General features: G+C 60.2%; 45 protein-coding genes and 3 pseudogenes (1 of these 48 cut by a window edge). 30 read left to right on the forward strand and 18 right to left on the reverse strand.

Features of this window, described 5'->3' with window-relative positions:
- The first annotated feature begins 45 nt into the window (after window positions 1-45).
- A pseudogene (locus HLH36_RS06640) lies at window positions 46-725 on the forward strand (aldehyde dehydrogenase family protein).
- A 290-nt stretch (window positions 726-1,015) separates the two neighbouring features.
- Here HLH36_RS06640 and HLH36_RS06645 read toward each other — a convergent pair.
- Complete coding sequence (locus HLH36_RS06645; RefSeq protein ID WP_182985637.1) at window positions 1,016-2,419, reverse strand: aminotransferase-like domain-containing protein; 1,404 nt, start codon at window positions 2,417-2,419, stop codon at window positions 1,016-1,018.
- 352 nt (window positions 2,420-2,771) lie between these two features.
- Here HLH36_RS06645 and HLH36_RS06650 point away from each other — a divergent pair, with 352 nt between their 5' ends.
- The 4 genes from HLH36_RS06650 (at window position 2,772) to HLH36_RS06665 (ending at window position 7,320) form a co-directional block, all read left to right on the forward strand.
- Window positions 2,772-4,169 carry a cytochrome ubiquinol oxidase subunit I gene (locus HLH36_RS06650; RefSeq protein ID WP_182985638.1) on the forward strand — a complete coding sequence of 466 codons (1,398 nt, stop codon included), beginning with the start codon at window positions 2,772-2,774 and terminating at the stop codon, window positions 4,167-4,169.
- Between the two features lie 25 nt (window positions 4,170-4,194).
- Complete coding sequence (cydB, locus tag HLH36_RS06655; protein ID WP_182985639.1) at window positions 4,195-5,208, forward strand: cytochrome d ubiquinol oxidase subunit II; 1,014 nt, start codon at window positions 4,195-4,197, stop codon at window positions 5,206-5,208.
- Between the two features lie 38 nt (window positions 5,209-5,246).
- Entirely contained in the window at window positions 5,247-5,339 is a 93-nt protein-coding gene (locus HLH36_RS20245) for a hypothetical protein (RefSeq protein ID WP_408871855.1), read from the forward strand.
- 817 nt (window positions 5,340-6,156) lie between these two features.
- Window positions 6,157-7,320, forward strand: coding sequence for a phosphoserine transaminase (locus HLH36_RS06665; protein WP_182985641.1), 1,164 nt, complete (start codon window positions 6,157-6,159; stop codon window positions 7,318-7,320).
- 32 nt (window positions 7,321-7,352) lie between these two features.
- Here HLH36_RS06665 and HLH36_RS06670 read toward each other — a convergent pair whose 3' ends face one another.
- The 5 genes from HLH36_RS06670 to cyoA are packed head-to-tail and all read right to left on the reverse strand — an operon-like array spanning window position 7,353 to window position 12,719.
- Entirely contained in the window at window positions 7,353-8,840 is a 1,488-nt protein-coding gene (locus HLH36_RS06670; RefSeq protein WP_182985642.1) for an aminotransferase class I/II-fold pyridoxal phosphate-dependent enzyme, read from the reverse strand.
- Between the two features lie 24 nt (window positions 8,841-8,864).
- A complete protein-coding gene (locus HLH36_RS06675; RefSeq protein WP_182985643.1) occupies window positions 8,865-9,221 on the reverse strand; it encodes a cytochrome o ubiquinol oxidase subunit IV in 357 nt (118 codons plus the stop codon).
- Entirely contained in the window at window positions 9,221-9,829 is a 609-nt protein-coding gene (cyoC, locus tag HLH36_RS06680) for a cytochrome o ubiquinol oxidase subunit III (RefSeq protein WP_182985644.1), read from the reverse strand. Before cyoC ends, HLH36_RS06675 begins: the two co-directional genes overlap by 1 nt.
- Entirely contained in the window at window positions 9,829-11,808 is a 1,980-nt protein-coding gene (gene cyoB, locus HLH36_RS06685) for a cytochrome o ubiquinol oxidase subunit I (RefSeq protein ID WP_182985763.1), read from the reverse strand. Before cyoB ends, cyoC begins: the two co-directional genes overlap by 1 nt.
- Complete coding sequence (cyoA, locus tag HLH36_RS06690; protein ID WP_182985645.1) at window positions 11,808-12,719, reverse strand: ubiquinol oxidase subunit II; 912 nt, start codon at window positions 12,717-12,719, stop codon at window positions 11,808-11,810. Before cyoA ends, cyoB begins: the two co-directional genes overlap by 1 nt.
- A 654-nt stretch (window positions 12,720-13,373) precedes the next feature.
- Between cyoA and hemA the strand changes: the two genes are divergently transcribed.
- The 7 genes and pseudogenes from hemA to HLH36_RS06725 form a co-directional block, all read left to right on the forward strand.
- A complete protein-coding gene (gene hemA, locus HLH36_RS06695; protein WP_182985646.1) occupies window positions 13,374-14,594 on the forward strand; it encodes a 5-aminolevulinate synthase in 1,221 nt (406 codons plus the stop codon).
- A 24-nt stretch (window positions 14,595-14,618) separates the two neighbouring features.
- A complete protein-coding gene (locus HLH36_RS06700; RefSeq protein WP_182985647.1) occupies window positions 14,619-16,631 on the forward strand; it encodes a DUF2849 domain-containing protein in 2,013 nt (670 codons plus the stop codon).
- Window positions 16,615-17,151 (forward strand): DUF934 domain-containing protein, encoded by a 537-nt coding sequence (locus tag HLH36_RS06705; RefSeq protein ID WP_246376516.1) that lies wholly within the window; start codon window positions 16,615-16,617, stop codon window positions 17,149-17,151. Before HLH36_RS06700 ends, HLH36_RS06705 begins: the two co-directional genes overlap by 17 nt.
- Window position 17,152: 1 nt before the next feature.
- Window positions 17,153-17,533 (forward strand): ArsR/SmtB family transcription factor, encoded by a 381-nt coding sequence (locus HLH36_RS06710; RefSeq protein ID WP_182985648.1) that lies wholly within the window; start codon window positions 17,153-17,155, stop codon window positions 17,531-17,533.
- 253 nt (window positions 17,534-17,786) lie between these two features.
- Window positions 17,787-19,136 (forward strand): aminotransferase-like domain-containing protein, encoded by a 1,350-nt coding sequence (locus HLH36_RS06715; RefSeq protein WP_220792728.1) that lies wholly within the window; start codon window positions 17,787-17,789, stop codon window positions 19,134-19,136.
- Window positions 19,137-19,208: 72 nt separating this feature from the next.
- Window positions 19,209-19,370 carry a hypothetical protein gene (locus HLH36_RS06720; protein WP_182985650.1) on the forward strand — a complete coding sequence of 54 codons (162 nt, stop codon included), beginning with the start codon at window positions 19,209-19,211 and terminating at the stop codon, window positions 19,368-19,370.
- A 199-nt stretch (window positions 19,371-19,569) separates the two neighbouring features.
- Window positions 19,570-19,916 (forward strand): annotated as a pseudogene (locus tag HLH36_RS06725) (transposase); the annotation flags it as partial.
- Here the strand turns inward: HLH36_RS06725 and HLH36_RS06730 are convergent.
- Window positions 19,906-20,598 (reverse strand): annotated as a pseudogene (locus HLH36_RS06730) (DDE-type integrase/transposase/recombinase); the annotation flags it as partial. The pseudogenes HLH36_RS06725 and HLH36_RS06730 sit on opposite strands and share 11 nt — an antisense overlap.
- A 142-nt stretch (window positions 20,599-20,740) precedes the next feature.
- On the opposite strand from HLH36_RS06730, the gene istA reads away from it, so the two are divergent.
- Together istA and istB are read left to right on the forward strand one after the other, a co-directional pair.
- Window positions 20,741-21,988, forward strand: coding sequence for an IS21 family transposase (istA, locus tag HLH36_RS06735; protein WP_182985651.1), 1,248 nt, complete (start codon window positions 20,741-20,743; stop codon window positions 21,986-21,988).
- Complete coding sequence (gene istB, locus HLH36_RS06740; RefSeq protein ID WP_182985652.1) at window positions 21,985-22,830, forward strand: IS21-like element helper ATPase IstB; 846 nt, start codon at window positions 21,985-21,987, stop codon at window positions 22,828-22,830. The genes istA and istB overlap by 4 nt, the downstream gene beginning before the upstream one ends.
- A 63-nt stretch (window positions 22,831-22,893) precedes the next feature.
- On the opposite strand, the gene HLH36_RS06745 is transcribed toward istB, so the two are convergent.
- The 6 genes from HLH36_RS06745 to HLH36_RS06770 all read right to left on the reverse strand — a co-directional run bounded on the left by HLH36_RS06745 (window position 22,894) and on the right by HLH36_RS06770 (window position 31,767).
- A complete protein-coding gene (locus HLH36_RS06745; protein WP_182985653.1) occupies window positions 22,894-23,706 on the reverse strand; it encodes an ABC transporter permease in 813 nt (270 codons plus the stop codon).
- The gene (locus tag HLH36_RS06750) at window positions 23,706-24,656 is read right to left on the reverse strand and encodes an ABC transporter permease (protein ID WP_182985654.1); all 951 of its coding nucleotides are present in this window, start codon (window positions 24,654-24,656) and stop codon (window positions 23,706-23,708) included. Before HLH36_RS06750 ends, HLH36_RS06745 begins: the two co-directional genes overlap by 1 nt.
- Entirely contained in the window at window positions 24,653-26,263 is a 1,611-nt protein-coding gene (locus tag HLH36_RS06755) for an ABC transporter substrate-binding protein (protein ID WP_182985655.1), read from the reverse strand. The genes HLH36_RS06750 and HLH36_RS06755 overlap by 4 nt, the downstream gene beginning before the upstream one ends.
- A gap of 2 nt (window positions 26,264-26,265) precedes the next feature.
- Entirely contained in the window at window positions 26,266-27,066 is an 801-nt protein-coding gene (locus HLH36_RS06760; protein ID WP_182985656.1) for a class II aldolase/adducin family protein, read from the reverse strand.
- A gap of 260 nt (window positions 27,067-27,326) precedes the next feature.
- Window positions 27,327-29,957, reverse strand: coding sequence for a TonB-dependent receptor plug domain-containing protein (locus HLH36_RS06765; protein WP_338030406.1), 2,631 nt, complete (start codon window positions 29,955-29,957; stop codon window positions 27,327-27,329).
- Window positions 29,958-30,357: 400 nt separating this feature from the next.
- Window positions 30,358-31,767, reverse strand: coding sequence for an LLM class flavin-dependent oxidoreductase (locus HLH36_RS06770; RefSeq protein WP_182985657.1), 1,410 nt, complete (start codon window positions 31,765-31,767; stop codon window positions 30,358-30,360).
- Window positions 31,768-32,016: 249 nt separating this feature from the next.
- On the opposite strand from HLH36_RS06770, the gene HLH36_RS06775 reads away from it, so the two are divergent.
- The 12 genes from HLH36_RS06775 (at window position 32,017) to HLH36_RS06830 (ending at window position 47,181) form a co-directional block, all read left to right on the forward strand.
- Entirely contained in the window at window positions 32,017-33,609 is a 1,593-nt protein-coding gene (locus HLH36_RS06775; RefSeq protein ID WP_182985658.1) for an FAD-dependent oxidoreductase, read from the forward strand.
- A complete protein-coding gene (locus HLH36_RS06780) occupies window positions 33,606-34,058 on the forward strand; it encodes a 4Fe-4S dicluster domain-containing protein (protein WP_182985659.1) in 453 nt (150 codons plus the stop codon). Before HLH36_RS06775 ends, HLH36_RS06780 begins: the two co-directional genes overlap by 4 nt.
- A complete protein-coding gene (locus HLH36_RS06785; RefSeq protein ID WP_182985660.1) occupies window positions 34,055-35,032 on the forward strand; it encodes an aliphatic sulfonate ABC transporter substrate-binding protein in 978 nt (325 codons plus the stop codon). Before HLH36_RS06780 ends, HLH36_RS06785 begins: the two co-directional genes overlap by 4 nt.
- 309 nt (window positions 35,033-35,341) lie before the next feature.
- On the forward strand, window positions 35,342-37,600 hold the full coding sequence (locus tag HLH36_RS06790) for a TonB-dependent siderophore receptor (protein WP_182985661.1): 2,259 nt from the start codon (window positions 35,342-35,344) through the stop codon (window positions 37,598-37,600).
- Window positions 37,601-37,623: 23 nt separating this feature from the next.
- On the forward strand, window positions 37,624-38,706 hold the full coding sequence (locus HLH36_RS06795) for an LLM class flavin-dependent oxidoreductase (protein ID WP_182985662.1): 1,083 nt from the start codon (window positions 37,624-37,626) through the stop codon (window positions 38,704-38,706).
- Window positions 38,707-38,804: 98 nt separating this feature from the next.
- Window positions 38,805-39,650, forward strand: a complete 846-nt coding sequence (locus tag HLH36_RS06800; protein ID WP_182985663.1) for a TauD/TfdA dioxygenase family protein — start codon at window positions 38,805-38,807, stop codon at window positions 39,648-39,650.
- Window positions 39,651-39,886: 236 nt separating this feature from the next.
- Window positions 39,887-41,038, forward strand: a complete 1,152-nt coding sequence (locus HLH36_RS06805; RefSeq protein ID WP_182985664.1) for an LLM class flavin-dependent oxidoreductase — start codon at window positions 39,887-39,889, stop codon at window positions 41,036-41,038.
- On the forward strand, window positions 41,035-42,000 hold the full coding sequence (locus HLH36_RS06810) for an ABC transporter substrate-binding protein (protein ID WP_182985665.1): 966 nt from the start codon (window positions 41,035-41,037) through the stop codon (window positions 41,998-42,000). Before HLH36_RS06805 ends, HLH36_RS06810 begins: the two co-directional genes overlap by 4 nt.
- 7 nt (window positions 42,001-42,007) lie before the next feature.
- Complete coding sequence (locus HLH36_RS06815) at window positions 42,008-42,931, forward strand: TauD/TfdA family dioxygenase (protein WP_182985666.1); 924 nt, start codon at window positions 42,008-42,010, stop codon at window positions 42,929-42,931.
- Window positions 42,932-43,508: 577 nt separating this feature from the next.
- A complete protein-coding gene (locus HLH36_RS06820) occupies window positions 43,509-44,843 on the forward strand; it encodes an LLM class flavin-dependent oxidoreductase (RefSeq protein WP_182985667.1) in 1,335 nt (444 codons plus the stop codon).
- Window positions 44,840-45,844: an ABC transporter substrate-binding protein gene (locus tag HLH36_RS06825; protein WP_246376519.1), complete on the forward strand. Its 1,005-nt coding sequence runs from the start codon at window positions 44,840-44,842 to the stop codon at window positions 45,842-45,844. Before HLH36_RS06820 ends, HLH36_RS06825 begins: the two co-directional genes overlap by 4 nt.
- Window positions 45,845-45,858: 14 nt before the next feature.
- A complete protein-coding gene (locus HLH36_RS06830; RefSeq protein ID WP_182985668.1) occupies window positions 45,859-47,181 on the forward strand; it encodes an LLM class flavin-dependent oxidoreductase in 1,323 nt (440 codons plus the stop codon).
- A gap of 394 nt (window positions 47,182-47,575) precedes the next feature.
- Here the strand turns inward: HLH36_RS06830 and HLH36_RS06835 are convergent, their stop codons facing one another.
- Both HLH36_RS06835 and HLH36_RS06840 read right to left on the reverse strand, forming a co-directional pair.
- Window positions 47,576-48,610 (reverse strand): Ldh family oxidoreductase, encoded by a 1,035-nt coding sequence (locus HLH36_RS06835; protein WP_182985669.1) that lies wholly within the window; start codon window positions 48,608-48,610, stop codon window positions 47,576-47,578.
- 188 nt (window positions 48,611-48,798) lie between these two features.
- Window positions 48,799-51,105: a TonB-dependent receptor family protein gene (locus HLH36_RS06840; RefSeq protein WP_338030407.1), complete on the reverse strand. Its 2,307-nt coding sequence runs from the start codon at window positions 51,103-51,105 to the stop codon at window positions 48,799-48,801.
- Window positions 51,106-52,000: 895 nt separating this feature from the next.
- On the opposite strand from HLH36_RS06840, the gene HLH36_RS06845 reads away from it, so the two are divergent.
- Together HLH36_RS06845 and HLH36_RS06850 are read left to right on the forward strand one after the other, a co-directional pair.
- Window positions 52,001-52,168, forward strand: a complete 168-nt coding sequence (locus HLH36_RS06845) for a hypothetical protein (protein ID WP_182985670.1) — start codon at window positions 52,001-52,003, stop codon at window positions 52,166-52,168.
- 15 nt (window positions 52,169-52,183) lie between these two features.
- Window positions 52,184-53,179, forward strand: coding sequence for an ABC transporter substrate-binding protein (locus HLH36_RS06850; protein ID WP_246376521.1), 996 nt, complete (start codon window positions 52,184-52,186; stop codon window positions 53,177-53,179).
- Between the two features lie 96 nt (window positions 53,180-53,275).
- On the opposite strand, the gene HLH36_RS06855 is transcribed toward HLH36_RS06850, so the two are convergent.
- Both HLH36_RS06855 and HLH36_RS06860 read right to left on the reverse strand, forming a co-directional pair.
- The gene (locus HLH36_RS06855) at window positions 53,276-54,019 is read right to left on the reverse strand and encodes an ABC transporter ATP-binding protein (RefSeq protein ID WP_182985671.1); all 744 of its coding nucleotides are present in this window, start codon (window positions 54,017-54,019) and stop codon (window positions 53,276-53,278) included.
- Window positions 54,016-54,855 carry an ABC transporter permease gene (locus HLH36_RS06860; RefSeq protein ID WP_182985672.1) on the reverse strand — a complete coding sequence of 280 codons (840 nt, stop codon included), beginning with the start codon at window positions 54,853-54,855 and terminating at the stop codon, window positions 54,016-54,018. Before HLH36_RS06860 ends, HLH36_RS06855 begins: the two co-directional genes overlap by 4 nt.
- Before the next feature lie 168 nt (window positions 54,856-55,023).
- On the opposite strand from HLH36_RS06860, the gene HLH36_RS06865 reads away from it, so the two are divergent.
- Both HLH36_RS06865 and HLH36_RS06870 read left to right on the forward strand, forming a co-directional pair.
- Window positions 55,024-55,989 (forward strand): ABC transporter substrate-binding protein, encoded by a 966-nt coding sequence (locus HLH36_RS06865; RefSeq protein WP_182985673.1) that lies wholly within the window; start codon window positions 55,024-55,026, stop codon window positions 55,987-55,989.
- Between the two features lie 36 nt (window positions 55,990-56,025).
- Complete coding sequence (locus tag HLH36_RS06870) at window positions 56,026-57,186, forward strand: acyl-CoA dehydrogenase family protein (protein WP_182985674.1); 1,161 nt, start codon at window positions 56,026-56,028, stop codon at window positions 57,184-57,186.
- A gap of 36 nt (window positions 57,187-57,222) precedes the next feature.
- On the opposite strand, the gene HLH36_RS06875 is transcribed toward HLH36_RS06870, so the two are convergent.
- A protein-coding gene (locus HLH36_RS06875) for a rhodanese-like domain-containing protein (protein WP_182985675.1) crosses the window boundary here: on the reverse strand, window positions 57,223-57,671 show its end. 1,141 nt of this gene lie beyond the right edge of the window; the window shows 449 of its 1,590 coding nt (coding positions 1,142-1,590); its start codon lies off the right edge, out of view; it ends in the stop codon at window positions 57,223-57,225.

The raw sequence follows: 57,671 nt of genomic DNA on the forward strand, positions 1-57,671 counted from the left end.
TCAAACAGCTCCGTCACGAACTCTTACATCTCTCTCCTCGACCAAATGATCCCGGGTGCCGTTGATGTTGACGGCACCCGTATCCGGTACCTCGTCGCCGGCAAGGAGGGATCCCCTGTTGACCGCATCGCGGAGATACTGACACGCGAGCGCGGTGGTCCGATCAATGACTGCCGCCTTGAGGTCGCCCGCGCGCGGGATGCGATTCATTATTTTGCGCGCCAGAGGCTTGAAGAGCGGGTGATCCGCCGGAACAACCATGAACTGATTGTCGAACAGCGCTATGCACAAGGCGTCGTGGTCGCGATCACGCCATGGAATCGACCGATGACCCTCCTTTCATTCAAGCTCGCACCGGCGCTGATCACAGGCAACACGGTCATCGCGAAACCTGCGCCATCTACGCCACTCACAACGCTGTTGCTTGGTGAGCTCGCGGCTGACATTTTTCCTCTGGGAGTATTTCAAACAATCATCAATGCTAACGACCTTGGTCCGTTGCTCACCAGCCATCCGGATGTCGCCCATGTCAGCTTTACCGGCTCGACCGCGACTGCAAAGGCGATCATGTCGTCCGTGGCAATAGCCTTAAGCGTTTCACCCTTGAGCTTGGGGGAAACGACGCCGCAATTGTAATTGACGACGTCGAGTGGGTCGCCGACAAGATCTATGCCACCGCATTTATTAATGCAGGGCAATTGTACTACGCAACTAAGCGCGTATAGTCAATCTCGATCTCCAGGGATAATTGAGGGTTTTGGTGTCAGAGACGTACCACGTTACTTCCAAAGTAACCATGCTTGAAAGACTTCACGCTTTCTGCCGGAAACCGAGATCATCGCACTTGTTGTCCGAACGTGCGGCCCAATATTCATCACCCCCCAACCAGAAGGACAGTTTTCATCTAACAAGTCGACCAACTCCGGATAAGTCCAGCCCCTAGCTTCACTATCGCAATCGAATGAAAAAACGGATCTGTCTCTCGTGGGCGGAGTACACACTGTCGGCCTCGCCATCAGACGATATCGTCGAAGCCGGGCGAACGTTTATGGCGCAACAGGTCGGAGACGCCTCGCAGAGAGACAGCGAGACTTTCTCGGCTCGTTGCACTTCCAAGAGCAATACGCGCGCGCTGGGGCGGCTCCCCCTCAACGGTGAAGACATTACTGGGCACCAGAGCAAGCCCCTGCCTGCGAGCGTATGAAACGAAATCGACGCTCCCCCACCAGTCTGGAAGCCTGAGCCAGACATGCGGGCCGTCCGGGTGCATGCAATGGCCGTTCCCCAGGATATCCCGTGCAATTTTCTGCCGGGCCCGCAATTCCGTTTGAATCGCTGCCAGGATGCTTGCGGCAGAACCGTTTTGCATCCATCGGGCCACGAGACTCGTCATCAACCCCGAATTCGTGAGGGAAAGCGCCCGAATGGCCGAACTCATTCTATGGGCCATGTCCACGCCCGGTACCACGAGAAAGGCCTGCCGGAGTCCGGGCGACAATACCTTGGCCAGAGTGGAAACATAGAAGACATGCGCCGGGTCCAGACGCGCCATTGCGGGCAGGCCGTCCCGCAACAATAACCCGTAGGGATCGTCCTCCAGGATCGGAATTTGATGCGCTCGCGCAATTGCCAGAATCGCCTCACGCCGTTCCGGAGACATGGTCGCCGTGGATGGATTTTGGATTGTCGGCATGCAGTAGATGAGCTGCGGTCGGTGACGACGGCAGGCCTGATCGAACTGATCCGGTACCATTCCTTCCAGATCGCTATCGATACCCTTGAGCATGAGATGAAACTGAGCCGCGGCTGAGCGAATACCAGGGTAGGTGAACCGATCGGTGATAATCGTATCACCGGGAGTCGTCAGGGTGGAGACGACGGCAGCAATGGCTGCCTGGGCACCTGGAACAACAAGAACCTCATCCTCATTGCGTTGCCCGAGCAAGGGTTCCATCCAACGCGCCGCCAGACGGCGCTCCTCGGTGCTGCCGCCGGTAACGCGGTATGAAAGCAGGCCACTGAGTTCCTGCTTGCGGAGGAGATACGTCATATCCGCCTGGATCAATTGACCAAGAGCTGGTTCTTCGGGAATCGGCGGCAAATTCATCGTGAGATCGACGATGGCGCGACCAGTGTGACGCCAGCGTGTTTCTGTCGCCCCTACTTTCACGAATGTCCCGCGGCCGACGGTCGCCTCGATCAAGCCGCGTCGACGGGCCTCACTGAAGGCGCGCGTGACTGTCGTGAGGTCCGTACCCAGAGCAGCGGCCAACTGGCGTTGGGGCGGAAGCCGATCCCCCTCATGCAGGAGACCTCTGCGTATGGAATCAGCCAAAGCATCGATAATCGAGAGATAAATAGGCCCGGAGCCATGCTCGATATGGTGTTTCCAGTTGGATATCAGTTCAGCCGTGGACATCAAATTCCCAAGTCAATCGCACACAAGTTGTCCGCCTACAATTCACGAATGTCACCATACAATCAAGGCCTAATTCACCATCCTTTGCCAGCACATACTGGGACGCTCCACGGGCGGATTAATATCAAAATTACGTTTTTATCCAATATGTTAATGAACATAGAAATCCGAACAGACTGGAAGAAGCTCGTCCGCGTGATGAGGCACGAAACGACGAGTCAACACGAATTCTTGACCAAGACAATAGGAAGACATAATAAGGAGAATATGCGCGTATTGTATGAAATATGACCGGTTCCAATCTGCGCGGAGCGACAGAGAGACGACCGATCCGACGAGAGGAGTCATTGCCATGTTGGGCCTGGACGCACTGGAACTGGCACGGATCCAGTTCGGATTCACGGTTTCCTTCCACATTATTTTTCCGGCCATTACGATCGGTTTAGCCGCTTATATGGCGTGTCTGGAGGGATTGTGGGTCTGGAAGAAGGATCCCGTCTACCTTCAGCTTTGCCATTTCTGGTCGAAGATCTTCGCCGTTAATTTCGGTATGGGTGTCGTATCCGGCCTGGTCATGGCTTATGAATTTGGCACGAATTGGAGTTATTTCTCCGCCAAAGCCGGAACGGTGACGGGGCCACTCCTGACCTATGAAGTGCTGACAGCCTTCTTTCTCGAAGCAGGCTTCCTCGGGGTCTGCCTGTTCGGATGGGACAAAGTGGGCAAGGGGCTGCATCTGTTCTCCACGATCATGGTCGCGATCGGCACAATGATCTCCGCGACCTGGATTCTGGTTTCGAACAGCTGGATGCAGACGCCAGTCGGATACAAGATCGTCGATGGTCGGGTGATACCCGTCGACTGGCTCAAGATTGTGTTCAATCCCTCTGTTCCCTACCGCTTCGCCCATATGGTGCTCGCCGCCTTTCTGGCAACAGCATTGTTTGTCGGCGCGACGGCCGCGTGGCACCTGCTTCGCGGCAATCGGACACCCGCCATTAAGCGCATGCTGTCGATGGCCATGTGGATGATCCTGATTACTGCTCCGATCCAGATCGAAGTGGGCGACCAACATGGATTGAACACGCTGGAACATCAGCCCGCCAAGCTCGCAGCCATCGAGGGTCACTGGGCCAATGACGAAGGACAGGTGCCGCTGATCCTGTTCGGGTTGCCGGACATGGGCGCAGAGAAAACCCGATACCAAGTCGCCATACCGCATGCCGGCAGCCTTATTCTGACTCATTCGTGGAACGGCAGCATTCCGGCGCTGAAAGACTTTCCGGCTGAAGACCGCCCCAATTCCACCATCGTGTTCTGGACGTTCCGCGTCATGGTCGGGCTGGGTAGCGCAATGCTTCTTCTGGGCATCGTCGCCGCATTCGCACGGTGGCGCGGCCGTCTCTACGATCTGAAGGCGTTTCTGACCTTTGCCCTTGTCATGGGGCCGACAGGATTGATCGCGATCCTGGCAGGATGGTTCACGACGGAAATCGGGCGCCAGCCTTGGGTTGTCTACGGCGTACTGCGCACGAAAGACGCTGTCTCCAATCATTCGGTACCGATCCTCACCGCCTCGCTGTTGACCTTCGTCGTACTTTACGTATGCGTATTCGGAACCGGCGTTATCTACATGATGAAACTGGCGGCTCAGGTGCCTGAGACCGTTCCGGACCATGGCCACGAGCTGCGCGATGACGAACGGCCCGCGCGCCCCATCTCTGCCGCACCGAAACTCGGCGACCTGTAATCATCAGTTCCAAGGAACCTGAAAAATGGGTATCGATCTTCCCATCATCTGGGCGATCATCATAGCCTTCGGGGTACTGATGTACGTCGTCATGGATGGCTTCGACCTGGGCATTGGCCTGTTGTTTCCATTCATTCCGGACCGCACGGAACGGGATACGATGGTCAATACCGTGGCTCCCGTATGGGATGGCAACGAGACTTGGCTAGTCCTTGGGGGCGCTGGCCTGATGGCGGCGTTCCCGATCGTCTATTCCGTATTACTGAGTGCATTCTATATCCCGCTGCTGCTGATGTTGGCCGGGCTGATCCTGCGCGGCGTGGCGTTCGAATTTCGCTTCAAGGCAGACGAGGCTCACCGTCCCTTCTGGGACAAGGCTTTCATGGGAGGCTCGTTTCTGGCCACCTTCTGTCAGGGGATCGTGCTGGGAGCACTCGTCAACGGCCTCCATGTGACCGGTCCGTCCTATGACGGCGGAGCGTTCGACTGGCTTTCACCTTTCAGCCTTTTCACCGGCCTTGCACTACTCGTTGCGTACGCCCTGCTCGGCGCAACGTGGCTGATGCTGAAGACGGAAGGTACGCTGCATGAACAAATGCGGCGCGTTTCACGCCCGCTCGCACTGGCCTTTCTGGGCTCGATCGCAATCGTCAGCCTGTGGACGCCGCTCCTGCATCAGGAAATCGCCGATCGCTGGTTTAGCATGCAGAACATGACTTTTCTCGCTGCGGTACCGGTTCTCGTCCTGCTGTTCGCGACAATTCAGCTGCGGAGCATCGGCAATCCGGCAGGCAACCATGCCGTGCCTTTTCTCATGTCCCTTGGGTTGATGCTGCTGGGCTATATCGGGCTCGGGATAAGCTTGTGGCCGAACATCATTCCCCCCGGCCTTTCTCTCAGAGACGCGGCAGCCCCGCCGGAAAGCATGGGTTTCGCGTTGGTGGGGGCCTTGTTCGTTACCCCCTTCATTCTGATCTACACTGCGTGGGCCTACTATGTCTTCCGCGGAAAGGTCCGTCACGGAGAGGGCTATCACTGATGCGCATCCTGCATAAACCACGCACTCAGTTCGGCTGGATGGTCACTCTCTGGCTCGCCGGTGTCACCTGCATGGGTATTTTCGCAGGGGGCATGCACATCATCATGGCTGCCGTCGGTTTAACGCCATAGGCGGCACGTGCCCAAATGGCGGCTTATATTGCCAAAAGCAACTGACGCATTGTTAACCACCGCACTTGGTTCACCCTGACATCTGAGAGCGGTGGTCACGACCGGCAGCCAGGAATTTCCGTCATTGCGGAAGCAAGCGGTGCCAGAAAGCCCAATCGGGCTTTCATCAAGGGCCTGGCCCGCTTGCCCTCCTTTCGTCGATCGATCCGGGATTGCTCTGCTCATGGCGCTTCCGCGCCACACGACGTCCTTATTCGCTATATCCACGGACATCGCTCCAATCGGGATCTTCGCCACGCCGCAATCCGGATACGGGCGCGCCCGTTGAAAGACATTGCGCGTTCAGCAACGCATCCCGCTACCTGGAGCTCTCTCTTGTCGCGTGAGTCGAGCTTGATGGCCCATAGGGTTATCTTGCGGCCTCTGGCGAAAGAACGTCCCTCCCGCCTCATCCGTTCGATCGTCGCGAATAACTTGACGGACATCTTTTGCTCCGCCTGTCTCCATCGCTCCTGACAGTCACGTCGGACGCCCCCGCTGCCCGACCTCGCTGCCTGCACCCGGCACAAGACAGGCAGGGGTGGATCAGATGATCGAGCCTGACCTTCCGAACACCAGCCGGGCCACATGGTCGAGGACCAGTCAGCCCGACAAGAAGGCGCCAATCAGGATAGATGCATGCATTTTTTCCAAGATGTACCCTTAAAAGGCATACATAAATATATGTTCTACGCTATTATAGCCATACACAGTGGCGACGACTCCGTGTGGCTGCGAGATCCGATCGTCTCTCCTACAAGGACAGAAGAAGGCCCAGATGCAAAACTCGCTCCATCGACCTGAACGCAAGCCCGAAAATCCGCAATTTTCATCGGGCCCCTGCCGGAAACGGCCTGGTTGGTCGCCTGAGGTTCTGAATGCCGCCCTGTTCGGGCGCTCTCATCGTTCCGCGCAGGGCAAGGCCAAACTGAAAGAGGTTATCGATCTGACGCGAGAAATACTCGGTATTCCGGCAGATTACCGAATCGCGATTGTACCCGGTTCGGACACTGGTGCCGTCGAAATGGCACTGTGGAGCCTTCTCGGGCCGCGCGGCGTCGACATCTTCGTCTGGGAACATTTCAGTGGTATCTGGGCAACCGATATCACGACGGAGCTGCAACTGGCAGATTGCCGGGTATTCCGAGCCGACTACGGCGACCTCCCGGACTTGCACCAAGCAGCACCCGATCGCGACATCGTCTTTTCCTGGAACGGGACAACGTCCGGGGTCCGTGTTCCAGATGGTGCGTGGATCGCCGAAGACCGCACCGGCCTGACGATCTGCGATGCGACATCCGCTGCTTTCGCCATGGACCTGCCTTGGTCCCGACTGGATGTCACCACGTGGTCCTGGCAGAAAGTCCTCGGCGGCGAAGGCGCCCACGGAATGATCGTCCTGAGTCCCCGCGCGGCCATCCGACTGACCGACCATTCGCCGCCCTGGCCGATGCCGAAACTGTTCCGCATGGTCAGCAACGGCCTACTGACCGAGGGCCTGTTTGCTGGCGAAACCATCAATACTCCCTCTCTCCTGGCCGTAGAGGACGCGATCGACGGACTACATTGGGCCCGCGATATCGGTGGAATTGCCGCATTGCAAAAGCGCTGCCAGCGTAATTTCGATCGTGCTGCGGAATGGGTCGCACGAAGCAACTGGTGCGAATTTCTTGCAAGACGCCCCGAGATCCGATCACAGACATCGATCTGTCTGAAGATCAACGACCCCACCCTCGATCCATCTGAATATCCGCAGATTGCCTCGGCTGTGGCACGCTACCTGGCCCGGGAGAACGTGGCATACGACGTCAACGCCTACCGAACGGCTCCTGCCGGATTTCGCTTCTGGGGTGGCGCAACGATTGAAACGGCCGATTTGGCATGCGCCCTGGAATGGCTGGACTGGTCCTACCACGCAGTGCGCCAATCCATGCGAACCTAATTCCGGACACCCCCACGATCCGAACGGAATCATCACGGTATAATAGTCTGCAAGCGAACCGACAAACGCGCGACATCCTCGATCGAAAATGATGAATCGAGCGGTATGCGGATTCCCTGATACGGTCTATTCGTTGAAAACATGATCCCGTCAGAATAATTAATTTTATTTTTGCGTATTATTTCCGATATATCTAAATATTTTTTCCGTCCATTGCAATTGATCCAAATATGGAATCCCGATATCTGACAATCCACTTCCTCCAATATACTCTCGGATACCGAGATACGCTCTTTCAAAATATTTCTGTTTTCCAATACTATTTTACAATACTCACCGCGGATAATCAGATCCGTCGCATAATGCAGTTCCCCTTCCTTCAAACCGGTTCCGATTGCGCTCAACGCGCCGATCAGGCGTTCGGACGCCGCAACATTGGGCGTCAAAACAAACGCGACCCGCAAGGCGCTCGACACTGATTTCGACATAGACGAAATATAGTAAGCGTAATTCCTTGCAAATACCGAAACCGGAACGGTATCACCGGCAAACATCGCGCCATACGGGTCATCTTCGATAATCGGCACATGGTACCGACGGGCCAGGTTGGCTAGCTTTTCCCGCCGGTCATTCGGCAGAGTCGTAACACCGGGATTCTGGAATGTGGGATTGCAATATATCGCCTTGGGCGTCAACGTACCGAGCATATGCTCGAGATCATCAACGATCAGCCCGCTCCGATCGAGCTGGATCGGTATGATGGAGAGCCCGAGCTTACCCGCTATTGAATGAATTCCCGAATATGTCAGCTCTTCGGCGAAGATGACGTCTCCAGGTACCGTGAGGCTCTTCAAGACCGCATGAATGGCCTCGTGCCCTCCCCCCGTCGCCACAATGCGCTGGCGAGAAGCATCGGGGATTCGTTCCGCCAGCCATCGGCCGGCGGCCTTTCGCAGGCGTCGATCGTCGAGAGTGACATCTGCTACGCGCGTGGCGGGACCAGCATGCCGCCTGGCCAGTTCTTCCGCCAGTATTCCGCTCGTCGAACTTCTCGGCAACTGGTTCCTGAGCCTCGGAGGAGACACCGCAGCATCCGGTTCGACCCGTGCGGGAACGGGCAAGGCGTAGTAGGATCCGGAACGCAGTGTCGTATAGATCAAACCACCGGACTCAAGCGCCCGATAGATCCTGTCAGTCAACGTCACCGACAAACCGAACCGTGCCGCCGTCACCCGTCGAGACGGCAGGCGCGTTCCGGGCAGTACGGTCTCCGAGGCCAAGACATCACTTAACCTGGAGATCAGACGGCCGATATCGTCCTCACCAGCAGCGAGGATGTCATGCAGCGGATCGACTATTCCGGGCATGGCAAACATATCGCTCATTGCCATGTCTTTCCTCACCTCGCATCGCATCAATCCACCCCCGATGGGAAAATGCATCGACCGATTCGATGCCAGCAAAGGACAACAGAACAGGAAAGGCGACCAAAACACCGGAGCCGTCTCGGTGTCAGACATCCAATTCGGCTCCGGCTGGGATGTCTATTCGCGATGCACTGCGTCCATGACCGACATGCTCCTGGGCATCATGTTGACGTCCGCATTGTGCATGACCCATAGTGACAGGCCGACGATGATCACGATCAGCGTCACCGTGAGGATCAGATAGACCGTGTTTTCGCGCTGTTCCGGCGCCAGACCCAGATGCATGAAGTAGTAAAGCTGCACGAGAAGCTGCGCGACACCGAAGAAAATGACGGCCGGCATAATCATATCATGAGGCACAACGTGCCCCATGACCGACCAGAAAGCCAGCACTGTCAAGACCAGCGACAGGCCGAATCCGATGATACAGCGTCCCACCCCATGGCCGGTGGCAGGCGATGCGTCCTTATGCATTACAGGACTCCCCCCAGATAAACGATCGAGAACACGCAGACCCACACCAGGTCCAAGAAGTGCCAGAACAGACTCAGGCAGGCCAGACGACGCTGGATGGTTGCATCCAGGCCGAAATGCAGCACCTGATGAATGATCACCGCAAGCCAGAGCAACCCGAGCGTAACGTGGATGCCATGCGTTCCGACGAGACCGAAATAGGCGGACAAGAAGGCGCTGCGATCCGGCCCGGCGTTTTCAGCGATCAGATGGACGAATTCATGGATCTCCATCCAGATAAAGGAAGCACCAAGAAGAAATGTTACAAACAGCCAGAAAATGACGCTCGTCTTCTTCTCGTTACTCAGGCCCGAGATCGCCAGCCCGAACGTGAAGCTGCTGAGCAGCAATAACAGCGTCTCCAACCCGACATAATTCAGGTCGAAAAGCGAACCGGCTGTCGGCCCCCCGGCTGTCGCATGAGAAAGAACCCCGAAGGTCGCGAACAGGGTGGCGAAGATCAGGCAGTCCGTCATGAGATAGATCCAGAAGCCGGTAATGGCCATGGCTCCCTTCTCATGCCCATGGTCGGCGTCATGATGGGACGCCTGAACAGTGCTGTGGAGCATCAGATCTGCCCTCCCGCTACGACCGAGGCATGGCGGGATTCTATTTCTGCCACCTCCTCGGCCGGGACGTAATAATCCACATCCGTATTGTAGGTTCGCACGATGAAACTCACGATCGCACCGACAAAACCGATAATTGCCGGAATCCACATGTGCCAGACGAGCGAGAAGCACAGGACCAGAGCGAAGACCGAAATAACAAAGCCGGTCGCCGTGTTCCGCGGCATGTGGATGTCTTCGTAATGCACATTCTCAGGTGCCGTTACGCCGTTGATCTTGTCGTCCCAATGCTGCTCCAGCGACGTGATGGTCGGAATCCGAGCGAAATTATAGAAGGGCACGGGTGACGGCAGGGACCATTCCAGGCTGCGACCGCCCCACGGATCTCCCGTCACGTCGGCATTCGCCTTCCGATCACGAATACTGACCGCGATCTGGATCAGGATCGCTACGATGCCAACCGCGATGAGACACGCCCCGATCAACGCGACGGTCAGGTAGGGCTGCCAATCCGGCTGATTGAAATGATTCAAACGGCGCGTCATGCCCTTGAAACCAAGAACATACATCGGCGTCCAGGCCAGCCAATAACCGGAAAACCAGAACCAGAAGGCAATCTTTCCCCATTTCTCGTTGAGAGCAAAGCCGAACACCTTCGGAAACCAGAAGGTCATACCGGCGAGCACACCGAAAACAGTGCCGCCGATGATGACGTTATGAAAATGCGCGACCAGGAAGAGGCTGTTATGAACAAGGAAGTCGACGCCCGGGATCGCGAGCATGACGCCGGTCATACCGCCGAATGCAAAGGTCGCCATGAAGCCGATGGACCAGAGCATGGACGAATGATAGCGGACCCGGCCCCGATACATGGTGAACAACCAGTTGAACAGCTTCACACCGGTCGGGATCGAAATGAGCGTGGTCATGATGCCGAAGAACGCGTTGACGTTGGCACCGGAGCCCATGGTGAAGAAATGATGCAGCCAGACGAAGAATGACATCACACCGATGGCTGAGGTCGCATACACCATGGATTTGTAGCCAAACAGAGGCTTGCCCGAAAATGTCGCAACGACTTCGGAAAAGACGCCAAATGCCGGCAGAATCAGGACGTAGACCTCAGGATGCCCCCATACCCAGATGAGATTGATGTACATCATCGCATTTCCACCAAGCTCGTTGGTGAAGAAATGCATTCCCAGATAGCGGTCCGCCGTCAGAAGCGCCAGCGTCGCCGTCAGGACGGGGAAAATCGCAACGATCAGAATGTTCGTGATCAAGGCCGTCCATGTGAACACCGGCATCTTCATGAGCGTCATGCCCGGAGCACGCATCTTCAGGATCGTCATCAGGAAATTGATCCCTGATATCGTGGTTCCCAGACCGGAGAGCTGAAGGGCCCAGATATAATAATCGACACCGACTGTCGGGCTGTAGCCGAGTTCGGAAAGCGGCGGATAGGCCACCCAGCCCACAGCTGCGAAATCGCCGACGAACAGCGACATCATCACAAGCGTGCCGCCCATCACCGTCAGCCAGAAACTCAATGAGTTCAGGAACGGGTAGGCCACATCCCGTGCGCCAATCTGCAAGGGTACCACAAAATTCATGAGACCGAGAATGAACGGGGTCGCCATGAAGAAGATCATGATCGTACCATGCGCGGTAAAGATCTGATCGTAATGGTGGGGTGGCAGATACCCCGGCGATCCGGCAGAGGCCAGGGATTGCTGAAGCCGCATCATGATGGCATCCGCAAATCCGCGCAGCAGCATAATGAGTGCAAAGATGATGTACATCACACCGATCTTCTTGTGATCGACGGATGTTATCCATTCACTCCACAGATATTTCCATTTTCCATAATACGAAACCAGGCCCAGGATCGCACAGCCTAAGATCGCAACAGCCGCGAATGTCCATACGATAATGGGTTGCTCGAGCGGTATCGCATCGAGCGTGAGCTTCCCGAACATCATTGATTCTCCATCACTGCGGCATGGACGTCGCATCGGGTTACATCGCCGACACGCCGCAGGGAATTCTGCATCCGGCAGTCGTACTGTGTAGTAATGTCCCCAAACAGGTGTGGCGCGACATGGCCGTAGAGCGCTTCGGGGTTGTCTTCGCTATCTTTCCGCAAACCCAGATAGGCATCGCCATCCAGGGTGGCCGAAGATGCATGGGCCGTCTGCAGCCAGGCGGCGAATTGATCATCCGTCAGGACATGCGTCGGAAACTGCATTCCGGAGAAGCCGGGACCACTGAACGCAGTAGAACGACCCATATAGGTACCCGGCACTGTGCCCATCAGATGAAGCTGCGTTTCCATCCCCGCCATGGCGTAAACCTGGCTACCGAGCTGTGGGATGAAGAAGGAATTCATCATCGAGTCGGACGTCAGATGGAAATTGATCGGCCGGTCTACTGGAATACTCAGGGTATTAACCGTCGCGACCCCGTATTCCGGATAGATGAAAAGCCATTTCCAGTTCAGCGCCACCACGTCCACCTCGACTGCCGGCCGGCCGGCAACCAGCGGCTTGTAGGGGTCGAGTTCATGGGTGGTGCGCCAGATCGTCCAACCAAGGAACGAGATAACCACGATCGGGATCGACCACACGACAACTTCGACCCCGGTCGAATGGGCCCATGTCGGTGCATACGTCGCATTTCTGTTGCTGGCCCGATATCGCCAGGCAAAAAACATGGAAAGTCCGACCACCGGGATGACCACGCAAAGCATGATCCCCATACTAAGCAGGATCAGCGATTTTTCATGTTCACCAATCGTGCCCTTTGGTGAAAGCAATTCCAAATTGCTACATCCGCCTAGGACCAAGGTGAATATACTTGATCCTAGGTATCGATATTTCTTGTATGACATCGTATCCTCTATTCGGAATTCCGGCAGCGCCCATGTCGCGCCCTGCCGGCACCCGAACTCCTTCGTGACAGCGATCCACTCCGCTCGCTGGCCAGACGTGCTTCCTCATGCCGATCGCGATGCGAGGACAGCGCGTGGCCGCAAAGCCGTCCACGGCGGCCCGATCACAGAGCGACAGGCTTCTCCGCCCCGTTCGATCAGGCGGATATCCGCAAAACTCCCATTCACCTTACAATATCGTCAGCGAGCCAGTTCGCGATGGGTGCGCATCGGCGATTGCCCATACACAAGGCCTATATAACAAAGATAACACACATACAATAATGCAGATATGAGGGTGCAGAATCCCCTTTATGCACATACACGCGCACCGGCATTCGTGTATCTCTCTGTGTCTTTGGCTGCTGGCAGCAAGCCTCGGTCATCTCCTGACCGAGGGAATAACGATGCCCTCACACGCATAAAAGATATTTTTTATAATAAAATCAATATACTAAATAAAAAAATAACGCCATAACCCACCATCCCGGGACTTGGGCGCAACCTCAGAGACACATCGGCGGAACTCGTGAAAGGCTTGCATTGTATGCATCAAAAGCATACACACATGAAGGTGGGAACCATACTCTCGAAATCTCAAGGCAGGTGACTATCGTGGATTACGAGGCGACATTTCAGACCATCCTTTCGACCATGCGGCAGGATGGACGGTACCGGAACTTCATCACACTGGAGCGGATCGTCGGCGCATTCCCGACGGCGCGTTGGCATCGTCCCGATGGCACGGTCCAGAATGTCACCATCTGGTGCAGCAATGATTATCTCGGCATCGGCCAGCATCCCGTCATTGTGGGGGAGATGCATGAGGCGCTGGATCGCATGGGGGCAGGTGCAGGCGGCACACGAAACATTTCCGGCACGACACGCCCTCATGTCGAACTGGAGGCAGAACTCGCCGACCTGCATGGCAAGGATGCCGCGCTGGTCTTCACCTCCGGCTGGATTTCAAACCTCGCGACACTCGGCACCCTGGGCCAGGTTCTGCCCAACTGCGCAATATTTTCGGACGCGCTGAACCATAACTCCATGATCGAGGGCATTCGAAGGTCGGGGGCAGAGCGGTTTATCTTCAAACACAATGATGCCGCACATCTCGATGCTCTTATGAGCAGCATCGATCCCGATCGACCGAAGATTGTTGCCTTCGAAAGCGTCTACAGTATGGACGGCGACATCGCGCCAATTGCAGAATTATGTGATGTCGCGGAAAAATATGGAGCTATTACCTATCTGGATGAAGTACATGCCGTTGGGTTATATGGTCCGCATGGCGGAGGCATCGCCGAACGCGAAGGTCTAGCCGACCGGATCACGATCATTGAAGGCACTCTTGCCAAAGCGTTCGGGGTCATGGGCGGGTATATTGCCGGCTCCACAGCGCTGATCGACGTTATCCGCAGTCTGGGCAGCAGCTTCATCTTCACGACGTCGTTATGCCCTCACATCGCCGCGGGCGCGCTGGCTGCAATTCGGCATGTGCGCGCGACACCCACCCTGCGCCATGAGTTGATGGCAAATGCCGAGCGACTCAAGGCGATGTTTGTTAACGCCGGTCTCCCTGTCCTCGACTCGCCAAGCCACATTCTACCCCTGATGGTACGGGACGCTCATCTGTGCCGACGCCTGAGCGAGACGCTTCTGCATGAGCACGGAATGTATGTCCAGCCAATCAACTACCCCACGGTTCCAGCAGGCCAGGAAAGGCTGCGCATCACACCGACGCCCTTCCACACGGAAGAGCACATGCACAACCTGATTGCAGCGCTCCTCGTTGCAGGGCGCCAACTGGGATGGCCTCTGTCCTCTGCATCCTGATCGCCTTGCTACAGGAGATACCTCATGACCTTTCACATCGTCACGGCTAACCGCCTCTGCGACGGTTCCGTGGTCTGGTTGGACGCTTCGGGAAACTGGGGAGAAAATATCGGTGCCGCCGCGTCGATGGATGAGGCCGATGCAGCGAGCACAGTTGTCACCCTTCAGCGCCGTGACAGGAATATCGTCGTTGATGTTCGCAGCATTCCGGCGGAAGCTGGTGAGAATCACCCGCGCCCGCTGAGCCAGCGCGAGCAGTTGCGGGCAAGCGGACCGAGCGTTCGCCCCGACCTCCGCCATCTACGCTCCGGCACGTGTGAGGAGGTCGGTATCCGTCCCGTTCCTCCATCGACATTTTCCACTTCACCTCATGCCGGAACATATCGCTACGATGAATTCGATCGTCAGTTTCTGCGCGATCGTGCCGCACAATTCGGCGACCAGGTCCAGCGGCGCATCGCCGGTGAATTGACTGAGGAGGAATTCAAGCCGCTGCGACTGATGAATGGGCTCTATCTCCAGCTTCACGGCTACATGTTGCGCGTAGCCCTGCCCTACGGTGTTCTCAGCGCTGTGCAGATGCGCCAACTCGCTTATATCGCCCGTCATTTCGATCGCGGCTACGGACATTTCACGACACGACAGAACATCCAGTTCAATTGGCCTCGCCTGGTCGACGTCCCGGACATTCTTGCCATTCTCGCAGAAGCCGACCTGCACGCGATTCAAACGAGCGGGAACTGCGTACGTAACGTCACAACTGACCATTTTGCCGGTGCGGCAGCGGAGGAGATCGTCGACCCGCGCCTCTATGCCGAGATCTTGCGTCAATGGTCGACTGACCACCCGGAATTCACCTATCTGCCCCGCAAATTCAAGATCGCCATCACAGGCAGTCCGCAAGACCGGGCAGCGGTGCGTTTGCACGATATTGGCATCCTAGCCCGCCGAGACGCAGAGGGTAATCCCGGATTTCAGATCTTTGCCGGCGGCGGCCTCGGCCGCACGCCGGTTGTCGGCACGAAGGTCAAGGACTGGCTACCGGTTCGAGACCTGCTGCGTTACGTCGAGGCCGTGCTACGTGTCTACAATGCACTCGGCCGCCGGGACAATATCTACAAGGCTCGGATAAAGATTCTGCTCCGTGACATGCATCCCGAACAATTCATCGAGATGATCGAGAGTGAATTCACCAGCATGCCCACGGATTACTGCTTACTGTCTCCCGATATTGTCGCAGCCGTCGCTGCGCGGTTCGTCGCCCCACCTTTTCTGGACTTCCCCCCCGACACGCGGATTGATAGGACGACCGGGAATGCGGAACCGAGCTTCAAAGCCTGGGTCCGCACCAATACACACCCACACCGACGCTCCGGCTATGTCAGCACGGTGATTTCGCTAAAGCCGCCCGGCGGCATTCCGGGCGATGCAAGCGCCGATGAAATGGAAACGATTGCCGAACTCGCCGACCGATTTTCCTTTGGCGAAATCCGCATTTCCCACGAACAGAATGTCATTCTGCCACATGTGCGCCAAAACGCGTTACATGCGCTATGGCAGGCCCTGGTCCGTGGCGGGTTGGCCACAGGCAATATCGGCCTCGCGACCAATATCATCGCGTGCCCCGGCATGGATTATTGCAGCCTTGCGACGGCGCGATCGATCCCGATCGCGCAGAGAATTACCGAACGCTTTGCTCGACCGGACCGGCTGGCCGAAATTGGCCCCCTGGACCTGAATATCTCCGGATGCATCAATGCATGCAGCCATCATCACATTGGGCATATCGGGTTACTCGGCGTCGATCGCAACGGCGAGGAGGTGTACCAGATCACACTGGGTGGCTCAGGCGAGGAGAATGCCTCGATCGGCACGATTATAGGGCCCGCGGTGAAAGCGGACGATGTGCCCGATGCCATCGAAGCCATTATCGATGCCTATATTGTGCGACGCGCCGACGACGAACGGTTCATCGAAACTTATCGACGCGTCGGCATGGAACCATTCAAGGAGGCCGTTTATGGCGCTCGTCGATAAACACGGAGACGCGATCGAGGATCGGTGGCACTACCCATCGCCTGCAGACAGCAGCACACAGGGGCATCCCTATTTCCATATGGTGGAGCCGTTTCATATTATTCCGCTGCAGCAACTCGTTGCGATCGGTCCTCGATTGCAAGTCTTTCCTCCTGCCGGAACACTCGTGCCCAACGATGCCCCCCTCGCGATGCTGCGGCCCTTCCTCGACCGACTCGACTTGATCGCCGTGGAATTTCCGAAATTCCGCGACGGCCGTGGCTTTACCCTGGCTCGCACTCTCCGTGAGCGACATGTTTTCAAAGGCGATATCCGTGCAATCGGGCATATTCTGCCCGATCAATTCAGGGCTCTCATCCTGTGCGGATTTTCAACGGTCGTCACGCCGGATGACCACCCACCTGAACAATGGAGTCGCACTTTACGTTCGCTCTCCTCTCCGGACAGCAGCACCCCGCTACTGAACAGACTGATCGGGAGGCGGGCCCTGTCCCGTGAATATGTCGCGGAAAGTGAATGACATGAATTTGATCGATCCAGAGGGGGCACAACGCCTTGCCCAGTTACTCAGACTGCTCGGAATCCCGCGCCGACTCCAGATTCTTAGCCTCTTACTCGAAGGATCTTTCTCCGTCGGCGAGATCAAGGCCCGAACCGGAATCGGCCAACCCGTACTCAGTCAGCAACTCGGTGACTTACGTCGCGGCGGCATTATCATGCCACGGCGCCAGTCCCAGATGATCTACTATTCCATCGTAAATGAAAGCGTAGCCAGAAGCGTCCGAACCATGCTCTCATTACTTGAGCCGGGCCGGGCGTTCGCATCGACGGTCGATATCGCATCGCCGGGAGTGCCTCGAAGAATGAGCGCTCACTCGGCTCATGGTAATCTGCCGTCCTGAGAGTATACGGTGTGATCAAGCGGTTTTGGCATCCACAGGCGGTTGTCCCGCAACAGTGCGTTGGGCGAGAACGATCAGTTTTCGCATGACGGCGGTAATGGCGACACGCAGGCGAACCAGATATCCAGACAGGTCCATAGAGCGCCCGGTTCCCTCTTCTCAATTGAGGCCATACATAATATAGTTTTGTATGCATATATCGCATACGGGACAAAATAAAATGTGGAATCCACGACTTAGCGAGACCGCACGAATGAAATATCTCGGGATCGTCGAGGCGTTGGAGGCAGACATTCGATCCGGACGCGTGCAGTTAGGCGAGCGACTACCGCCACAACGCACCATTGCGGATACGCTCGAGGTTGATTTGACCACCGTGACCCGCGCATTTAATGAGGCACGTCGTCGCGGCCTGATCGCAGCGCAAGCAGGACGTGGCACCTTCATCAGTGAAAAGATCGAGGGTCACCGACTACCGCGATCTGACGTTCCCTCGATCGATTTAAGCATGAATATCCCACCTCAACCCGCCAACATCGACTTTCGAAAATTGATGTCTCACGGCATCAGCGACATCCTGGAAAGACCCGGCGGCCTTTTCCATCTCCATTATCAGGAAAGCAACGGAACGGAAGTCGATCGAGCGGCCGGGGCGCACTGGCTTTCACGGCGTATTGCGGATCTTTCCGTAAATCGAATCGCGGTTACACCTGGCGCGCAAAGTGCGCTCTTCGCGGTCTGTGCACTGCTTCTCAAGCCCGGAGATACCATCATGGCCGGCGCCACGACCTATCCCGGCCTCAAGACGGTCGCGGCGCAACAAAAACTCACCATCAAACCTCTCTCAATGGACGAGCAGGGTATCACCCCGGATAGTTTTGAGCGCGCCTGTCAAGAGAAGTCCCCAAAGGCATTCTATGTTATTCCAACGATTGATAACCCGACCACCTCGACAATGTCAGCATCGCGGCGCCGCGAAATTGTGGCGTTAGCGCGCAAATATAGTATTCCAATCATCGAAGACGATCCTTACTCCCCTTTGCTCCCGACGCCCGTCATTACTTTCGCCGAGCTTGCGCGCGATCTAACCTGGCACATCGCGACACTTTCAAAATGCGCCACGCCCGCGTTGCGGATCGCATATCTAATAGCACCGAGCCCGAACTGTGCGCTTCGCCTTGCATCGGTGCTTCGTGCAACCACCATTATGGCCCCCCCTCTGATGTCTGCTCTCGCAGCACGTTGGATCGGCGACGGAACACTTGAGAGTATAACAAAATCAATTATTGCCGAGAACACGGCGCGCCAGAATATCGCAGCATCCATTTTGGACGGTATCGATTATGCGTCAATTCCTCAGGCCCCTCACCTCTGGCTTCGGCTGCCCGAAGGCTGGCATGCCCGTTCGCTGACTGACCATGCTGCCCGGATCGGCATTTCAATCATACCAAGCTCTGCGTTCAGCACGGGGACACCCCAGATCGAAGCCGTTCGGCTTTCGCTCGGCGTCGCACCTGATCATGACACGCTTGCCGAAGCCTTGACCCAGTTGGTCGACCTCATCGCGACACCGCCGGCTCTCGACACGCTGGCCCTTGTCTAGGAGACCTGTGCGCGGGTGATGGACGGCGTAGCTGATTGATGATTCTCTTGAGTTTGGTTGAGGCGTTGTAGAATGGTGATGTCGTACCGGTCGATTGGTCAGGACTGTCTTGAATTCTCCCGCATGGATCGTGGGTCGTCATCGCTGGACGAAATTGCGGTCGTGCTCGACTGGCAGCCGATCGTGAAGATGCTTGCCTCGCTATACTCCGCGCCGAAGGGCGAAGCCGCTTGACCGTCCTTGTCTATGTTCCGGGCGATATTGCTCGCCGTGTAATATGATCTGTCCGATGTCAGAGCCTGAATCAGAAAGCGGTCTGAGAGGTGGCCCCGTCTGTTCGGACAGCTTTTGGGGATGAATAAGCTATACCCTGTGACCTTGCCCCCTAAAATGCCCTCGATTTGAAGTAAGGTCTGTCCATTGGAGACAGGCGATGAAGAAAGCACGTTTCACGCAGGACCAGATCATTGGGATCCTGAAGGAGCATCAGGCGGGCACAACGGCTGCGGACCTGTGCCGCAGGCACGGGATCAGCGATGCGGCGTTCTACATCTGGCGATCGAAATACGGCGGGATGGAGGTATCGGAAGCGCGGCGGCTCAAGGCTCTGGAAGAAGAGAACGCGAAGCTGAAGCGGCTCCTGGCGGAGAGCGTGATGGACGTCTCGACGCTGAAGGACCTGCTGGCAAAAAACTCGTGACGCCCGGTTTGCGGCGGGATGCCGTGACCTGGGCGATCCGGGAGAATGATTATTCGCAGCGACGGGCCTGTCAGGTTGTGAGACGTCATTGGCGTAAATCATGATGCGATCGACATCATCCATGATTTCTGCGTCCTTGACGGGTTTGTGGCATCGATTGCGGAGACGTGGTCGTTGCCGGAGACGCTCGGCCACTTTTAGCCCGTTCAACACCCGCTGTCGGCGTTGGTTGTAGGCGTGGTTGAACCCACGCAGCAGGGCTTCAAGATCCGCGTGGTGCGCGACGTTGATCGGCAGGATTTCGGTTACGAAACGGCTGTTGAACCGCTCGACCATGCCATTCGTCTAGGGCGAGTAGGCCCGGGTCCGCCGCCGATCCACACCCTGATCCTGGCATGCTTTCTCAAACGCATCCGCAGTAAAGCAGGAACCGCGATCGGTCAGGATATGGGTTATTTTGAATGGAAAAGCGGCTTTGGCGGCCTTGAGAAAATCGACGGCATTGACAGCATTCTCGGCGTCGTAGACGGCCAGATGCACGAAGCGCGAGCAGCGATCGATCGCGACGCAGAGGAACCGTTTACGGGCCTCACCATCTGCGGTCTGCAGCTTCGGCAGATGCTTCACGTCGATATGGACATAGCCCAGGTCATAATCCCGGAAGGTGCCCTCTCCCCGCGCCGGGCGGACCTTCTCCTTCGCCGGCCGGCGATTGAGGCCTGCGTCCTTGAGGATGCGCCGGACGCTGTCGCGGTTGAGGTGGTGTCAGTGCTGGATGTAATCTCCCCAAAACGGCTGGCTGAAATTTCCCCAGTTTGACCGAGGATCGTCCTGGCGGGGGCATGCCCCCGCCAGGACGATCGTTCCCCAAATAACCTGCGCATCCCGGCAGAAGGGCGAGCAGGTGATTGGCGTAAGGGAGACTGTGTTGATCCACGAATTGAAACGACTGGGACTGGGTGTCAGCGCGATCGCGCGACAGACGGGCCTGGACCGCAAGACGGTGCGCAGATATCTGGCCCGGGGTATTGAGGCCCCGCGCTACAGCCCCCGCGAGGAGAGCGAGCGCATTGCCGAACGCTTTCGCACCTATTTGCTGGGACGACTGGAGGCGTATCCTGGACTTTCCGCTCGCCGGCTGCACCGCGAGATCACGCCGATGGGATACGAGGGGGCCTATTCGACGCTGACGGAATATCTGCGGCTCGTCAGGCCGCAGGTGCCCAAGGTGTTCGAACGGTGTTTCGAGACCGCTCCCGGCGAGCAGGCGCAGGTGGATTTCGCCGAATTTCCGGTGACGTTCCTGACCGAGCCTCAGGCGCCGCGCAAGGTCTGGCTTTTCAGCATGGTGCTGGGCCACAGCCGCTGGCTCTGGGGCCGGTTCTGCCCGAACCAGACCTTGGAAACCGTCCTGCGCTGCCACATCGCCGCCTTCGAGGCGATGGGCGGAAGCTGCACCGAGATCCTCTATGACCGCATGAAAACCGCGGTTCTCGGCGAAGACCCCACGGGGGTCATCACCTATAATCCCTCGCTGGTCGCTCTGCTCGACCATTACGGCAGCGCACCGCGCGCGTGCCAGCCATATCGCGCCAAGACAAAGGGCAAGGTCGAGCGGCCGTTCCGGTATATCCGGCAGGATTTCTTCCTCGGGCAGAGTTTTCGCGACCTTGATGAACTCAATGCCCGCTTCGACGACTGGTTGCGCTCCATCGCCAATGCCTGGCATCATGCCACGACCGGTCGTATCGTCGCGGAACATTTCGCCGACGAGCGGCCTCATTTACGAGCCCTGCCAGCCCATCCGTATGACGCCGTCCTGACGGTCGAGCGTCACGTCAGCCGCGAGGGCATGGTCTCGATCGGCGGCAATCTTTACAGCGTGCCAGACACCGCCCGACGGCGCATTCTCGAGATCCAGAACCACCCTACGGAAGTCCGGATCTTCGAGGAGGGCGCCATGATCGCCCGCCATCCGGTGCTGGACGGGCGTAACCAGCGCCGTGTCGATCCTGCGCACCGCAAGGCCGTGCCGGCGGCGCGCCAGATCAGGACCTCGCCCGAGCGAACCAACGTCGCACGCCGGCCCCTCGCTTTCTATGAGGCAGTCGGTCGCAGGCTGGTCACCACAGGAACGGGTGATCGGCCATGACGCCTGTGACCGAACGCATCCGACAGAGCCTGGTCCACCTGCATATGGCGCGGGCCCTGGAAACCCTCGACCAGACCCTCGGCCGTCTGGAGCGCGGCGACATCAGCGCGATCGAGGCCATCGACGAACTGCTGGCCGAGGAACTCAGCCTGCGGGAGGGACGCCGCATCGGCGTCGCCCTGCGAATCGCGCGCCTTATGCCGATCAAGACGCTCGAAAGCTTCGATTTTTCCTTCCAGCCCTCCCTCGAGCGAAACCGGATCATGGCAATCGCCCAACTCGAGTTTATCGGCCGCGCGGAAGTCGTCCATTTCCTTGGCCCGCCCGGGACAGGCAAGAGCCACCTCGCCACGGCCATCGGTGTCGCGGCGGTCAAGGCGGGACGCAGCGTCTATCGCTGCACCCTCGCCGAACTGATCGAGGCGCTTGCTCGCGCCGAGCGCGAAGGCCGCCTCGCGGAGAAGATCCGTTTCTACGCCCGTGCCGCGCTGCTGATCGTCGACGAGATCGGATACCTGCCGATCACGAGCGGTGGCGCCAATCTGTTTTTTCAGTTGGTCAATGCCCGATACGAGAAGGGATCGATGATCCTGACCTCCAACAGGGGCTTTGCCGAATGGGGCGACGTGTTCGGGGACCCGGTGGTGGCAACCGCGCTCCTCGATCGTCTCCTCCACCATGCCATCGTCGTGCAGATCGAAGGGGCCAGTTACCGGTTGCGTCAACACGCGGACCTGGTGCCGGAACACACCCGGGCCCATGCCAATCTCACCCCGCCTCCGCTACCAAAACGCCGTGGACGGCCACCCAGGAGAGGAACCGACGATCAAGGCTCTGGCTGATCCCCAGAAACCAGAAACTGGGGATTTTTCATCCAGCACTTTTGCAGACTTTTCATCCAGCATTTACAGCGACACCCATGGAGCCGTGATCAGGAAATCCCGGCCATCGGCGATCAGGTCGCCCCAGTCCGACGCAGGCGGAGACGCACCAAATCCCAAAAAGCTCAGGCTGGCCACCGAGAGGATGGCACTGCCGAAATCCAGTATCGCCAGCGCCGCAACAGGCCCCCGGCAATTGGGCAGGACATGTCGCATGAGCGTATATGTGCGGCTGGCTCCCCCCAGCCGCGCGGACTCGACATAGGGCAATGTACGCACGCGCAGCACCTCGGCGCGCGTCGTCCGTGCAAAGCCGGGAACGATACCGATGCCGACCGCGATCGCAACTGGCAACGTCCCGAAGCCGATGGCGGTGACGACGGCAAGCGAAAGCAGGAGAACGGGAAGTGCCAGCACCACGTCGACGCACCGCATGATGACCGCGTCCACCCAGCCGCCGGCAAATCCCGCGAACAGCCCCAGCACCAACCCGCCCGACAGCGCGATCCCGATCGCAATCAGCGCCGCCTCGACGGAGAGCGAGGCCCCATGGATCACCCGGGCATACAGGTCGCGCCCGAGAGCGTCGGTACCGAACAGATGCGTCGCCCCCGGCACCACCAGCCGTTCGGTCGGCGAGGTGGCGTAGGGCTGGTAGTGCGTCAGCAGCGTGGGCGCCGCCGCAGCAGCCAGGACGAAGGCGAGGAAGACCGTCGCGAGCGCGAAGCCGGGTCGATGTGTCAGTGATCGGGCGCGGGCAACGAGATGCCCCACCCGCTCGGCCCATTCGCGCTGGGGGAAAACGGCACGCCCGCCGACTGCGGGAAGATTGTCCATCACGTTACCCTCGGCGCCCGCGCGACCCGAGGGTCGAGCAGCGAATAGAGCAGGTCGATTGACAGGTTGATCACGACAAAGACCGTGGCCGAGAGAACCACCACCGCCAGCACCACGGGAATATCCTGCCGCAGCACGGATTCCTGCACCAGCCGCCCCACGCCCGCACGCGCGAACAGCGTCTCGATGATGACAGCCCCAGAGACAGTATGGCCGATTTGCATGCCGACCAGCGTAAGCACGGGCAGGATCGCATTCCTGAACACATGCCGACGCTGGATCTCCGCGCGCGTCAGGCCCTTTGCCCATGCGGTGGCGATGAAGGGCTCGCGCCAGGTCTCATTCAGCCCCCGGATGAGCACCTGCGCATAGACAGCCATACTCGGTACCGAGAGCGTGGCCGCCGGCAGAACGAGTGACGCAAAGCCGTCATTGCCGGTCGATGGGAACCAGCCAAGCCTGAACGCGAAAATTTCGATCAGCACAAGGCCGAGCCAGAAGATCGGGATCGAGAACCCAAGCGACGGCAGCCGGTTCAGCACCGATTTGAGCGGCAGCCATGTGACATAGGACGCGACCCAGGCAAACCCGATGCCGAAGATCAGCGAGAAGGCGATCGCAAGTCCACCAAGGGCCAGCGTCTGTGGCAGACGCGCGGAGATCAGCGACCAGACCGAAACATTCGCATTGAGCGAGTTGCCGAAATCGCCATGCAGGGCCGCCCACAGCCGCGTGAAATACTGCGCCAGCATACCGCGATCGAGCCCGTAGAAGGATCGCGCACGGGCGAGGTCGGCGGGCGAGAGCGAATCGACATCCACCCCCGACGCATTCAGCATGATGCTCAGCGGATCACCGGGCAGCAGGTAGAGGATGAGATAGGCCGTCGTATAGGCGCCCCACAGAACCATCAATGCCTGAAGCAGCCGGCCGCCGATATAGCGTGTCATGGCGTGACCCGGATATCGTTCAGGAGCGCAAATCCCTCCGATGTCCAGGAAAATCCTTGTACCTTTGGTAGAGTCGCTGCCTCCCAGACACGTTCATAGAGCGGGAACACCACACCCTCATCGATCAGAAGGTCCTGCAATGCGGCATAGGCGCGGGCACGCTCCGTATCGTCGGTGGCCAGAAGCCCCGCGTCGAACAGCTTTTCCGCCTTCGCCAGCGTCTCCGGCGCATAGGCATCGTTTGCGAGCGCCCCCCGTCTCGCATAACGCGGATCGAGAATGTTCTGGAGCACGATCGGATCGCCCCGCGTCAGATAGCCTTCCACGAGGTCGTATCGCCCTGCCGAAGTGCGCGCCATCCACTCACCGGGTGCCAGCACGATGAGTTTCAGGTCGAAACCCGCCTGCCGAAGCTGGTCCTGCACGAGCAGGATGCCCGCCGTCTCCTTTTCGAAGAGGTTATCGACCAGGGTCAGTCTCTTGCCGTCCTTGTAGCGATAGCCATCGCTGCCACGCGCCCAACCCGCCTTGTCGAGCAGAGCCGCCGCACCGGCAGGATCGTAGGCGAGCTTTTCCTTCTCGGATTTAAAGAAGGGCGTCGTGACGTCGTAGACGCTCTGGACGACCGGAAACGTGTCGTCATAGATCGTCCGCGCGTAGCTCACCCGATCGATCGATTTCTGGAGCGCCAGCCGCACGACGGGATCGGCAAGGACTTTCCCCGGCTTCACATTCGGATAGACATTATAGGCGGGCCCAGGCAGGGAACGGCTGTGGAACCGTGCGCCCTTCGTTGCGAGGAGTTGCTTGTCGGCGGCCGAGAATGGCTCGCGCGGCCAGAGAATATCGACCTGCCCCTGGAGGAACTGGCCGTTGCGCACATTGCCCTCGGGGACATAGCGCAGCTCGATCGCGTCGACGGAGGCCTCGCCGGGATTGGTCGCGGCACGGGACGGCCAGCCATAGCCGTGACGCCTGACGAGCTTGACGCCGACCTCGGGTGTATAATGTTCGAGAATGAAGGGACCGGTGCCGATGATCGCGCCCAGGGAACGTTCCCTTGCGGTCCTTGTGTAGGATTCCGGCGCAAGGATCGCGAGATGGGTCGTTGACGTCGCCTGAAGGAAGCCCGCGTTTGGCTGCGACAGCGTGATTTTCACGGTATGGTCGTCGAGCACGTCGGCATGGTCGTAGCCGGCGAGATAGATCGCGCCAAAGACAGTCGGCACCGAAATGGCGAATGCCTTATCCGCATCGAACGCCGTCTTCACCGCCTGGGCGTTGAACGGTGCCCCGTTGCTGAAGCTCACCCCGTCGCGCAGATGGAACGTGTAATTCAGACCGTCTCTGCTGATCTCCCAGCTTTTCGCGAGCCAGGGCACGACCCGCCCGGTGACGGGGTCCTGGTCGGTCAGCGATTCAGCAACGTTGCGTAATTCCACCCTGTGCTCGATGTAATAGACTTGGAACGGGTCCACGCTCACCAGCAGCGGATTGTCTCGGAAGAAGCTGATCCTCAGTACGGTCTCGGCACGTGCCTGCCCGGCGAGCAGCAGCGCGGCACAAAGCGCAGCACCCACCGCGACATGACGCCCTGTGCGCGCCATCTCTACTGCTCGTAACCGGGCAGATCCCGATCGACCTTACGCAGGGCCGCTTCCCAGATCAGGTCGGGAAACCCTTTCTTGCCGTCCGTGGGCCGGCGGATGCGGTTTCCGACCTGTCGCTGGACCTCAGCCTGGGCGGCTTCTGGCGCAATCAGGATATTCTCCCGTCCGACCGACAGCGTACGAACCTGCGTCGTGCAGGCGCTCTCAAGTTGGTAGATCCGCCCGAACGCGGCCCCGATCGTATCGCCGAGCGCCAACGTGCCGTGATTGCGCAACAGCAGGAAATTCGCGTTGCCCAGATCGGCGACCAGACGCTCGCGCTCGTCGAGATTGAAGGCGATGCCTTCATAATCATGATAGGCAAGTGAAGGAATGATGCCCAGCGCACGCTGGTTTATCGGCAACAGCCCTTCCGCATGGGCCGAGACGGCAGTGCCGTCCGCGCTGTGGAAATGCGCGATGAACTGCGCATCCGGCCTGGCGGCATGGATGGCGGAATGAATCACGAAACCGGCATAGTTGATGCCATACGCGCTGTCGGTATCGAGAATATTACCTTCGAGGTCAATCTTGACCAGGCTGGAAGCCGTAATTTCCTCGAACAGCAAGCCAAGCGGATTGAGCAGGAAATGATGCTCCGGCCCCGGCACGCGCGCGGAAATATGGGTGGCAAGCAAATCATCCCAGCCGTAGATCGCGGCGAGCCGGTAGAAGGCCGCAAGATTGACTCGCGCCTCCCACTCCGCCGAGCTGAAAGCGTCCCGTCGCGCACGTGGATGTGAGAAAATCGCTGTGCTCATGATCAAGCCTCATCGCGTGAACTTATTTTCACGTCAATTTACGATATGAATTCATTATCCACTCATAAAAAAAGTTCATTCGTGTCGTAAGAGAGGCTTGATCAGCCCTTCAGAAGACAAGCCGGTCTCCATGGCGCCGGCCACATCCAGCCGGCGCGGAGTCGTGCGCGTTTCGAACGAAATCGGAAGCTTTCCGCTATTTCGTCACGATCTCGGGCGGAAAGCGGCATGAGGCCGCGCATCGGGTCAGCAGGGCAGCCTCACCAGCTATACCCGACCTTTCCGTAGAAATAACTGCCTTCCTGACCATAGATCGCCGCTGAACTATAGTTCGGATTGGCATACAGGAGCGAACTCTTGCTCTGGGCGAGCGCGCTGAGCACTTGCGGGCGATGGTTGAATACGTTGTTACCGCCCACGGAAAGCCTGATCCGGTTCCTGAACGTATAGGTGATGTCAAAATCCATCAGCCACGCCGCCGCGACTGTCTCGTCATAGGCTGCGCCGAGATTGCTCAGATTATGTGTGGGCGAGTAACGGGTGACCCGAACCGTCGTCGCCCAGCCGTCCTTGTTCCAGGTTCCGGACAGGCGCAACGTGTTACGCGGGTAGATCGAGGTGATGTTGCCGATCTGGTTTCGGTACAGGGCATTGACAGCCGGCCCGAGATAAACCGAAAGCGGATTGACGCGCTCCAGCTGGTGCTGCTGCTGATTCATCATGACCGTCCACAACACCGTCCCCGCGTTGCCGAAGCGGCTCAGGTAATGCGCCTGAAGATCCAGGCCCATGGTGCGGGTGTGGGCGGCGTTCCGCTCGTAGGTATAGCCGTAGTAATTTCCGTCATTGGGCACATATCCGCCCGCATGAAGAATATTCATGACATATTGCCCGGACACACCGGAGCCCGACACCGAGATCGGCACAATCTGGTTGAAGATGTCGATACGGTAGGCATCGACGCTGATATCGAGACGCGGCGCCGGCGTCAGAACGAAACCCACGTTGAAATTATGCGATGTTTCGGGCTTCAGAGGCGTGGCGCCCAATGCGCGGGCCGCAGGATTGTTGACCGAGGCATAGGTGTTATAGGACGGCACAAGCTGGTTGCTGTTGGGCAACACATTGAATGCCAGCGCGGTGCTCTGAAAATCCTCCTGCTGTAGCGTAGGGGCGTGGAATCCGTTGCTGGCCGAGCCGCGCAAGGCGAGCCACGGCGTCACCTGGTAGCGCAAGGATGCCTTTCCATTCAGCGTATTGCCGAAATCGCTGTATTGTTCATCCCGGCCCGACAGCCCGATCGTCAGATCACGGGTCACCCGCTGGGCGAGGTCGATATAGAACGCGCCATTCATGCGGGAATAGGTTCCAGCCTGCTCGGGCGAAGTGTTGCCCAGACCGGCCGCCTCCGGGAGGCCTGGGGTCGGGCTGGAAAACGGATAGACCGCCGGGTTGATATAATCACCGTTGGCATAGGAAGCGGGATCGCCGGCAGCGACCTCATACTGATTGTATCGATACTCGATTCCACCCGCGACCTGGAGCGGGTTGGCGAACAGGCCCGTGCGGAAGTCGCGCTTGATGTCGAAATCCGCCGTAAGCTCGGAATTTGTCAGAGACTGTAAATGAAAATCATGTGGGCTTGTCGGACCAAGCGAGTTGTTGATGGAGTTGTTGATGCCGATGGAGGAATAGTTTCGGCCATAATTGACGCTTGCGTCCCATTTCCAGCCGAAGAAATTATTGCCGCGGAATCCTGAGGTGAACTGAAAATCCTGGTCCTCGGTCGTATCGGTCGGCAGGTAGCCCTGCGGGTAGACGCTGATGATATTCTGCGTCGAGTTCGACGGCCGGTACCAGGCGGATGCGAAGACCGTGCGGTGGGTATAGGTCGCGAACGAGTAAAAGGTCGCGGCGGCGCTCAGCGGAAGCTCGAGATTGTAGCTCACGCTCTGGCGCTCGGATTCCGGCTGGCCGTTGATCCAGCGATAGCGGTTTCCGTTTTCCCGAGGGTCCTGCTGACCATTCGCCAGCAGGGGATAGAGCAGGATCAGGCCGCCTTGATTGTGAGGGGTCGCCCCGGCATTGTTCGTGGACTGGTTGCCCGTCAGTTCCGCCGATAGGTTGAGGAACCCACCTCGCCCCAAATGGAATCCCTGGTTGAATTCCAGATTGCCGCCCCGGCCATAATCCCCGAGCGGCCCCACGGTCGAGCCATACTGGTTGTAGCCCAGTTCCGCCGAACCGCCATGGTCGCCCGATTTGAGGATGATGTTGACAACGCCAGCGATGGCGTCGGAGCCATATTGGGCGGCAGCACCATCCTTGAGTATCTCGATATGGTCCACGGCGCTCATCGGGATCATGTCGAGATCGACCGGAGACTGCCCTTGCATCGCACCGCCGAAGAAGATCGACGACATGGTGTGCCGACGCTTGCCGTTGACCAGCACGAGCGTCTCATTCGCCCCCAACCCACGCAGCGAGATCGACTTGGTCGTGAAACCGAGCTGCCCCGGATAACCCGGCGTATTGTTGACGGAGGGGTCGAGTTGTACAAGCGCGTTCTTCAGGTTCGTCTGCCCGGTTCGCCGCAAATCCGCGCCGGAGATAATGACGATGGGCGCCATGCTGCGCGAGGCCCGCACTGCGGAACGCGTTCCCGTGACAATGACGGCCTCGCCACCCTCGCTCGGCGTCCGTTGACGCGTCGGCGCAGGGGCAAGGACCGTGGCACGGGGAGAGGCGACGTCCGTGGCGGATTTGACCGCCGTTTTTCCGGGGCGGATTTTCTCGTTCTGTACCGCAGCGTCTGCCGCATGGACCATGCGCGCCGGGAACAGGCAAAGGGTAGCCACGACCAGTCGTGCGGCATGCCTCTGATGGCGCACACGCAAGACGCCAGACTCTGCGGGAGAACGGGGCATCGTTTATTAAAGTCCTTAAAATAAATTTGATCTTTTAAAAATAATTACGATTTCAGAAAATAATAGAAAATTATCGAAATGGGAGAGATGACGACTCGAAATACGTCCCAATCCCTCATTAATATAAAAGAGCGCCGGAGAAATAAAAAATCTGGAACGATCATGCTCCACGCCTCGAATATGGCGACAGTTTCGGAAGCAGATTGCAGGATACCGCCGGCGTCAGATACGACGCCAAAGTTTTCGCCGACCGCATCCCTGCAATGAATTGATCTGCCCGAACGGAATGTCATCGACAATCCGTTCGGGCATTTCGGGCCATGACGCGGTCGCTGCCGGAAGACAGGAAAAGCCGGCCTCCCCTTCAGGAGGCCGCGACCTGAAGATCGCCGGACGCCGGGACGGTAGAGAACCCGGTTCCCGCGTCGTTCGACGCACGCACCGCCTCCGGCTCTTTGGCCGACCACCGATTTTCGGGAACCGGCAGGCCCAGATGGCCCCGAAGCGTATCCTGTTCGTAGTCCGTCTTGAAAAGACCACGCTGCTGAAGGATCGGAATCACGCGTTCGCGGAACAATGCGAAATCGTGCGGAGCCGAGACACGGACATTGAATCCATCGGCGGCGCCATCGCGGAACCAGCGCTCGATCTCGTCCGCCACCGTCTCCGCCGAGCCCACGAAGGAAAGACGCCAGGTCCCATAGCGCTCGGCAGCTTCTCGCAGCGTGAGTGCGTTCGCCTTGACGCCACGCAGGATACGTTCGGCATGTCCTTTGTAACTGTTGAGCGTCAGGCCGCTGACGTCGGGGAACGGCGCATCGAGCGGATACTGGCGGAAATCGTGATAATTGAACGCACGACCAAGTGCGACCAGCTTCTGTTCTATCGTGATGTCCCCGGTGCGCTCCCGTGCGATGGCCTGTGCTTCCTCATCGGTATCCGCGATAATCGGTGCGATGCCCGGCAGGACGGTGATCAGGTCCGGATCGCGACCGGCAGCGCGTGCCCGGCGCTTCAGGTCCTGATAATAATCGCGGGCACCATCGAAATCCTCGACGCCGGCGAAGGTGGCATCCGCGATCTCCGCACCGAGCTGCCGCCCGTCATTGCTGTCACCGGCCTGGAAGATCACCGGATAACCCTGTTTCGAACGGCTCAGGGCCAGCGGGCCGGCGACAGACAGGAACGCACCCTGATGGTTCAAGGCATGCTGCTTGGATTTGTCGAGGAAAATGCCCTTCTCTTTGTCATAGGGAAAGGCATCGGCCTCGTAGCTGTCCCACAACCCCTTGACCACCTCGACGAACTCCTTCGCCCGGCGATAGCGGACGGCGTGATCCAGGTGCTTGTCGTGCCCGTAGTTCCGGGCAGCGCCTTCAAGCCCCGTGGTCACCACGTTCCAGCCCGCCCGGCCACGGCTGATATGATCGAGCGAGCCGAACAGCCGCGCGACATTGTAAGGCTCCCAATAGGTGGTGGTCAGCGTGCCAACCAGGCCGATCTTCGACGTCGAGACCGCCAGCGCCGAAAGAAGCGTCAGCGGTTCCAGACGGTTGAGGAAATGCGGCGCCGTATCCGGCGTGATGAATGGGCTGTCGACGATAAAGACGAGGTCGAACTTCGCCTCCTCCGCCAATCGGGCATTCCGGATATACCAATCGATATCGATGCTGGCATTGGACGGTAGATCGGGAAGGCGCCATGAGGAGAAATCGGTCCCCACGCCAGCCAGAATGGCACCGAGCTTGAGGGTACGCGGCTTGGAGTGGCTCATGATGGTCATCCTCGAATGCTGTGACGGGTCCTCAGGCAACGATCTTGCGAACGCAGATCCCGCCACGGCCAGCGAGAAATATTCAATCGATCCATGTGCAAGACAAAAGCATCGACGCATTCAGGAGTGCCAAACCGTCACACGATAAAAACTCATTTGCCTGACCACGGACGCTCGTACGATCTTCGTCCGCGCCCCGCACCCGCTTTTTCTTGGCTTCCACATCAGATTTTCAGGATATGGTACGACATGAAGGAAATGGATGCAGATGTGCTGGTCGTCGGTGGCGGCATGGCCGCGGGATGGGCAGCCATCTCCGCCGCGAAGACCGGCGCTTCCGTGATCGTCGTGGACAAGGGTTTCATGGGAACGAGCGGCGTCACCGCTCCCGCCGGCCCGAACCACTGGTGGGTTCCTCCCGACCCCGCGCAGCGCGAGGCGGCCATCCGCCGCAGGCTGGAGACCGCCTTCGGTCTGGCGGATTCGAAATGGATGGAACGGATCATCGACATCACCTGGCGATCGATCCCGGAACTGGACCCTTACTACCCGTTTTCGGGTGACGGCAAGGGCGGCCTCTTCCGTTCCGGTCTGCGCGGGCCGGAATATGTGCGGGCATTGCGCCGGTACGCGACGGATCTGGGCGTGCACGTGCTCGATCATCATCCGGCGCTGGAACTTCTGGGACGGCAGGACGGCTCGGTCGGCGGCGCGGCGGGATATGACCGGCTGGGCGGTGTTTCATGGCATGCCCGCGCCGGGGCAGTGGTCCTGGCGACCGGGGGGTGCGGCTTTCGTTCCGGCCTGATAGGCAGTTATTCCAATACCGGGGACGGCTATCTGATGGGCGTCGAGGCTGGCGCGGAACTATCGGGTATGGAATTCTGCATCTCCTATTCCATTTCCCCTGCCTGGCTCAGCACCCGGACGCTTCCCTATACCGGTGCGCGCTATTATGACGCAGCCGGTGCGGAGATCGATGTTCCCGCAGGTGTCAGCCGGATGCGCGAACATCTGCTCGTGCTCGCCGATGCATTCCGTGCCGGGCCGGTCTACGCGGATCTGCGGGAGGCGCCGAAGGCGCTCCCGGACGTAGTGCGCCAGATCCAGCCGGCGACAGTCGCGGCCTTCGAGCGCCGGGGACTGGACATGTTTCGTGACCGCTTCGAAGTAAAGCTGTTCGGCGAAGGCACCATCCGTGGCACCGGAGGCTTGCGGATCGTGGATACGGGCTGCGCAACGTCGGTGCGTGGACTTTTCGCTGCGGGAGATGCCGCAACGCGCGAGCATATCGCCGGCGCGACCAGCGGCGGCGGCGCACAGAATGCAGCCTGGGCGCTCTCGTCGGGCGTTCTGGCGGGCCAGGCCGCAGCCGCCCTCGCCCGCCACGAAGGCAAACGCGCAGCGGACGAGGGACTGGCCCCCCTGGGCCAGGCGGGCCTGCGCCCCCTGGCCGGCATGCGCCCGGTCGACCAGAAAGCCCTTCAGCAAACCGCCGGAGAAGAGATCCTCGATCTCGACAAGGCCTTGCGCCGCCGTGCGACCGGACTGGAAGCCTCGGGCCGCCGGCTTGAGGGCGCGTGGCAGGAGGTGAGCGGCCATCTGGTCGGCAAAAGCCTCGACGCGGTTGCCGCACGCGAAACAGCGGCAATGGTCGCCACCGCCCGCTGGTGCAATGAAGCTGCCCTCGCTCGCACGGAAAGCCGAGGCATGCATGTGCGTGAGGATTTTCCGCACATCTCGCCACTCCAGGCCCATCGCCAGATGGTGGGCGGGCTCGATCGGGCTTGGATCAGGCCCGATGTCGCGCCCCAAAGGCAGACAAAAGGACACCCAGGATGATCGAAGACATTTTTCCGGAACGCTGCACCGGCTGCAATGATTGCGTCACCGTCTGTCCCGACCATGTGCTGGACCCCGGCGCGGCAGGCGCTCCTCCCGTCATCGCCCGTGTCGCGCAATGCCAGACCTGTTTCCTGTGCGAACTCTATTGCGCGCATGATGCCATCTACGTCGCGGTGGAGGGAGCAGGAACCGGAACGACGCTCCATCATCCCACGCCGCTGATCGGGCGTCTTCGCCATGATTATGGTTGGGACGGCAGCACCGACGATCCATTACGTGCGTTCTGGCAACTCGGGCCGCTATTGCGGGAGGGACTGGAAATATCGGCCGCGCGCCATACCCGACGGCAGGCGACCGCGCTGAGCGAGGCAGCCACCGGGCAGGAAGGAGACGAAGCTCTCTCCTCCCGCGCTCTGGGGACCACGCCGAAAGACCCGGCGGCATGATCCGCCTGCCTGGCCGCCGCACCATACTCGGCGCATCCATCGCAGCGCTGCTTCCTCTGCCCGCTGTCGCGGGAACGGATCAGGCCGGCGCCATTGATGGCAATGGCACCATTACCCTGCTTGTCGGCGATCAGCGCGGAGCAACCCGTTCCATCCTCAAATCCGCAGGCCAGCTGGAGGGCCTGCCCTATCGGGTCCAATGGGCCTTTTTCCCGGTCGGCGCGCCGCTGGTTACGGCTATCGCCGCGGGTGCGCTCGATTTCGGTTATGTCGGCGACGCGACGGCCACATTCGCCTTCGCGGGAGAGCGCCCCCTCAGGGTCATCACGGTCTGGAAAATGGATGGGGCCAGCAGCGCGCTCGTCGTCCCCAGGGGAAGCACCGCACGGACGATGCGCGACCTCGTCGGCCGCCGCATCGCGTTCGTCAAGGGATCACCCGGACATCTGCTGGTGCTTGCGGCGCTGAAGCGTGAGGGGCTGACGCCCGACCAAATCATCGCGACGCCGCTTTCTGCCGCTAACGCCCGGACCGCCCTGGCGAACGGCAGCATCGACGCATGGGCCATCTGGAACCCATTCATCGCCACGGTCGAACGCGAAGACCAGGCCCGCATTCTCCTGACCGCTCACGGGCTTGTCGATGAAGTCGAATGCGGCGTGGCAAACCAGGGCGCGATCACAGGGAAGAGAGGCGAATTCCTCGATTTTCTGGCGCGCGTCAACAGGGCCCTCGCCTGGGGCAACACCCATCGGGAAGAACGGGCCCGCGGGTTCAGCCAGGATAGCGGTGTGCCCATCGAGGTCGCCCGGCTGACCTCATCGCGTCTGCATGTGATGCCGCTCAACCATGTGACCGACGAGGCGATCACGATACACCAGCGGGTCGCCAACCTCTATCAGTCAGCCGGCGTCATCCCTTCGCCGATCGACGTGGCCCGGTTCTACGACCGATCCTTCGTCATTCCTGCCTGAGCCCCGCAGCCCGACGACGAAGCACTGGGCATTGCGCATGTATCTTCCGATACATGAATAACGGCAAACATTCGTGTAATATTTTCTCGTATGACATATCCACACATTACCGCGATATTTTTTCGGACAACACGATCTATGCATGTTCACGTAAATCCACGCGGTAATCGCCCTCACGACGCCAGGTAAACCAGGGGCATATCGGGTCAAGGGACTGAAATAGCCATGTAACGCGGCCACCATGAGTGTGCAGAACGTGATCTTGACGGGTGCTACGCCCGGGTATTTCGATTCGGGATCCAATATTCGATGACACGAGCCTCGAGACAGAGAACAATCAAGCGGGTGAACGGGGCGACGTCTGCGTTCGTAGCCGGCCTGCTTGCCTCCGCGTCGGCCTATGCAGACACGCCGCCAACCGAAGAACGATCGACTCATCATACCGGCCGGGCAACCCCTCCGGCGCCGCGCACGGTGGCCGCACAACCGTTCTCCCCCACCACGCGGCCTGCGGTTGCAGCGGCACATGCCGTTCCAGCACCGGCAGCGCCTGAAACGATCAGCGTACGGGGCAGCACGCGCGCACCACGTCTAGCCGCGTCGGTGCCGATGGGCGCGCTAGGAGCGCGCTCGGAACTTGATACGCCGTTCTCCCTCAGTTCCGTCTCGGCAGCAAAGATGGAACAGCTCCAGGCCGCCGATATCAACGACGTGTTCCGGGCGGAACCCGGCGTGCAGGAAAATTCAAATGGCGGATCCACCGCCTCGGGTGCCAGCTTCCGTGTCCGTGGTCTCAGTCTGGACTGGAGCAACGGCTACAAGATCGACGGCATGGCGGTCCCATACTGGTATATCGACTTGCCGATGGCGAATTTCGAACGCCTGCAACTGACCAAGGGCGCATCCGCCTTCATGTACGGGTTCGGTTCGCCGGGTGGCGTCCTGGACTTCCAGCTCAAGAAGCCGGTCGAGGAACGCAAGCTGACGCTCGAAGCCGGGTATCGTACCGATGCGGTGTTCCGCCAGATGCTCGATACCGGTGGGTCCTTCGATCGCGCCCATCGTTTTACGTATCGGCTGGTGTTCGGCAACGAAGTCGGCAACCAGTATAACAGTAGCTTCATGCGCAACACGTCGGTGTCGTTTTCGACACGCGCGCAGATCACCGACACCCTGTCATGGCATTTCGACTCGTTTTACGACGCCAGCCTGCAAAAGGATATGGTCAACGGCGTCGCCGTCAGTTCGAGCGCCATCGGGCCGAACTTCAATTATCTTGCGCCCATCAGCGGACGTGCGCCGTTCGGTGCGCCGGGGTCGTGGAAGACGAACGACGTCAAAGTGTTCCGTACCGGCTTTGACTGGAATTTCGCCAAGGATTGGCGTGCGAGTCTCGCCTATGGCTACACGCACCTCGACGAACGCTTCCCGTCCAACCAGGTTACGTTCACCAGCACGTACGGCAATTATGTGTCGCAGGAGTTCGAGCAGGACCGCGTGCTGGGCTATCATCAGGTCGATGCCTCGACCGAGGGCCATTTCCGGACCGGTCCGCTCCAGCATGACGTGTTGATCGGCATCACCTGGCAAAAGCAGGACTTCGACGCCGACGCGACAGCCGGCACGCAAGGCCCCAAGGAGTCGGGCAACATTCATGACGACCGTCCGACCCTGACGAATGCCACCAACTTCAATCCGCGACTCTATCATTACCTGGACAATCAGCAGGTCGCGCCTTTCTGGACCGATACGATCACCTGGCGCAAATGGTCGCTGCTCGCCGGCGCCCGCTATACCAACTACCAGGAAAATGATTTCGCAACGTCGGGCACGCAGACCGCCGCGCGCCGAAACAACCCGGTGACCCCGATCGTTTCGCTGTCCTACAAGGTCGATCCCGGCATCAACGCCTATTTCTCATATGTCGAGGCGATGCAGACCGGCGGAATCGGCGGCCCCACCAATGTCAACTACATGCAGGTGTTCGGCCCGATCCGCAGCCAGGAATACGAGCTTGGGGTGAAGATTCAGAGACGGATATGGAGCGGCACCGTGGCGCTGTACCGGCTCGATACCGGATCGGCGTACACCAACGCACAGAATTACTACACGCAGGACGGGCTCTCCCGCTATCAGGGCGTGGAGGCCGCCGGCGGCGTGCGCGTGACCCGGGACCTCACGCTCAATGGCAGCATCACCTATCTCAATGCCTATTACGCCTCGGGCCCGAAATCGGTCCTGGGCCACAAGCTCGAGGCCGTGGCGCCTTTCCAGGCCTCGTTCAGCGCGGATTATGCCATCCCGCTGGTGCATGGGCTGAGCGTGAATGGCGGCTTCAACTATGTCGGACCAAGCTGGCTCGACGCCGCCAATACGTTCCACCTGCAATCCTACCTGGTGGGCGACCTGGGCGCGTCCTACGTCACGCAGGTTGACAGGCATAAGCTGACCTTTCGCGCCACAGTCAAGAATATCGGCAACGAACGCTACTGGGTCAGCCGGGGCAGCTACAACCTGTTTCCCGGCGCGCCACGGACCATCGTGCTGTCCATGCGCTTCGATCTCTGACTTCAACAACGAGGAGAAAACCAATGTCCGTCAACTTCATCGGTTATATCGGCTTCAACAACAATTCCGAGATCCATGGCGGCGTCCGCAAGCGAGTGCTCGATCGAACCTATGTCGTGGACGCCCTGCGCGCGCAGGAAGCGGGCGGGTTCGACCGCGTGCTGATCCCGTTCGGGTCTAACTCGCCGGAAAGCCAGCTTGTCGCGGCTTATGGCGCGGCGTTGACGACGCGGCTCGGCTTCCTGGTCGCCCACCGGCCAGGCTTTACACAGCCGACATTGGCCGCACGCCAGCTCGCTACCCTCGATCAGCTCTCCCAGGGGCGCGTCGCCGTACACATCATCACCGGTGGGGCGGATGAGGAAATGGCACGCGATGGCGATGTCGGCACCACCAAGGCCGAACGCTACGCACGATCCGACGAATACCTGACCATCCTGCGCCAAGAATGGTCCGCGCAAACACCCTTCGATCATGACGGAAAATTCTATCATATCCGCCAGGCCAGCAGCGCGATCCATCCCGAGAACCTGCCGGTCTTCTTCGGCGGCACCTCGGCCGAAGCCGTCGACGTCGCCGGCCGCCATGCCGACGTCTACGCGACCTGGGGCGAGACGCTGGATGCCACCCGTGAGATCGTGTCGCGCGTCCGTGCCTCGGCTGCCCGCCATGGCCGGCAGATCGGCTTTTCGCTGTCGTTGCGCCCGGTGATCGCGGATACGGAAGAGGCGGCCTGGAAACGTGCCGACGAGATCGTTGAGCGCGTGCGCGCCAACCGCGAGGCCGCCGGCCTGCCGACCAGCGGCCACCGCCCGCCCAACGACGGATCGCGACGCCTGCTGGAAACCGCATCGTCCAACCGCCGTGACACCAGGCTGTGGACCGGCGTGGCCCAGTTGACGGGCGCTGCCGGCAACTCGACCGGCCTCGTGGGCACGCCGGAGCAGGTCGCTGATGCCCTTCTGGAATATTACAAGATCGGCATCGGAAACTTCCTTATCCGTGGCTTCGATCCCCTGGCCGATGCCATCGCTTACGGCCGCGACCTGATTCCGCTGGTGCACGAGAAGGTGGCCGCACTGGACGAACTGGCCGCCGCAAGCTGACCCCATCGCCACGCACCAGTCAGCCGGCCGGCCACTGGCGCCGGATTCACTGACGGCATGGACGATCCGGCCCGGCTGCATCGAGAGGAGTTGTCATTATGAACGCGATTACCAAACCGGGAAGCTTCACGATAACGCCGCTGGAGCCCACCATCGGGGCCGAGATCAGTGGGCTCGACCTGCGCACGCCGATCACGGACGGGGTCCGGGACGACCTGAAGCAGGCGCTGCTGCGTCATAAGGTCCTGTTTTTCCGTGACCAGAACATCGACACGCATCAGCAAGCCGCGTTCGCGAACCGCTTCGGGCCGCTCTATACCCATCCCAGCACGCATCGCTCACCCGAAATCCCTTCGGCACATGCGATTTCGGCCGCGGATTTCAAAGTCTACGCCGCCGATTACGACCAGCGGCGTCAGGGCTGGGACGCCTATCATACCGATACGAGCTGGCGCCTGGTGCCGACCTGGGGCGCGGTCCTGCGCGCGGTCAATTTGCCGGAACAGGGGGGCGACACGATCTGGGTCGACGGCGCACGCGCGCTTGAAACATTGCCCGACGACACCCGGGCACGACTGGAAGGCCTTCACGTCACGCATGATTTCGGCAGTTCGCTGAAGCGGGCAGGCCATGAATATCCGATCGTGGCGCACCCCGTGATCCGCACCCATCGCGAGACGGGGCAGAAGATCCTGTGGGTGAATTTCTCCCTGCGCCCAACACTGATCGGTCTCGATATCGCGGAAAGCCGTGCGTTGCTGACCATCGTCAGCGACCAGTATCGCCGGCCGGAAAACCAGGTGCGCTTCTCATGGCGCCCCGGCTCGCTCGCCTTCTGGGACAATCGTGCCGCCGTCCATTACGCCGTGCGCGATTATGGCGATTTTCCGCGTCTGCTCGAACGGATCCTGATTGCGGACGAACCGCTCTACGCGGATCTCTGACGTCATGGCGAGGGACGTGACCATGCCACACGGGCGTCGCGATGCCCTGCGACGTGCGGTGGCGGGGATCGTCCCTCGGACAGTGTGAATGACGTCGCCTGCCATTGTCCGCTCCAGGGATGATGGCCTCAATTCTTGAGTAATTCCAAACCATCATATGAATTATATTTTCGCGACACGCCCCCCGTCTCCATAGTTAGGTTCCACGCCAGGATGTCAGGGGAGAGAAACGCGACATGCCCGTGGAATTCATCGGCTATGTGACTGGTCGCAACCAGTCCGAAACCATTCCCGGCGCCGGGCCGGCGGTCGATCCCGACTATATCGCGACGACCGCCAGGGTGCATGAGGATGCCGGGTTCGACCGCGTGCTGGCCGCATTTCACTCCAATTCCCCCGACAGCATCCTGATCGCCCAGCACGCGGCGTCAGTTACGCGACGGCTCGGCCTGCTGGTGGCGCATCGGCCCGGCTTCGTGGCTCCCACCCTCGCCGCGCGGCAACTCGCCACGCTCGACCAGATCACGCGCGGGCGGGTCGCCGTCCACATCATCACCGGCGGGAACGATATCGAGCTTCAGGCCGATGGCGATCACACGACCAAAGTCGAGCGGTATGCCCGAACCGACGAATATCTCGATATCGTCCGCAAGGAATGGGCCAGCCAGACACCATTCGACCATCAGGGACCATTCTATCGCGTCGATGGCGCGCAATCGCAGGTCCATCCCTATCGCCCGACCGGGATTCCGATCTATTTCGGCGGCGTCTCGGACGAGGCCATCCGCGTCGCCGGACGCCATGCGGATGCCTATGCGCTATGGGGCGAGACATATGACGAAGTGGCCAGACTGATCGCCCGTGTCAGTGCCTCAGCAGCCGCAAACGGGCGCCCGGCACCACGTTTTTCCCTCTCGCTGCGGCCGATCCTTGCCGAGACCGAAGACGCGGCATGGGACCGGGCACAACAGATCCGCGCGCGCATCGTCGCCTTGCAGGGCGACGCGATCCAGCCCGGCGCGTCGGCCGCACTCGACACGGCAGGCGCGCGCCCTTCCGCCGAAACCCTGCCGACGAACGAGGGCTCGCGCCGGCTGCAAAGACTGGTCGCGCGTGGCGAACGGCTGGATACGCGACTCTGGACCGGCGTTGCCGCCGTGACCGGAGGCCGCTGGAACTCCACCTCCCTGGTGGGCACGCCGGACCAGGTGGCGGAGTCGCTGCTCGCATATTATCGTCTCGGCATCACGACGTTCCTGATTCGCGGTTTCGATCCAATCAGCGATGCCGTGGCCTACGGGCGCGATCTGATCCCGCGCGTGCGCGCGCTCGTCGCCGCCGAGGATGCAACCGGGGGCGCGACCCAGATCAATCCGCACGCGGCATGATCCCTATCGGCCGACGACGGCTCATCCAGGCTCTGGCGGCCGTCGCCTCTCCACTTCCTTCTCGGGCCTGGGCCGACACTGGCGCGCAGCCCGTCGCCATCAGCTACCAGCGCTCGTCGGCGGTGATGCTGGCTCTCCAGACCAATCCTGATCTCGCCACCAGATTCAACGCGGCGATGGCCCGCATCGGCCTCGTGCCGCACTGGTATCAGTTCACGCATTTCCAGGATGCGATGATCAGCGACAGCATCCAGATCCAGGGCGATTCCGCCGATGCCGTCGCGATCTTCGCCCAGGCGGCGAATGCCCCCCTGACCTATCTGGCGCAGGAAAGTCCCTCCCCCGCCGCCGAGGCGCTGATCGTCCACGCGACCGACGGGATCGATACGATTGCCGGCCTGCGTGGAAAGCGCGTCGCCGTCGCACGCGGGTCCGGGTGCCATTACCTGCTTGTGCGCGTGCTGCGCGATGCCGGGCTGGCGCCGGGCGACGTGCATATCGCCTTCCTCGAACCACCCCAGGCCTCCGCGGCATTCGCGCAGAAATCCGTCGATGGCTGGGCCATCTGGGACCCTTTCCTCGCGGTGACGCAGGCCCGCATGCCCGTACGCGTGCTCTGCGATGGACATGGCGTCACCGATTATTATCGCTTCTACATGATCGACAATACTTTCGCGGCCGCCCATCCCCAGGCCGCCGGCGTCATGTACACAGCGCTGCGAGAGGCATCGGACTGGCTCCGCGCCCATCCCGATGATGGCGCCCGGCTGCTGTCGCCCGTGTGGGGCAATATGCCGCAGGAAATCGTCCGCAGCATCATCGACCGCCGCAGCCTGCATGTGGAGGCAATCACGCCGGCTGCACTCGTCGCTCAACAGCGCATCGCCGATGAATTCACAAGGCTGGGGCTGGTTGCCGGACGGGTGGATATCAGCAGGATGCCGGTATGGCGCGCGCCATGACACAGCCATGACGCACCCTCAGTTTTTTCGTGCAGGCGATCCGGGGCTGACAGCCACCCGCATCGATTTTTCCGACGCCGCACAGGCTGAACTGCATGACCTTGCCCGTCATCCCGACATGAGATCGGACCTGCCGGCCTGCCAGGAGACCATGGGGCAGGTCCGACGCCTGCTGCATGAGGGGCCCGGGTTTGCCGTCCTCGGCACGCTTCCCCTCGACGCGACGACGCCGGACGTAGCGCGCGCGCTGTACCAGCGTCTCGCCGCCATGGTCGCGCGGCCCGTCGCACAGAAATTCACCGGCATCACTCTCTACGATGTGCATGACACCGGACGCCAGGCCCTGCCCGGCAGTGGCGTGCGGCCGGACCAGACCAATATCGAACTCCATATCCATAACGACAACGCCTACAACACGACGCCGCCCGAGATCGTGGCCCTGCTGTGCCTGCGTCCCGCCGCCCGGCAAGATGAGGGCTGGAACCGCGTCGTGAGCTTCGCCGCCGTGCACGAGGCGCTTGCCGCACGCTTTCCTCACCTGCTGCCGCGCCTGTACCGCCCCTTTCCGTTCGACCGGCAGCGCGAACACGCGCCGGGTGACGCCCCGATCCTGTACGCGCCGATCTTCGCGCGCGAGGACGGGCGCCTGATCACCCGGATGGGCCTGCATCAGGTGCGTTCCGGCCTGGTGATGACGGACGAAGCCGTGGACGAGGAGACCCATGCGGCACTCGCGGCGGTCACGCACATTCTCGCTGACCCGTCGCTCGCCGTCGATCTGCGCCTGCGCGCGGGAGAAATGCTGTTCGTCGCCAATCGCGCGATCGGGCACAGCCGCACCGGCTTCACCGATCCGCCGGACCCGACGAGAAAGCGGCTGATGGTCCGGTTGTGGCTCCGTGATAGCGGGTCTCCTGCCTATATGCAGTAAATAAAATGGCTGATCCAACTGGCAGGCACACATCTGACTGGATGGTATCTCGCGCGGCGCCCCTCGTCGCAGAGCAAGGACGGAGCATCTCATCCCCGGCTAACGATAAACACGATGCATGACACATTCTCGACGAATGATTTTTATTTCTCATTTAGCCCCCCGATCGATTGGTTTCCTGTTTCCATCGACCAGATAGCCAAACTCTCGCACACCGGAGTGGAAAGCGCGGCGGCGCCCTAACGTAGATGACGGTCGTGCCCTACCTCTTTGGGATAATCCTCCCCGACATGGGCTACGGTGGAGCTTGGGAACTCCTTGCGCTTCCGGTGGTCGCGTCGGCAATCGCCCAGTTGGCGTCGGCCCGCCTTTAGGCGATCCGAGGAGGGAGAGAACAAGCGCCATGTATCAGATCTACGCCTTGCAACTCGGCATGAACGACTTGCGCATGCGAGCGACAGCCTCGTCGGAGGAGGCCTGATCGATTAGTTTCACCCACTATGCTATTGATGATTTCTCGCTGGTTCTGCCGCCACGCATAGCCCACGCTGCGCGCAGCAGAAGACCAGGACGGGACATGGCTCAGGATCGACACATCAAACTCGGCTTCATTCTTCATGGAGTCGGACGCACCTGGGACGATTGGCGCCACCCTGACCGCGACATCCGCGCCAGCACGAACATCCGTTTCTACCGCCAGCAGGCACAAACGGCGGAACGGGGGAAGTTCGATTTCCTCTTCGTCGCCGACAGCCTGTCGATCACCGAAAAATCCAGCCCTCATTACCTCAACCGCTTCGAACCCCTGACCATCCTCTCGGTGCTGGCTGGCTCGACGGAGCATATCGGGTTGGTGGGCACACTGAGCGTGAGCTATTCCGAGCCCTTCAACGTGGCCCGGCAATTCGCCTCGCTGGATCATATCAGCGGCGGCCGGGCGGGATGGAATGTCGTGACCTCCTGGCTGGGGGACACCGCCGCGAATTTCAGCCGCACCGCCCATCCGCCCCACCATGAACGCTACCGCATTGCCGCCGAGCATCTGGCAGTGGTGCAAGGGCTATGGGACAGCTGGGAAGATGATGCGCTGGTCGGCGACAAAGAGCGGGGCGTCTTTCTGGACCCCACCAAGTTGCATCGCCTGGACCATATCGGCCAACATTTCCAGGTGCGGGGCCCGCTGAATATCGGCCGCTCGCCCCAGGGGCAGCCGGTCATCTTCCAGGCGGGTGCGTCCGAGGACGGGCGCGATTTCGCTGCCCGGCATGCCGAGGTGGTCTTTTGCGGCCCGCAGGATCTGGAGGAAGCCCAGGCCTATTACCGTGACGTCAAGACACGGGCTGCACGGTTGCGGCGGGATGCCGGCCTGCCGCTGATCCTGCCCGGCATTGCGCCGATCGTGGGCCGGACGGATGAAGACGCCGAAGGGCTCTACCAGGACCTGGTCGCCCTGACCTCGCTGGACACCGGGCTCGGTTTCCTGTCGCGGGCGTTCAGCGACCATGATTTCCGCGCCTACGACCTGGACGGCCCGTTTCCCGACGTTGCCGCGATCGGGCAGCAGAGCAATCAGAGTGCCGCGCAGCGCATCCTTGCGCGCGTGCGGCACGGCAATCTGTCCATCCGGCAGATCGCCAGGGAACTGGCGACCCCACGGGGCGATTTCGTGGGCGGTCCGCAGACTGTGGCCGATGCCCTGCAACGCTGGGTGGAACAGGGCGGTGCGGACGGTTTCAACCTGTTCGAACCTCTGCCCGGGCAGTTGGAAGCCTTCGTGGATCTGGTCGTCCCGATTCTGCAGGAACGCAAACTGCTGCGCAGCGACTACGAACAGACAACGCTACGCGGCAATCTCGGCCTGGCCTACCCGATCAACCGTCACGCGGCGGACAAAGGGACGCAGGCCGGATGACCATGCCGGACACGCCCGGAACAGACACGGTCGAACCATCGGAATCCATCCGTCCGAGCCGCCGGCATGTTCTCGCAGCCCTGGGCGCTACGTCTATCCTGCCTTCTCTGGTATTGGAGCGGCCTCGCGCATGGGCGGACACGCCGCTGCGGCTCGGTGACCAGAAAGGCGGCGCGCGTTCGCTGATCGAGGCGGCCGGCATGACGGGCAATGGCGCCCTGCCCGTGCAATGGAGCCTGTTCGCCGGCGCGCCGATGTTGATCCAGGCGCTGGCCGCGAATGCCGTGGACGCCGGGGTCATTGGAGACGCGCCCCTGGTCTTTGCCCAGGCGGGCGACGTGCCGGTGAAGGCGATTGCCGGCATCCAGACCGACGGCACGACCACCGCCATTGTCGTGGCGAAAAATAGCCCGCTCCGGAGTGTGCGCGACCTGAAGGGGAAGCGTGTGGCGACCCTGCGTGCCCAGACCGGCCATTACCTGACCCTAGCAGCCCTGCGCGCGGCGGGCATGAAGGATGACGACGTCGCGTTCGTCTTCATTCCGCCGGTCTCGGCCAAGCTGGCACTGCAGACCGGTGCCGTCGATGCCTGGGCCACCTGGGGGCCCTATATCTCGGATGCGAAGATCGCCGATGGCGCACGCGAGATCGTCAATGGCGGCAAGCTGATGAGCGGCCTAAGCTACGTCGTGGCGACCGAAGCAGCGCTGCGCGACCGGCGGGAAAGCCTGGCGGGGTATCTTCGCCGCTTCCACGCCGCCCACCGGTGGATGCTGACGCATCAGGACATCTATGCCGAGGTCTGGGGCCGCGATGTCGGCCTGCCGCTTCCCGTCGCCCGTGACGTCGTCAGGGGCCTGGCCGGCACCGTCGTGCCCCTCTCCCCCGACATCATCGCCAAGCAACAGCAGGTCTCCGATTTCATGACCGAAACACGCATGGTCCCACGCCGGCTCGATACCGCCGGCATCGTCGATTCCAGCTTCACCTTCCAACCCTGAATGGCACCCGCCCAATGACCCCTCCTGGACGTTCCTTCGCCCTCGGCGCCTATCTGAGCGGCTCGGCCACCAACGGGGATGCGTGGCGCGCACCGGACGAGGATATCGACGCGGATATCGACTTCGCGCGCTACCGCTCGTATGTCGATCTTCTGGAACAGGGGCGATTCGACAGCATCTTCCTCTACGACAATGTCCTGCCGGTGCCCGATCCGTCGGCCGTGGCCAACAGCCCGGCCCTGCCGCGCTGGGATACGTTCACGCTTCTGGCGGCACTGGCCGTCACATCGCGTCATATCGGCCTGATCGGCACGGCCAGCACAACCTTCAACGAGCCCTACAACGTTGCCCGGCGCATTGCCTCGCTGGACCGACTGAGCGGCGGGCGCGCAGGCTGGAACGTGGTGACCGCGACGGGTGGCGGCGAGAATTTCAACCTGCCCCACCATGTCGACCATGCCGAACGCTATGTGCGCGCCCATGAATTCGTCGACGTCGTCAGGGGATTATGGGACAGCGTGGCGCCGGATGCCTTTCTGCGCGACAAGGCGAGCGGCCGCTGGCTCGATCCCGACCGCATCCGCCCGCTCAATCATGAAGGCCGCTATTACCGCGTGGCCGGACCGCTCAATGCGCCCCCCCCGATTCAGCAGCGCCCGGTTCTGGCCCAGGCCGGCGCGTCCGACGCGGGAATGGACCTGGCCGCCCGCATCGGTGAGGTGATCTACACCGCCGAATACGACCCCGACGCCGGCCGCGCCTGGCGTGCGGAAGTGCTGGATCGCGCGGGCCGGCATGGCCGGGACGCAGCGCATCTGCGGATCCTGCCCGGTCTGGCGCCCTTCGTCGGCGAAAGCGATGCCGAGGCACGGGCGAAATTCGAGACCTATCTCCGATATCTGGATCATGGCGAGAGCCTGCGCGCGCTGTCGTCCTATGCCAGCCTCGGCATCGATCTGTCGGCATGGCCCGAGGATCGTCCGATCGAACTGGAGGGTGTCGCCGAGACGAACAGCCACAAGAGCCGCCAATCTCTGATCGTCAACTGGATCCGTCGCGAACGCCCCTATGTGCGCGATGTCCTGCGCCGCTTCACACGCGGCGGCCACCGCATCATTGTCGGAACGCCGCGCCAAATCGTCGATGACATGGAAGGGTGGTATCGCGACGGCGCGTCGGACGGCTTCAACATCATGTTCACTTCGACACCCGGTGGCATTCGCGACTTCGTGGATTTCGTCACACCCGAATTGCAAAGGCGAGGACTATTGCGGCTGCATTATACCGGCAGGACCTTGCGCGAAAATCTCGGCTTGCCGCCGTCGCGCGCCTCGTGAAAAGAAGCGCTTTACCGTTCTGGTCAGGCGACTGATTGCGCGGCCAGCCCCGCGGGGACCAGAACCCACAACACACGATCAAGATACTGCCGGGCGATTTGGTTGCATCCACTGACGTGGCCGACGAGCATCCAGAGATGCCGCAGGTCCTGACCCCGCCCCTGACGCTTCAGGATACGTCACCGGGGTCTGGATTGTCCCGACAGAACCGCACAAGTCTGGAATTGAATTTCTCAAGACCGCTGACAGACATGGGCATTCCACTTGCTGCACTGCTGCCGGGCGACTGGACTGCCGTCCACGCGACGGCCTCTGAACAACCCGCTCGAACACATCTGACTCAGCGCGAGGACAACACTACGGAGCAGCTCGAGACTCGAGGAAATCAACGATTCTATCCAAGGTAAAACGGAAGTTCGCTACGGACAAATTCGGCACGCAACTCCTCCAGCAACGTCATGCCAAGCGGTATTCCAAGTCGGATCCGCTCCTCATAAGCTGCGTATTCAGGGTCGCCTGGAACCAGCACGGATTGATCGAGGTCCTGCCGCGCCAAACCGTGTACCAAGTCGATCAAGCGATCAAGACCGGCTTCAAACGCTCCATCCTCGCCGAAAGAGAGCGGATTGATCGCCATAACAAAATGGCCTGTTTCTCCTGCGCTCTTGTTGGCTCCGGTCATCGTTGCGCAGAGGACTTCCACCATAAGCGCAAGGCCGTACCCCTTGTGACCGCTTGAAGAACGACCTCCCCCCAATGGTGTAAGCCGACGCGACTTTGCAGCGATATTTGCATCCGTTACGGCTTTCCCTTCTTCATCCACCGCCCAGCCTTCAGGAATCGGCTTCCCGGCGCGTCTGGCTATTGTGATCTTACCATAGGCAACCGTCGTCGTCGCCATATCGAGTACTAACGAGGGATTTCTGGCGGCTGGCGCGGCAAACGCAATAGGATTCGTTCCGAGAAACGGTTCGCGTCCAAACGTGGGAACAGCGAGGGGTCCTGTCGAGTTGGTAAATGCGAGGCCGATCAGTCCCGCATCTGCTGCCATCTGGGCGTAATATCCGGCAGCTCCGAAATGACGCGACCGCGTCACTCCCGCGATCCCGACCCCGGTTTCCCGCGCCTTCCCAATTGCTTTTGACATGGCCATGACGGCCGCAGGGTGCCCGAGCCCATTGTCTGCATCTATCAACAATGCAGACTGGCGCTCATGCAGAACCGCGATGTTTGGCCGGAGATTAAGCCTTCCCTCTCGTGCAGCTTCTGCGTAGAATGGAATCATTCCCACTCCATGGGAATCTATCCCTCTGAGATCCGTCTCCACCATAACGTGAGAAGCTGTCCGCGAAAACGTCTCGGGCATCCCCCATGTGACGAGCAATGATACTATCTCACGTTCCAGAAGCCGGGCTGCAATTCTTTTCATGACTTTTTATTCCTGAGGCAGCCTACAGCGAACGATATCGAGATTACGTGGGCCATCCAGCCTACAAGGCCCTCAGCCGCCTTCCCCACCGTTCCTTATCGAGCCAAATCAATTCACCCAGGAAAAATACATTTACCCTTCCTGGGCAGATCAATGACGCAGTCAGAGATGAATTGCACTTTTGTTCTTCAGTTAAACCCCACGTCAATGCCAGCAAAGACTCCGAACCCGTCACCTGGCATTTCGGCGGCAGCATCACCGTGTGTCGCTGTGTAAACCGGAATGACGGCGCTGGCATAATGCTTGTTGGTAAGGTTATGAAGCTGGAAATAGACACGCCGGCTTTTCTTTGGCCAAAGATAGCCGAACGTCAGATTGTAGATATGGTAAGCCGCCGCTTTCGCCTTGTTATCATAGGTTGCATAAACTGAAGACGCGGCCTCCACATCGAACGAAGAATAGAAGCCATTGTTGAAGTCCGCATGAAGCTGAGCCTGATAGAGATGTTCCGGAATTCCGGGGAGGCGGTTATGGCCGAAATTCGGGTCATGGTTGTAACGGAAATCCTGATACGTATACGCATGCATAAGGTAGATACTATTACCATTCCACTGATAGAGCTTGTGACTCAACCCTACCTCCACGCCCTGATGTGTAGTGGGAGAGGCGTTGCTGAGAACAGCGGTATTATAGAGCGCCGATGTGGCCGTCATAACGGACAGGAGTTCGTTCCGTACGGCCGAATGATAATAGGAAATGCTCCAGTGCTGGCCTTTGAACGTCCCTTCGCTACCGATCTCGAAAGTCGTTGCCGTTTGTGGCGTGAGTCTTTGGTAACCCTCGGTCAATCCTGTGGCCGGACCACTTTGGTAGCGTGATCCGGATAGGAAGTCATTGTCTGTTGCTGATTGTACGCTGCGCGTAACGTTGCCATAGACACGGATATCCGGCGTGATCTGATAACGAAATCCACCACGGGGAGCAAAATACAAGGGATCAACACTAAAATGGCTGTGGACCGGATAGGTCGTTGTCGTGCTCCGTGGCATGTAGCTCAGTGCACCACCAGCGGTCAGCCACAAATTCTTGTACACTTCCGTGTCATTGCTGATATGCCATATCGTATTGCTCCCTCCTCTGTGCCAACTGTTGACCAGAGCACCAAATGGAAGGCCATAAGCAGCATATGCAGACGTGGATCTAACATGATAGTTATAGACGTTATAACCGACATCGACGGTCGTGTAGACGCCGATAGTCGTGTTGCTTTTATGGCCAGCTATGTTGTCCTTGCGGGTGTAGTTAACAACGCCATTTGCACCAATGACGTTCATCGGCAGCTGGAGAGTTGGAAGGCCATGATTCATCGGAGCGTCGATGTAAGTAAATCCTATCAAAAGATTTGACTTGTCATCGATACGGATCCTCGTTCTATCTCCGAAGTATTTTGTTCCGGGAAGTATTGTGTATGTATTATAATATCCCGGACGCGCCTGCCGAGGATTCTCGGCGATCTGCGCGCGTGTCAAGTAATTCGGCTGCCCTTCATAGGACTGGCGATACCGAAAGAAAAATCGTGTATCAACTGCATCATTGAAACGATATCCATAATTAAAATTGATTCCAAAATTTGATATTTTTGTATTTTTCTGATAGCCTCCCCGATAGGAATTTGTAACACTGATATAGTAATCGGACTTTCCGATCACCTTGCCCGAAGAAAGCTGCTCCTTGACATAACCGAAGCTCCCGGCTTCCACACGCGCCTGGTATGTTTTCGCGTCGTAGCCCGTCAAAGTGTGCATGTTAATCGCACCACCCAAGAGAGTAGAGCCAAGATCGAACCCGTTTCCTCCTCGGTAAATCTCCATATATTGCATACCAAGGGGCTCCATCAGCTCCATTGGAGCACCTCCTATTCTTGTGGCGGGAAGGTCGTCCAGAAGAACAAGCGTGCCGACACGGGCGGAACCGGTACCTGCCTGGATCCCGGAACCACGTATCGACAGATGGACGTCGTTGTCGCCGGTTGCCGCGGGAGCATAGACGCCAGGCTGAAACGCGAGCCAGTCGCCAATGGTCGAAGTACGCTGCCTAAGGATCATTTTAGAATCTACAACGCTGGTGCCACCAGGTACCGAAATAAGTCGTGCCGCGGCACGACGAACCGACGACATACCCGTCACCTGCACTTCTTCGGCGTCTGTGGCACGGGCGCCGCCGTGATACATCCCCTCCATGTCGTCATCGTGGTTCGGCGTCTGCGCCGCCCTCTTCTGAGCGCCTTGACCGGTTGCCGACGACGCGACCGAACGGCCACCCGCATTGGATGACGATTGCATATGATGATGGTGCGTGACCTGAGCCTCGTCTACATTTTGCGCGTGGGCGCAACGGATACTTTCAAAAGAGGTGGAAGCTATTGCCAGTGCTACAAATTTTCCGACTCGTCCCAAATGGATATGGGCGACAAAGGGGCGGGCTATTTTTGGCACAAGAAACCTCCATGAAATGCAAGAAAAAAATCTATTCTGGGTATTGAGTGCAACCCAAGATTTCTATATTTTAATTTTGACATCAATTCGGATCAAATGAGTAATGATCAAGGACGAATTGACGTTATAAAAATTGTTTGTTTTTCTAATTCTTTCATATTTCTGTGCGTCCATTCATAACAAAATCACGACGTCGAAATGGCTTTTGGCTTTTGGCTTAGTGCTCCACTCCCGGCAGGCCGAATCGATTTCGATTTGCGTTTTCCTTCTGCGTTTCCTCTCGAATTTCGGTCAAAAAAATTCTCAGGATGGACAACACTGATTGTCTCGAGCTTTCTGGGGCTCATCGCCTCTCACTATTCCCAGCCGGAATATCAAGTGCCTTTTGCGTGGCATCGGGGTACGACCGCGTCCCGCGGACAATCGCGCTACCGCTCATTATGCCAGTCGAAATTATGGGGACTTTCGAACACCTGTTGAACGGGTTCTCATTGGCGACAAGCCGCTTGCGCTTTATATGAACCCTGACCCACAAACCGAGACGCATTAGGGCGCACATGCGCCCTCCATTTCCATCGCACCATGTTATGTCGTCGGAAGCCGAGATTGAGTGGAGCGGCGGAGCAAGCTATTCACCGACGGGCCTGCGAATAATCGGGTAGACCATCGAGAAAAAATCGAGACAGATTTTATTTTTTCTCATTCGTCTCCTTCAGCATGATGCCTAGAATAGTATCAGCGCGTGATAGTCACGAGGTTCCGATGACCGCTCGTTGTCGCCTTTCCCTGTCTGCGCCGGTCAATATTTCCGATATTGAACGGAGCGTGCGCGTCGATCTGGCGGTTCGGGCGGCACTCTATCGTCTAAACCGCCTGCACGGAGCAGCTCCGGACCATGTCCATCGGCCGGGACAATGTGCTTCTGGCGCATCAGGCCGCGCAGGAGACGGTGCGCCGACAGACCGACCTCAACCTGCAACCGGTCGAGGGCGATCGGGATCTGGACAATTTGATCTGTGAGGCCGCGCCGCGTGCGCGGCCACGCAAAGGGTTTCGACATTGAATTAAGGAAGTCATCATGTTCCGTAGCCCGTACCGGCCCACGCGCCGCCAGTTTATGCATCTGTTCAGCGGGAGCGCCCTTGTCTTGGCGCTCCCATCGTCGCCGCGCGCCGCCGAGGCGCCGGATCTGTCGCGCGTCACGTTGCGCGTGGCGACCTTTCGCGGGCAGGACAATACGCTCTTGCCTGCGGCAGGACAGGCCGATTTTCCCTATCAGGTCCAGTTCAGCGAATTCAATTCCGGCAACCTGATCGCCCAGGCCATCAATGCCGATGCGATCGATCTGGGTGGCTGGAGCGAAATCCCGATGGTCTTTGCGGCCGCATCGGGTTCGCGGGTCGCCATCGTCGCGACCCTGGATGGCCCGACCACCGACCAGGCAGTGCTGACCCCGCTACATAGCCCCTACCGTTCGGTTGCCGACCTGCGCGGCCGACGCGTGGGCTATATCAAGGCGACCACCGCCCATTACTTCCTGATTCGCATGCTCGCACAGCACAGTATGAGTTTTGCGGACATTCATCCGATCGCACTGGGGATGAGCGAGGGCCTGACGGCGATGAAGGCGGGCAGCCTGGATGCGTGGGCGACCTACGGCTATGCCATCCAGACGCTGGAAGCCGACGGCACCGCGCGGATACTGCAGAGCGCCAGGGACATCCTGTCTGGGCATTATTTCATAGGCGCCAATCCGCGCCGGCTGGACGACCCTGCCTTCCGCTATGCCGCCGCCGATTATATCCGGCGACTGGGCCGCGCCTATGCCATCCTTAGCGCCGACAAGCGGCGTTGGGCACAAACGGTGGCGCCCGTGATCCAGGTGCCCGAACCGGCCGTCCTGGCCTACCTGCAAGGGCAAAATCGCCCCTATAGAACCCGTGCCTGGACAGACGTCGACATCGCCGGCGCTCAATCCGTCGCGGACACCTTTGCCCATGCCGGCGTTCTCCCCACCGGAACACGGGTCGATTCCGTCTTCTCGCCGGCTCTGTCACGGCTCCTGGCCGCATAATCCGCCGTAACCCCGACCCGTCGATGGACTGGGAGCGGCAAAGACATCCGCGTTCCTGCGTCGCCAGTCTCCGATGCTCCGATGCTCCGATGCGGCTCAGCCGTCACACACTCCCAGCGCGTCCAGCAAGACGCTACGCAAACGTTCGAACTCTGGATCGGCATGGCGGCGCGGACGCGCCAGTCCGATGGGCAGATCGGTGCGGATCTGGCCGTGTTCCAGCACCACGGCCCGGTCAGCCAGCAGCAATGCCTCGTCCACGTCGTGGGTCACAAGCAGGACTGCGCAGCGATGACGAAGCCACAGTTCCGAAACCAGTCCCTGCATCTTCAGCCGCGTCAGCGCATCCAAGGCCGCGAACGGCTCGTCCAGCATCAGGAATTGCGGCTCGCGCACCAAGGCACGGGCCAGCGCCGCGCGCTGCGCCTCGCCCCCCGACAGGGTCAGCGGCCAGGCATCGATCCGATGACCCAGGCCGACTTCCCGCAACACTTTTGCCGCACGCTCCCGCCGGTCGGCGCCGTCCTGCCCCAGGACGACATTCTCCCATACGCGCTTCCACGGTAGCAGCCGGCTTTCCTGAAAGACCACCGAGACATCCCTCGGCCGTGTGATCGTACCTTCGGTGACCGGATCAAGCCCTGCGAGGGTGCGCAGCAAAGTCGACTTGCCCGAACCGCTATGGCCCAGCAGGGCCACGAATTCGCCCGGCGCGATCGTCAGGTCCAGGCGATCGAGAACGGCCGGCCCGTCGCCAAAGCGCCGCGTCAACCGCCTGATCGCGACGGCCTTGCCTGCCTCGTCCGCACCTCGTGGCCTCGGGTCGGTCAGCGCATTCATGATGCCCTGCCGCGATAGACCGGCCGCCACCCCAGCAGCGCGCTCTCCAGCGCCCGCACCGCCTGATCAGAGGCGAGGCCGAGCAGGCCGTAAACGGCCAGCCCCACCAGAATGATATCGGTGCGCAGAAAATCCTCGGCATCCATCATCATATGCCCGATCCCGCTATCGGCATTGACCTGTTCCGCCACCACCAGCATCAGCCAGGAAATGCCGACCGCGAAGCGCAGTCCGACCAGCAGGTCCGGCAGGGCGCCGGGCAGAATGACCTCGCGGATCGTTCGGCCGCGCGACAGGCCCAGCGTACGCGCCATTTCCAAAAGCTTGGGATCGATGGCACGGATGCCCTTATGCAGGTTCAGGTAGACCGGGAACATCGCCCCCAGCGCCACCATCAGGATTTTCGGCGTCTCGCCAATGCCGAACCACAGGATGAACAGCGGCACCATCGCCAGCACCGGCAGGGTCCGCAGAATCTGCAGCGGCGCGTCGACGACGTCCTCACCCAGCCGCGACAGGCCCGAGACCAAGGCCAGGCAGACACCAACCACCAGCGCCAGCCCCAACCCGCTGGCGGCGCGGACCAGCGACACCGAAAGATTGGCGGGCAGCGTTCCGTCCCGCGTCAGCGACCAGCCCGTCGCCACGATCTGCGCGGGCGAGGCAACCAGCCGGGTGGACAACAGACCGGACGAGCAGGCGATCTGCCATCCCAGCACCAGCAATACCGGCGTCGCAAAACGTCTGAACGGCAGCAGCGCCGACAATCGCGGCAGTCGCCGCGCGACAGGGCGGCTTCCGTTTCGGGCTCCGATCCCGATGAGTGTCTCCGACATCGACGCAGGCTCCATGGCAAGGGAATGGCCCGGACAGCCTCCCATGAACCACGATGCGTTGTCAGGTGATTTTAATTCATACAAAACTTTATCGTGATTTAATTGTGTTGTCCGGCGCCGCGCGGCAGGGTGTCGGACATCTCCCGACATCCTGTTCCGAGACCAGGCATGAGATTGACGCGCCGGCCTTTCCCGTTGCTGACCACGCTGCTTCTTGTCGGGGCTGTCGCCGCCGGTCTGTCCTGCCGCATCGCGCCAGCCCATGCCGAGGACGAACTGGTCGTCGCCGACCAGAAAGGACAGCAGAAGGCATTGCTGGAGGCTGCCGGCGCCGACCGGGATCTGCCCTATCGCATCCGCTGGACCGAATTCGAAGCCGCGGCGCCCCTGTTGCAGGCGCTCGGTGCCGGAGCAGTCGATACCGGGATTGCCGGCGATGGCCCGTTCCTGTTCGCCTGGGGCTCCGGCCTGCCGGTGAAAGCCGCCTTCCTGCTGCCGCCGCGCGGCGGTGGCCGGTCGACGGCCGTGGTGGTCGCGGCCGGCTCGCCGATCCATGATGCCGCCGGGCTCTCCGGCAAGCGGATCGCCACCGGGCGCGGCTCGATCGGGCATCTGCTGCTGCTGCGCCTGATCCAGAGCGGCGCCATCCCGCCGCCCGCGCCCCGCATCGTGTTGCTGACCCCGGCCCAGGCAAAGGCCGCGCTGGATGCCGGCACGCTCGACGCCTGGTCGACGTGGGAACCTTATGTCTCGCTGGAAGTCCTGCATGCTCACGGGCATGAGGTCGTGAATGGCGGCGGACTGATGCCCGGCAACAGTTTCTTCGTCGCGAATGACGTGGCGCTGAACGGCAAGCGCGCGCAACTGGCCGATTTCTACCGGCGCGTGACCCAGGCCTATGCCTGGGGACATGCCCATCTGGCCGACTATGCCGCGATCCTGGCGCGGCAGACCGGACTGCCGGGCGACGTGGCCCTGGCCGTCGCCGAAAAACAGATCGCAGCACCCGTGCCGCTGGATCACCATGTCGCGGAGCAGGAACAGGCGACATTGGACAGCTATCGCAAGGCCGGACTGGTGCAGGGAAGCGGAAGCGTGGCTTCGGCCTTCGACGAAACCCTTGCTTCCCCCTGATCCGGGGCGAAGGACATGACGAAAGAGAACGGACGCATGGACACATTACCGGCCGCGCTGGCGCAGCATGACACGCCGGACTGGGCGGCGCTCGAACGGCTGGTACCGCGTTTCGCGGCGCGCGCCGCGGAATATGACCGTTCGGGCGACATCGCGCTGGATAATCTGGCGGATCTGCGCGACGCGGGTTTTCTGGCGCTGGCCCTGCCCCGCGCCTATGGGGGCCTCGCGATCGGGCTGCGCACCGTGCTGGAAGTCGTCAGCCGCATCGCGCGCGGCGATCCCTCCACCGCGCTGATCGTGTCCATGCAGTATCTGCAATCGGGTGCCGTCGTCCGCTCGGATCGCTGGCCGGCGGACGTCAAGGCGGAACTGTTCCGCAGCATCCGGCACGAGGGTGCGCTGATCAACGCGCTGCGCGTGGAACCCGAACTGGGGACCCCGGCGCGCGGCGGCCTGCCGGCCACCACCGTCCGGCATGACGGCACGACCTGGCGCATCAGCGGGCGCAAGATCTTCTCGACCGGCTCGACGGCCCTGCGCTGGGGTGTGGCGTGGGCGCGCACGGAGGGTGACGCGCCGCGCGTCGGGCAGGTGCTGGTACCGCTGGACCTGCCCGGGGTGCGGATCGAGAAGAGCTGGCACCAGATGGGGATGCGCGCGACGGGCAGTCACACCGTCATCTTCGAGGATGTCGCGATCCCCGAACGCTATCTGGTCAACCTGAACCCGCCCGCAGCCGCGCCCGACGATGCCGTGCAACTGGCCAGTTGGCATGCCGTCGTCATCGGGGCGCTCTATGACGGGGTGGCCCGCGCGGCCCGCGACTGGCTGGTCCGGTTCCTGCACGAGCGCGCGCCCAGCAATCTGGGGGCGTCGTTGGCCACCCTGCCGCGCTTCCAGACCCTGATCGGCGAGATCGACGCCCTGCTGCTGACCAACCGCGCCCTGATCGACCACGCGCTGGCCCGCGAGGAAAGCGGCGAGCACGTGGACAGCGATGCCGGGCTGGTCAAGCATCTGGTGACCGAAAATGCCATCGCCGCCGTCGGCAAGGCCGTGGCGGCAATCGGCAATCCGGGCCTGAGCCAGGACAATCCGCTGGAACGCCACTATCGCGACGTGCTCTGCGGCCGGATCCATACCCCGCAGGGCGACAGCGCGCTCGGCACCGCCGGCAGGGCCGCCCTGGGCTGACAGGGCGCCCCCGTCCGCGGCGTCAGGGTCGCATGGTCATTCCAGCACGCTGAATCCATGGGTCCCGTCGCGCTCCAGTTGCGCGACCAGCCCGAATTCCCAGTCCAGATAGGCCTGCATCGCGGCGGCGGCGTTATCCGTGCCTTCATAGGGGCGCTTATAGACATCGTCGGTGCCGGACAGGGCGGTCGCGGGATCGAACCCGCTTTCCAGGTCCAGGCCGGCATCGCGCCAGCCCTGCGTTCCTCCCTCCAGCACCCGCACGCGCAGACCGGCGCACGCCAGTTCCGGCGCTGCCAAACGCGCGGCGATCCCGTCAGGCGATGTCAGCACCACATCCCGCACATCCGTCAGCGCAGGGTGGCCCGGCAGGTCGGCCCGGATCGCGAAGCGCGCCCCCGGCACATGGCCCTTGCGGAATTCCGGGCTGGTGGCCAGGTCGATCACCCATACCCCGTCGCCCAGCGCCGCGACGTCGGATGACC

The organism is Gluconacetobacter aggeris (assembly GCF_014174395.1).
Lineage (GTDB): Bacteria > Pseudomonadota > Alphaproteobacteria > Acetobacterales > Acetobacteraceae > Gluconacetobacter > Gluconacetobacter aggeris.

Bases quoted from the DNA above. Each gene is read 5' to 3' on its own strand.
- HLH36_RS06770 (WP_182985657.1), bottom strand. From the start codon at position 31,767: ATGAGCCACTCCAAGCCGCGTACCCTCAAGCTCGGTGCCATTCTGGCT.
- istB (WP_182985652.1), top strand. From the start codon at position 21,985: ATGACGCCTGTGACCGAACGCATCCGACAGAGCCTGGTCCACCTGCAT.
- HLH36_RS06795 (WP_182985662.1), top strand. From the start codon at position 37,624: ATGTCCGTCAACTTCATCGGTTATATCGGCTTCAACAACAATTCCGAG.
- HLH36_RS06710 (WP_182985648.1), top strand. From the start codon at position 17,153: ATGAATTTGATCGATCCAGAGGGGGCACAACGCCTTGCCCAGTTACTC.
- HLH36_RS06850 (WP_246376521.1), top strand. From the start codon at position 52,184: ATGTTCCGTAGCCCGTACCGGCCCACGCGCCGCCAGTTTATGCATCTG.
- HLH36_RS06705 (WP_246376516.1), top strand. From the start codon at position 16,615: ATGGCGCTCGTCGATAAACACGGAGACGCGATCGAGGATCGGTGGCAC.
- HLH36_RS06785 (WP_182985660.1), top strand. From the start codon at position 34,055: ATGATCCGCCTGCCTGGCCGCCGCACCATACTCGGCGCATCCATCGCA.
- HLH36_RS06870 (WP_182985674.1), top strand. From the start codon at position 56,026: ATGGACACATTACCGGCCGCGCTGGCGCAGCATGACACGCCGGACTGG.
- HLH36_RS20245 (WP_408871855.1), top strand. From the start codon at position 5,247: ATGGTCACTCTCTGGCTCGCCGGTGTCACCTGCATGGGTATTTTCGCA.
- HLH36_RS06760 (WP_182985656.1), bottom strand. From the start codon at position 27,066: ATGAGCACAGCGATTTTCTCACATCCACGTGCGCGACGGGACGCTTTC.
- HLH36_RS06675 (WP_182985643.1), bottom strand. From the start codon at position 9,221: ATGCATAAGGACGCATCGCCTGCCACCGGCCATGGGGTGGGACGCTGT.
- HLH36_RS06855 (WP_182985671.1), bottom strand. From the start codon at position 54,019: ATGAATGCGCTGACCGACCCGAGGCCACGAGGTGCGGACGAGGCAGGC.
- cyoC (WP_182985644.1), bottom strand. From the start codon at position 9,829: ATGCTCCACAGCACTGTTCAGGCGTCCCATCATGACGCCGACCATGGG.
- HLH36_RS06665 (WP_182985641.1), top strand. From the start codon at position 6,157: ATGCAAAACTCGCTCCATCGACCTGAACGCAAGCCCGAAAATCCGCAA.
- HLH36_RS06800 (WP_182985663.1), top strand. From the start codon at position 38,805: ATGAACGCGATTACCAAACCGGGAAGCTTCACGATAACGCCGCTGGAG.
- HLH36_RS06860 (WP_182985672.1), bottom strand. From the start codon at position 54,855: ATGTCGGAGACACTCATCGGGATCGGAGCCCGAAACGGAAGCCGCCCT.
- HLH36_RS06830 (WP_182985668.1), top strand. From the start codon at position 45,859: ATGACCCCTCCTGGACGTTCCTTCGCCCTCGGCGCCTATCTGAGCGGC.
- HLH36_RS06810 (WP_182985665.1), top strand. From the start codon at position 41,035: ATGATCCCTATCGGCCGACGACGGCTCATCCAGGCTCTGGCGGCCGTC.
- HLH36_RS06865 (WP_182985673.1), top strand. From the start codon at position 55,024: ATGAGATTGACGCGCCGGCCTTTCCCGTTGCTGACCACGCTGCTTCTT.
- HLH36_RS06750 (WP_182985654.1), bottom strand. From the start codon at position 24,656: ATGACACGCTATATCGGCGGCCGGCTGCTTCAGGCATTGATGGTTCTG.
- HLH36_RS06720 (WP_182985650.1), top strand. From the start codon at position 19,209: ATGGTGATGTCGTACCGGTCGATTGGTCAGGACTGTCTTGAATTCTCC.
- HLH36_RS06790 (WP_182985661.1), top strand. From the start codon at position 35,342: ATGACACGAGCCTCGAGACAGAGAACAATCAAGCGGGTGAACGGGGCG.
- HLH36_RS06645 (WP_182985637.1), bottom strand. From the start codon at position 2,419: ATGTCCACGGCTGAACTGATATCCAACTGGAAACACCATATCGAGCAT.
- HLH36_RS06825 (WP_246376519.1), top strand. From the start codon at position 44,840: ATGACCATGCCGGACACGCCCGGAACAGACACGGTCGAACCATCGGAA.
- HLH36_RS06815 (WP_182985666.1), top strand. From the start codon at position 42,008: ATGACGCACCCTCAGTTTTTTCGTGCAGGCGATCCGGGGCTGACAGCC.
- HLH36_RS06805 (WP_182985664.1), top strand. From the start codon at position 39,887: ATGCCCGTGGAATTCATCGGCTATGTGACTGGTCGCAACCAGTCCGAA.
- cyoA (WP_182985645.1), bottom strand. From the start codon at position 12,719: ATGTCATACAAGAAATATCGATACCTAGGATCAAGTATATTCACCTTG.
- HLH36_RS06780 (WP_182985659.1), top strand. From the start codon at position 33,606: ATGATCGAAGACATTTTTCCGGAACGCTGCACCGGCTGCAATGATTGC.
- HLH36_RS06650 (WP_182985638.1), top strand. From the start codon at position 2,772: ATGTTGGGCCTGGACGCACTGGAACTGGCACGGATCCAGTTCGGATTC.
- HLH36_RS06670 (WP_182985642.1), bottom strand. From the start codon at position 8,840: ATGTCTGACACCGAGACGGCTCCGGTGTTTTGGTCGCCTTTCCTGTTC.
- HLH36_RS06755 (WP_182985655.1), bottom strand. From the start codon at position 26,263: ATGGCGCGCACAGGGCGTCATGTCGCGGTGGGTGCTGCGCTTTGTGCC.
- HLH36_RS06715 (WP_220792728.1), top strand. From the start codon at position 17,787: ATGAAATATCTCGGGATCGTCGAGGCGTTGGAGGCAGACATTCGATCC.
- HLH36_RS06775 (WP_182985658.1), top strand. From the start codon at position 32,017: ATGAAGGAAATGGATGCAGATGTGCTGGTCGTCGGTGGCGGCATGGCC.
- HLH36_RS06700 (WP_182985647.1), top strand. From the start codon at position 14,619: ATGACCTTTCACATCGTCACGGCTAACCGCCTCTGCGACGGTTCCGTG.
- cyoB (WP_182985763.1), bottom strand. From the start codon at position 11,808: ATGTTCGGGAAGCTCACGCTCGATGCGATACCGCTCGAGCAACCCATT.
- HLH36_RS06835 (WP_182985669.1), bottom strand. From the start codon at position 48,610: ATGAAAAGAATTGCAGCCCGGCTTCTGGAACGTGAGATAGTATCATTG.
- cydB (WP_182985639.1), top strand. From the start codon at position 4,195: ATGGGTATCGATCTTCCCATCATCTGGGCGATCATCATAGCCTTCGGG.
- HLH36_RS06845 (WP_182985670.1), top strand. From the start codon at position 52,001: ATGTCCATCGGCCGGGACAATGTGCTTCTGGCGCATCAGGCCGCGCAG.
- HLH36_RS06820 (WP_182985667.1), top strand. From the start codon at position 43,509: ATGGCTCAGGATCGACACATCAAACTCGGCTTCATTCTTCATGGAGTC.
- HLH36_RS06745 (WP_182985653.1), bottom strand. From the start codon at position 23,706: ATGGACAATCTTCCCGCAGTCGGCGGGCGTGCCGTTTTCCCCCAGCGC.